Origin of the sequence: Kitasatospora sp. NPDC002040 (assembly GCF_040296785.1) — a bacterium.
Classification (GTDB): domain Bacteria; phylum Actinomycetota; class Actinomycetes; order Streptomycetales; family Streptomycetaceae; genus Kitasatospora.
Map to the genome: position 1 here is coordinate 147559 of NZ_JBEOXV010000001.1, position 56943 is coordinate 204501.

53 protein-coding genes and 1 tRNA gene (1 of these 54 only partly in view) are annotated in these 56943 nt (G+C 72.2%); 27 read left to right on the forward strand and 27 right to left on the reverse strand.

The window, feature by feature from the left end:
- The 9 genes from ABT118_RS00675 to ABT118_RS00715 form a co-directional block, all read left to right on the forward strand.
- Nucleotides 1-538, forward strand: a 538-nt coding sequence (locus ABT118_RS00675) for a hypothetical protein (RefSeq protein ID WP_350643964.1), incomplete at its 5' end; no start/stop codon positions are given.
- Nucleotides 539-921: 383 nt separating this feature from the next.
- A complete protein-coding gene (locus ABT118_RS00680; RefSeq protein ID WP_350643965.1) occupies nt 922-1764 on the forward strand; it encodes a hypothetical protein in 843 nt (280 codons plus the stop codon).
- Nucleotides 1757-2635 carry a hypothetical protein gene (locus tag ABT118_RS00685; protein ID WP_350643966.1) on the forward strand — a complete coding sequence of 293 codons (879 nt, stop codon included), beginning with the start codon at nt 1757-1759 and terminating at the stop codon, nt 2633-2635. The genes ABT118_RS00680 and ABT118_RS00685 overlap by 8 nt, the downstream gene beginning before the upstream one ends.
- A complete protein-coding gene (locus ABT118_RS00690) occupies nt 2632-3489 on the forward strand; it encodes a hypothetical protein (protein WP_350643967.1) in 858 nt (285 codons plus the stop codon). Before ABT118_RS00685 ends, ABT118_RS00690 begins: the two co-directional genes overlap by 4 nt.
- On the forward strand, nt 3486-4436 hold the full coding sequence (locus tag ABT118_RS00695; protein WP_350643968.1) for a hypothetical protein: 951 nt from the start codon (nt 3486-3488) through the stop codon (nt 4434-4436). The genes ABT118_RS00690 and ABT118_RS00695 overlap by 4 nt, the downstream gene beginning before the upstream one ends.
- 123 nt (nt 4437-4559) lie before the next feature.
- On the forward strand, nt 4560-5516 hold the full coding sequence (locus tag ABT118_RS00700; RefSeq protein WP_350643969.1) for an ABC transporter ATP-binding protein: 957 nt from the start codon (nt 4560-4562) through the stop codon (nt 5514-5516).
- Nucleotides 5500-6399 carry an ABC transporter permease gene (locus ABT118_RS00705; RefSeq protein ID WP_350643970.1) on the forward strand — a complete coding sequence of 300 codons (900 nt, stop codon included), beginning with the start codon at nt 5500-5502 and terminating at the stop codon, nt 6397-6399. The genes ABT118_RS00700 and ABT118_RS00705 overlap by 17 nt, the downstream gene beginning before the upstream one ends.
- A gap of 9 nt (nt 6400-6408) precedes the next feature.
- Complete coding sequence (locus ABT118_RS00710; protein ID WP_350643971.1) at nt 6409-7326, forward strand: ABC transporter ATP-binding protein; 918 nt, start codon at nt 6409-6411, stop codon at nt 7324-7326.
- Between the two features lie 49 nt (nt 7327-7375).
- Entirely contained in the window at nt 7376-8092 is a 717-nt protein-coding gene (locus tag ABT118_RS00715) for an ABC transporter permease (protein WP_350643972.1), read from the forward strand.
- A gap of 27 nt (nt 8093-8119) precedes the next feature.
- Here the strand turns inward: ABT118_RS00715 and ABT118_RS00720 are convergent, their stop codons facing one another.
- Both ABT118_RS00720 and ABT118_RS00725 read right to left on the reverse strand, forming a co-directional pair.
- A complete protein-coding gene (locus ABT118_RS00720; protein WP_350643973.1) occupies nt 8120-9346 on the reverse strand; it encodes a CynX/NimT family MFS transporter in 1227 nt (408 codons plus the stop codon).
- A 62-nt stretch (nt 9347-9408) separates the two neighbouring features.
- Entirely contained in the window at nt 9409-10134 is a 726-nt protein-coding gene (locus ABT118_RS00725) for a FadR/GntR family transcriptional regulator (protein ID WP_350643974.1), read from the reverse strand.
- A 181-nt stretch (nt 10135-10315) separates the two neighbouring features.
- On the opposite strand from ABT118_RS00725, the gene ABT118_RS00730 reads away from it, so the two are divergent.
- Complete coding sequence (locus ABT118_RS00730) at nt 10316-11233, forward strand: sporulation protein (RefSeq protein ID WP_350643975.1); 918 nt, start codon at nt 10316-10318, stop codon at nt 11231-11233.
- Nucleotides 11234-11394: 161 nt separating this feature from the next.
- Nucleotides 11395-13227, forward strand: coding sequence for an LCP family protein (locus tag ABT118_RS00735; protein WP_350643976.1), 1833 nt, complete (start codon nt 11395-11397; stop codon nt 13225-13227).
- A 55-nt stretch (nt 13228-13282) separates the two neighbouring features.
- Here ABT118_RS00735 and ABT118_RS00740 read toward each other — a convergent pair whose 3' ends face one another.
- The 9 genes from ABT118_RS00740 to ABT118_RS00780 form a co-directional block, all read right to left on the reverse strand.
- On the reverse strand, nt 13283-14086 hold the full coding sequence (locus tag ABT118_RS00740; protein ID WP_350643977.1) for an HAD family hydrolase: 804 nt from the start codon (nt 14084-14086) through the stop codon (nt 13283-13285).
- A complete protein-coding gene (serS, locus tag ABT118_RS00745; RefSeq protein ID WP_350643978.1) occupies nt 14083-15360 on the reverse strand; it encodes a serine--tRNA ligase in 1278 nt (425 codons plus the stop codon). Before serS ends, ABT118_RS00740 begins: the two co-directional genes overlap by 4 nt.
- A gap of 698 nt (nt 15361-16058) precedes the next feature.
- A complete protein-coding gene (pheA, locus tag ABT118_RS00750; RefSeq protein WP_350643979.1) occupies nt 16059-16994 on the reverse strand; it encodes a prephenate dehydratase in 936 nt (311 codons plus the stop codon).
- A gap of 133 nt (nt 16995-17127) precedes the next feature.
- Nucleotides 17128-18342 carry an iron uptake transporter deferrochelatase/peroxidase subunit gene (gene efeB, locus ABT118_RS00755; RefSeq protein ID WP_350643981.1) on the reverse strand — a complete coding sequence of 405 codons (1215 nt, stop codon included), beginning with the start codon at nt 18340-18342 and terminating at the stop codon, nt 17128-17130.
- A gap of 5 nt (nt 18343-18347) precedes the next feature.
- Nucleotides 18348-20360: a copper resistance CopC/CopD family protein gene (locus tag ABT118_RS00760; RefSeq protein WP_350643982.1), complete on the reverse strand. Its 2013-nt coding sequence runs from the start codon at nt 20358-20360 to the stop codon at nt 18348-18350.
- A 3-nt stretch (nt 20361-20363) separates the two neighbouring features.
- Nucleotides 20364-20840, reverse strand: coding sequence for a copper chaperone PCu(A)C (locus tag ABT118_RS00765; protein WP_350643983.1), 477 nt, complete (start codon nt 20838-20840; stop codon nt 20364-20366).
- Nucleotides 20837-21505, reverse strand: coding sequence for an SCO family protein (locus tag ABT118_RS00770; protein ID WP_350643984.1), 669 nt, complete (start codon nt 21503-21505; stop codon nt 20837-20839). The genes ABT118_RS00765 and ABT118_RS00770 overlap by 4 nt, the downstream gene beginning before the upstream one ends.
- Nucleotides 21506-21594: 89 nt before the next feature.
- Nucleotides 21595-22326, reverse strand: coding sequence for a YcnI family copper-binding membrane protein (locus ABT118_RS00775; protein ID WP_350643985.1), 732 nt, complete (start codon nt 22324-22326; stop codon nt 21595-21597).
- Between the two features lie 115 nt (nt 22327-22441).
- Nucleotides 22442-23236, reverse strand: a complete 795-nt coding sequence (locus ABT118_RS00780; RefSeq protein WP_350643986.1) for a hypothetical protein — start codon at nt 23234-23236, stop codon at nt 22442-22444.
- Between the two features lie 230 nt (nt 23237-23466).
- Between ABT118_RS00780 and ABT118_RS00785 the strand changes: the two genes are divergently transcribed.
- On the forward strand, nt 23467-24114 hold the full coding sequence (locus ABT118_RS00785; protein WP_350643987.1) for an ATP-binding protein: 648 nt from the start codon (nt 23467-23469) through the stop codon (nt 24112-24114).
- Nucleotides 24115-24263: 149 nt separating this feature from the next.
- On the opposite strand, the gene ABT118_RS00790 is transcribed toward ABT118_RS00785, so the two are convergent.
- Nucleotides 24264-24848 (reverse strand): TerD family protein, encoded by a 585-nt coding sequence (locus ABT118_RS00790; RefSeq protein ID WP_350643988.1) that lies wholly within the window; start codon nt 24846-24848, stop codon nt 24264-24266.
- Nucleotides 24849-24979: 131 nt separating this feature from the next.
- Here ABT118_RS00790 and ABT118_RS00795 point away from each other — a divergent pair, with 131 nt between their 5' ends.
- From ABT118_RS00795 to ABT118_RS00805, 3 genes are all read left to right on the forward strand, one after another.
- Nucleotides 24980-25225, forward strand: coding sequence for a hypothetical protein (locus ABT118_RS00795; RefSeq protein WP_350643989.1), 246 nt, complete (start codon nt 24980-24982; stop codon nt 25223-25225).
- A 9-nt stretch (nt 25226-25234) separates the two neighbouring features.
- Entirely contained in the window at nt 25235-26470 is a 1236-nt protein-coding gene (locus ABT118_RS00800; RefSeq protein ID WP_350643990.1) for an amidase, read from the forward strand.
- Between the two features lie 71 nt (nt 26471-26541).
- A complete protein-coding gene (locus ABT118_RS00805) occupies nt 26542-27159 on the forward strand; it encodes a TetR/AcrR family transcriptional regulator (protein ID WP_350643991.1) in 618 nt (205 codons plus the stop codon).
- A gap of 4 nt (nt 27160-27163) precedes the next feature.
- On the opposite strand, the gene ABT118_RS00810 is transcribed toward ABT118_RS00805, so the two are convergent.
- Nucleotides 27164-28249 carry a DNA polymerase III subunit beta family protein gene (locus ABT118_RS00810; protein WP_350643993.1) on the reverse strand — a complete coding sequence of 362 codons (1086 nt, stop codon included), beginning with the start codon at nt 28247-28249 and terminating at the stop codon, nt 27164-27166.
- Between the two features lie 152 nt (nt 28250-28401).
- Between ABT118_RS00810 and ABT118_RS00815 the strand changes: the two genes are divergently transcribed.
- The gene (locus ABT118_RS00815; RefSeq protein WP_350643994.1) at nt 28402-29244 is read left to right on the forward strand and encodes an alpha/beta fold hydrolase; all 843 of its coding nucleotides are present in this window, start codon (nt 28402-28404) and stop codon (nt 29242-29244) included.
- Nucleotides 29245-29352: 108 nt separating this feature from the next.
- On the opposite strand, the gene ABT118_RS00820 is transcribed toward ABT118_RS00815, so the two are convergent.
- A complete protein-coding gene (locus tag ABT118_RS00820) occupies nt 29353-29571 on the reverse strand; it encodes a DUF5302 domain-containing protein (RefSeq protein ID WP_350643995.1) in 219 nt (72 codons plus the stop codon).
- 331 nt (nt 29572-29902) lie between these two features.
- On the opposite strand from ABT118_RS00820, the gene ABT118_RS00825 reads away from it, so the two are divergent.
- On the forward strand, nt 29903-30724 hold the full coding sequence (locus tag ABT118_RS00825; RefSeq protein WP_350643996.1) for an integrase: 822 nt from the start codon (nt 29903-29905) through the stop codon (nt 30722-30724).
- 21 nt (nt 30725-30745) lie between these two features.
- On the opposite strand, the gene ABT118_RS00830 is transcribed toward ABT118_RS00825, so the two are convergent.
- Both ABT118_RS00830 and ABT118_RS00835 read right to left on the reverse strand, forming a co-directional pair.
- Complete coding sequence (locus ABT118_RS00830; protein WP_350643997.1) at nt 30746-31705, reverse strand: pirin family protein; 960 nt, start codon at nt 31703-31705, stop codon at nt 30746-30748.
- A 120-nt stretch (nt 31706-31825) separates the two neighbouring features.
- Complete coding sequence (locus ABT118_RS00835) at nt 31826-32347, reverse strand: SseB family protein (RefSeq protein ID WP_502884441.1); 522 nt, start codon at nt 32345-32347, stop codon at nt 31826-31828.
- Between the two features lie 157 nt (nt 32348-32504).
- Between ABT118_RS00835 and ABT118_RS00840 the strand changes: the two genes are divergently transcribed.
- Nucleotides 32505-34334 carry an acyl-CoA dehydrogenase gene (locus ABT118_RS00840; RefSeq protein ID WP_350643998.1) on the forward strand — a complete coding sequence of 610 codons (1830 nt, stop codon included), beginning with the start codon at nt 32505-32507 and terminating at the stop codon, nt 34332-34334.
- 88 nt (nt 34335-34422) lie between these two features.
- On the opposite strand, the gene ABT118_RS00845 is transcribed toward ABT118_RS00840, so the two are convergent.
- The 3 genes from ABT118_RS00845 to ABT118_RS00855 are packed head-to-tail and all read right to left on the reverse strand — an operon-like array spanning nt 34423 to nt 37792.
- Nucleotides 34423-35673, reverse strand: a complete 1251-nt coding sequence (locus tag ABT118_RS00845) for an ABC transporter permease (protein WP_350643999.1) — start codon at nt 35671-35673, stop codon at nt 34423-34425.
- Nucleotides 35673-36362 carry an ABC transporter ATP-binding protein gene (locus ABT118_RS00850; RefSeq protein ID WP_350644000.1) on the reverse strand — a complete coding sequence of 230 codons (690 nt, stop codon included), beginning with the start codon at nt 36360-36362 and terminating at the stop codon, nt 35673-35675. Before ABT118_RS00850 ends, ABT118_RS00845 begins: the two co-directional genes overlap by 1 nt.
- The gene (locus ABT118_RS00855; RefSeq protein ID WP_350644001.1) at nt 36359-37792 is read right to left on the reverse strand and encodes a peptidoglycan-binding protein; all 1434 of its coding nucleotides are present in this window, start codon (nt 37790-37792) and stop codon (nt 36359-36361) included. Before ABT118_RS00855 ends, ABT118_RS00850 begins: the two co-directional genes overlap by 4 nt.
- A 411-nt stretch (nt 37793-38203) precedes the next feature.
- Here ABT118_RS00855 and ABT118_RS00860 point away from each other — a divergent pair, with 411 nt between their 5' ends.
- Nucleotides 38204-39499 carry a M18 family aminopeptidase gene (locus ABT118_RS00860; protein WP_350644002.1) on the forward strand — a complete coding sequence of 432 codons (1296 nt, stop codon included), beginning with the start codon at nt 38204-38206 and terminating at the stop codon, nt 39497-39499.
- Between the two features lie 69 nt (nt 39500-39568).
- On the opposite strand, the gene ABT118_RS00865 is transcribed toward ABT118_RS00860, so the two are convergent.
- The gene (locus ABT118_RS00865; protein ID WP_350644003.1) at nt 39569-39991 is read right to left on the reverse strand and encodes a DUF350 domain-containing protein; all 423 of its coding nucleotides are present in this window, start codon (nt 39989-39991) and stop codon (nt 39569-39571) included.
- A gap of 101 nt (nt 39992-40092) precedes the next feature.
- Here ABT118_RS00865 and ABT118_RS00870 point away from each other — a divergent pair, with 101 nt between their 5' ends.
- Genes ABT118_RS00870 through ABT118_RS00880 form a run of 3 tightly spaced genes read left to right on the forward strand, consistent with a single transcriptional unit; the run spans nt 40093 to nt 43479 of the window.
- On the forward strand, nt 40093-40398 hold the full coding sequence (locus tag ABT118_RS00870; RefSeq protein WP_350644004.1) for a hypothetical protein: 306 nt from the start codon (nt 40093-40095) through the stop codon (nt 40396-40398).
- A 6-nt stretch (nt 40399-40404) separates the two neighbouring features.
- Nucleotides 40405-41625, forward strand: coding sequence for a glutathionylspermidine synthase family protein (locus ABT118_RS00875; RefSeq protein WP_350644005.1), 1221 nt, complete (start codon nt 40405-40407; stop codon nt 41623-41625).
- Nucleotides 41626-41664: 39 nt separating this feature from the next.
- The gene (locus ABT118_RS00880) at nt 41665-43479 is read left to right on the forward strand and encodes an NHL domain-containing thioredoxin family protein (RefSeq protein ID WP_350644006.1); all 1815 of its coding nucleotides are present in this window, start codon (nt 41665-41667) and stop codon (nt 43477-43479) included.
- Here ABT118_RS00880 and ABT118_RS00885 read toward each other — a convergent pair.
- The 3 genes from ABT118_RS00885 to ABT118_RS00895 all read right to left on the reverse strand — a co-directional run bounded on the left by ABT118_RS00885 (nt 43427) and on the right by ABT118_RS00895 (nt 46645).
- Nucleotides 43427-44575, reverse strand: coding sequence for an acyltransferase family protein (locus ABT118_RS00885; protein ID WP_350644007.1), 1149 nt, complete (start codon nt 44573-44575; stop codon nt 43427-43429). The genes ABT118_RS00880 and ABT118_RS00885 overlap by 53 nt on opposite strands.
- 87 nt (nt 44576-44662) lie before the next feature.
- Complete coding sequence (locus ABT118_RS00890; protein WP_350644008.1) at nt 44663-45256, reverse strand: GNAT family N-acetyltransferase; 594 nt, start codon at nt 45254-45256, stop codon at nt 44663-44665.
- A 105-nt stretch (nt 45257-45361) separates the two neighbouring features.
- Nucleotides 45362-46645 (reverse strand): adenylosuccinate synthase, encoded by a 1284-nt coding sequence (locus ABT118_RS00895; RefSeq protein ID WP_350644009.1) that lies wholly within the window; start codon nt 46643-46645, stop codon nt 45362-45364.
- A gap of 126 nt (nt 46646-46771) precedes the next feature.
- On the opposite strand from ABT118_RS00895, the gene ABT118_RS00900 reads away from it, so the two are divergent.
- The 3 genes from ABT118_RS00900 (at nt 46772) to purM (ending at nt 50537) form a co-directional block, all read left to right on the forward strand.
- Complete coding sequence (locus ABT118_RS00900) at nt 46772-47596, forward strand: diacylglycerol kinase (protein ID WP_350644010.1); 825 nt, start codon at nt 46772-46774, stop codon at nt 47594-47596.
- A 219-nt stretch (nt 47597-47815) separates the two neighbouring features.
- Complete coding sequence (purF, locus tag ABT118_RS00905) at nt 47816-49390, forward strand: amidophosphoribosyltransferase (protein ID WP_350644011.1); 1575 nt, start codon at nt 47816-47818, stop codon at nt 49388-49390.
- 58 nt (nt 49391-49448) lie between these two features.
- Entirely contained in the window at nt 49449-50537 is a 1089-nt protein-coding gene (gene purM, locus ABT118_RS00910; protein ID WP_350644012.1) for a phosphoribosylformylglycinamidine cyclo-ligase, read from the forward strand.
- 121 nt (nt 50538-50658) lie between these two features.
- On the opposite strand, the gene ABT118_RS00915 is transcribed toward purM, so the two are convergent.
- Nucleotides 50659-50910: a DUF3073 family protein gene (locus tag ABT118_RS00915; protein WP_057234333.1), complete on the reverse strand. Its 252-nt coding sequence runs from the start codon at nt 50908-50910 to the stop codon at nt 50659-50661.
- Nucleotides 50911-51268: 358 nt separating this feature from the next.
- Entirely contained in the window at nt 51269-52429 is a 1161-nt protein-coding gene (locus ABT118_RS00920; RefSeq protein ID WP_502884442.1) for a Glu/Leu/Phe/Val dehydrogenase dimerization domain-containing protein, read from the reverse strand.
- A gap of 152 nt (nt 52430-52581) precedes the next feature.
- Between ABT118_RS00920 and ABT118_RS00925 the strand changes: the two genes are divergently transcribed.
- Both ABT118_RS00925 and bldC read left to right on the forward strand, forming a co-directional pair.
- On the forward strand, nt 52582-53457 hold the full coding sequence (locus ABT118_RS00925) for a DUF8083 family protein (protein WP_350644013.1): 876 nt from the start codon (nt 52582-52584) through the stop codon (nt 53455-53457).
- A 522-nt stretch (nt 53458-53979) separates the two neighbouring features.
- Nucleotides 53980-54186 (forward strand): developmental transcriptional regulator BldC, encoded by a 207-nt coding sequence (gene bldC, locus ABT118_RS00930; protein ID WP_014137253.1) that lies wholly within the window; start codon nt 53980-53982, stop codon nt 54184-54186.
- Nucleotides 54187-54541: 355 nt separating this feature from the next.
- Here bldC and ABT118_RS00935 read toward each other — a convergent pair.
- Nucleotides 54542-54615 (reverse strand) — tRNA-Asp (locus tag ABT118_RS00935).
- Between the two features lie 91 nt (nt 54616-54706).
- Nucleotides 54707-56943, reverse strand: partial view of an ATP-dependent RNA helicase HrpA gene (hrpA, locus tag ABT118_RS00940; protein ID WP_502884443.1) — the 3' portion only. Its footprint extends 1729 nt past the window's final position; 2237 of the gene's 3966 nt are visible here — the last part of the coding sequence; its start codon lies beyond the right edge, outside the window; the stop codon is at nt 54707-54709.

Genomic DNA, 56943 nt, shown 5'->3' on the forward strand with positions numbered 1-56943 from the left:
CCCGTCCGGTGCCCGGGTGATCGAGGCGATCAAGGGCAATGAGCTGCACGAGGTCTACAGTGCGGCCGACGGTTGGCACGACGGTGTGATTCCGGGTCTGTCCGGCATCACGGCGCTGAGCTTCAGCTACAGCCCGTCCGGTGCCCGGGTGATCGAGGCGATCAAGGGCAATGAGCTGCACGAGGTCTACAGTGCGGCCGACGGTTGGCACGACGGTGTGATTCCGGGCCTGTCCGGAATCACCGCGCTCAGCTTCGGCTTCAACGCCTCCGGCGTCCGGGTGATCGAGGCGATCAAGGGCAACCAGCTGCACGAGGTCTACAGTGCGGCCGACGGCTGGCACGACGGTGTGATCCCCGGGGTCGGGGCCAACATCACCGCCCTCTCCGGCAAGATCACCCCGACCGGCGAGCGCGTCATCGCGGCGGTCGAGGGCGGCACCCTGCACGAGGTGCACAGCGCCAACGGTGTCTGGTACGACGCCGCGGTGCCCGTTCCCAGCACCGGTTCGACGGCCCTGTCCATGGCACTCCGCTAGGACATCCGGAACACCGCACGGAACCTGTGAAGAGGGTCCCCGGCCGGCTCGTACGCGAGCTGCCGGGGGCCCTCGGCGTTTCCGCCGCCGCCCTGCCTTCCCGGTCGGCCGGGCGACCGCCGCCGCGTGTCCGCGACCCGTTGCAGTTCGATTACGACATGTCCGATTGATTCGGCAATGCGGTGAAGTGCGTGGCACAAGTGTGTTGGTGGTGGGGGTAATTGCCTCTCATAATTCTGCTGACACACGTGGCGGTCGGCTTTGGCAGGGGTGAATCGACCACCTCGGCGGGGGAGCGGCACGCCTTCCGTTCCTTCCGGGGGAGTCCCTTGTCTTCGCCTGACAACGCGCCTGAGAGCGCGCCGAAAAGCGCGCCCGAATCGGTGCCAGAATCCGCACCCGAGCCGCTGCCCGTACCGCAGCCGGAGCCGGCCGACCAGGCCGTACCGCTCGACGGGGCGGCGCCTGCCGCGCCTGCCGCGCGGAAGCTGCCGCGTGCCGTGGTCGTCGCGCTGACGGTGACCGGACTGCTCGCGGTGACCGCCGCCAGTGCGACCGTCACGGTGGCGATCGGCAAGCCGGACGCCAAGCCGCGTACGGTGGCCGCCGCGCCCAGCGCCGCCGGCACCCCGAGCGCCTCGCCCTCGCCCACCCCCACACCGACGCCGACGCCGGTCCCGACGCCCACCGAGGCCCCGGCCCCGGTCAGCACCCTGCACGGCACCGTAGACGGCAACACCCACGGCGGCGACCTGCGGTTCTTCCTGCTCCCGATGCCGGCCGGCGCCGAGTCCTACGGCTCGGCCGACGGGGTACCGGTCGAGCGGGACGAGGTGAAGAAGGACTTCGAGAGCGACAGCGTCGGCGAGGAGAGCCTCAACTACCTCGGCTTCAAGGAGGGGGCGACCCGTCGCTACCGCACCGCCGACGGCCGGCAGGAGGTCGAGGTCCGGATGCTGCGCTTCAAGTCGGCGGCGGACGCCCGCAGGTTCGCCGACGGGATGAGCTTCAAGGACGTCGAGGAGTTCGGCATCGACGGGGACGGCAAGGGCAAGGGTGTCCTGCTGAAGCCCAAGCAGGAGGCGTGGACCGGCAGGCTGGTCGGCGTCTCGACCGTGGGTGACGTCGAGTACGAGGTCACCGTCCTGGTGAAGGGCACGCCCGACAAGGCGCCGCTCCAGGATGCGATGAAGCGTCAGCGGGAAAGGCTGAACTCCGGTGGCTGAGTCGAACATCTCCCCCGAGCCGGCCGAGGCCGCGCCGGGCACCGCACCCGTGACCGCAGCACCTGCGCCGGCAGCACCTGCGCCCGCAGCGGTTCAACCCCCGCCCCAGGACGGCGGGTTCGGCCCGACCGAGCTGCTGGAGGCCGGCGGCGAGGAGCAGCCCCCGGCGGCCCCGCGCCGCCCGCTGGGCACCGGCCGCCTGCTGCTGGCCGCGCTGCTGGTCGGCCCGCTGCTCGGCGGCTCGATCGGCTACGCCGTGCAGGCCGCCCGACCGGCCACCCCGCTGCCCGAGTTGAAGACGGTCGCGCTGCAGTACCCGGCCGTCCCGGCCGATGCCGCCGATGCCGCCGAGGCCGTGCTCAAGCCGCTGGAGATCGACGGCGACCTGCGCAAGCTGCTGGTCGCCAAGCCCGACGGCGCCGAGGCCTGGGACAACTACGGCCGCGGCGACGACAGCGGCTGGCTCAGCCCCGGTGAGAAGGCGATGTCGTACGGCGGCGCCGACAACTACTTCCGGCGGCTGCTCGGCGACGGCTTCCGCCGGGACGCGGTGGTCGCCTGGCGCAAGGGCGACGTCAAGTGGCGGGTGGAGCTGATCCAGTACCAGTCCGACCGGGCGCTCTCGGCCGGCGCGGCGACGCTCGACCTGGAGGGCGGTTCGGTGACCGCGCTGCCCGGCACGGCCAACGGGCTCTACACGGCGCCCGCCGAGGCGCGCACGTACTCGGAGAGCACCGAGAAGTACTACTACGGACTGGCGTCGGCCCGGCGAGGTGACCTGGTGATGCGGATCAGCGTCTACTCGCCCTCCCAGGTCAACGCGGACGAGCTCAAGGATGTCGCCAAGCGGCAGTGGGAGCGACTGGTATGAGCATCACCGACACACCCCCGGCCGGCGAGCAGCAGCCCGAACTGCCGCCGCCCGCAACGCCGGAGACCCCGGCGGTCGACGGACCGCCGGCCCCCCGCCGGGCCCTGCACCCGGCCCTGCGGGCGGGTGCCGCCGTGGTGGCCGCCGCCGTGCTGGGCGTCGGGATCGGCGTCGGCATCCTGAAGACGCGGTACCAGGACGACGCCGAGCCGATCGCCGCGGCCGGTGCCAGTGCCGCGCCCTCGGCATCGGCCGCGCCGAGCGCCGGTGCGTCCCCCGCGTACGGGGCCCAGTCCAACGGCACGCACTTCGGTTCGATGCGCGACCTGCTGCTGCCGCTGCCGGACGGGCACCGGCTCGGGCCGGACGCGGGCAGCTACGGCAACGACACCGAACTGACCGAGGACCAGCGCAAGAGCTGGGTCGAGGACCAGGTCCGCGGTCTGCCGGCGAAGCTCCAGGACGCGCTGCGCAAGGGGTGGGAGACCACGCCGCTGAAGGGCGGCGGGGTCCGCAGCTTCGTCCCCAGCGGGGACAACTACGTCGTCACGGTGTGGCTGCTCCAGTACCACCAGGACGCGGTCAAGGCCGACGCCGCGTGGAACAGCGTGCTCGGCTCCGACTCCGGCCTGTTCCGGCTCGGCCCCAGGGTGCCGGGGCACGAGAAGGCGAGCTGCTTCCTCCCGGCCGCCCGACCGGGCGACAAGATCGACCGGCTGGTCTGCTCGGCGGCGGTGGGCGACCTCCGGGTCGCGATGGAGGTGGAGGGGATCGCCCCGCTGCCCAAGGACAAGGCCGTGACCCTCTTCAGCAGTCAGCTCGACCGGCTGGCCCTCCCGGGAGCATCCGCATGACCGACGAGACCGACACCACCGCTCCGGTTCCGCCGCAGCCCGACGCCGCACCGGCACCGGTGCCCGCCCCGGAGGTCGTCCCCGAGGCCGTCCTGGAGACCGCCCAGGAGACCGCGCCCGCGGTCGCCGCTGCGGTCGGGCCCGATGCCTGGGCCCTGTCGCCCGAGGTGGTCCAGGAGGAGCAGGCCCGCCTGCCCCGCCGCCGGATCAAGCTGCGCTGGGCGGCCGCCGCGCTGGTGCTGCTGCTCACCGGTGCGGCCGCCGCGGTCGCGATGACCTCGGTGGACCGGACCGACCTGCCCGGCCTGGAGACCCCGAACGACGGCCGGTACGTCTTCCCCGCGCTGGCGCTCCCCCCGCTCCCTTCCGGCAAGCCCTCGCCGGCCGCCTCCGGAGCGGGGGACCGCCACCACGCCGACCTGCGGCAGCTGGTGCTCCCGGCCCCGACCGGTGCGACCCTCTCGCCCGCCCCGGCCCCGAGCGCGTCCGCCGCGGCCGTCACCCCGGCGGCCTGGAAGACCTGCGACGACTACGCCCAGCTCGGCACCGACCCGGTGAAGAGCAAGGAGCTGCTGGACGAGAACGCCTGCCGGGGTGCGGCCACCCGGGTCTGGACGGCTGCGGACGGCACCAGGACGGAGATCTGGCTGCTCAAGTTCGGCTCCGCCGACGAGGCGAGCGCGTACTACCAGAAGATGAACTCGGGCGACCTCAAGGGCTCGGCCGGGCTGGAGTACGCCTCGCTGAAGATCCTCCCCGCCGTGGACGCCTCCTCCTCGGTGGAGTTCACCAAGACCACCGCGGGTGCCGCCCAGGAGCCGACCGGCCGGGCGCTCTACCTGCAGAGCGGCGACGTGGCCGGGCTGATCCTGATGACCAATCAGCAGGGCGTCCCGGTGCAGGCGTTCAAGCAGGTGGCGATCCTGCAGCACAGCCTGCTGAACTGACGGACGCCCGCCCGGTGGTCCTCCCCCTAGGGGGAGGACCACCGGGCGTCATCCTGAAGACCTGGGCGGACCTCGTCATCCCAGCTCATTCCGCCGCACCTGGGCGGGCACTAGGTTGGGCCCGTGTCCACTGTCATCAAGACGGACGGCCTCACCAAGAAGTTCCCCCGGGTCACCGCACTGGACCGGCTCACCGTAGAGGTGGAGCCCGGTGTGGTCGGTCTGGTGGGCGCGAACGGGGCGGGCAAGTCCACACTCATCAAGATTCTGCTCGGGCTGGCCCCGGCGACCTCGGGGACGGGCCAGGTGCTCGGCCTGGACATCGCCACCGAGGGCTCGGCCATCCGCGAGCAGGTCGGCTACATGCCCGAGCACGACTGCCTGCCCCCCGACGTCTCGGCGACCGAGTTCGTGGTGCACATGGCGCGGATGTCCGGCCTGCCGGCCGCCGCCGCCCGTGAGCGCACCGCCGACACGCTCCGCCACGTCGGCCTCTACGAGGAGCGGTACCGCCCGATGGGCGGCTACTCCACCGGCATGAAGCAGCGGGTGAAGCTGGCCCAGGCGCTGGTGCACGACCCGAAGCTGGTGCTGCTGGACGAGCCCACCAACGGCCTCGACCCGGTCGGCCGGGACGAGATGCTGGCGCTGATCCGCCGGGTGCACACCGACTTCGGCATCTCGGTGCTGGTCACCACCCACCTGCTCGGCGAGCTGGAGCGCACCTGCGACCACCTGGTGGTGATCGACGGCGGCCGGCTGCTGCGGTCCTCCTCCACCGCCTCGTTCACCGAGGCCACCCAGCTGATCGCGGTCGAGGTGTCGGAGCGTCCGGACGACCCGGCCTTCGACGCCGACGCGGCCGTGCTGGAGCGGCTCACCGCCGCCGGGCTCGCGGTCCGCACCGACGGCACCAAGGTGATGCTGGTCCAGCTCCAGGACGACGACACCTACGACACCATCCGGGACACCGTGGCCGACCTGGGCCTCGGCCTGGTCCGGCTGGAGCAGCGCCGCCACCGGGTCGCCGAGATCTTCGCCACCGAGACGGGAGGGACCTCCGATGTCGCTGCCTCCTGAGCCCACGGCCCCCGACAGCGGGGTCATCCACAACATCGGTTACCGCGGCTACCAGGGCCCCCGCCTCGGCCGCGGCTTCGCCACCCGCTCGCTCTTCGTGCAGGGCCTGCGCGGCGCGTACGGGCTGGGCCGCTCCGGCAAGTCCAAGGTGCTGCCGATGCTGGTGGCCGCCGCGCTGGCGCTGCCCGCGGTGGTCTTCGTGGCGGTCGCGATCATCACCAAGTCCGAGGAGCTCGGGCTGGGGTACCCGCAGTACCTCGAGGTGTTCGGGATCTTCGCGCTGATCTTCCTGGCCTCGCAGGCCCCGGTGCTGATGTCCCGCGACCTCCGGCACAGCACTGTGCCGCTGTACTTCTCCCGCCCGATCACCCGGGCCGACTACGTCCGGGCGAAGTTCGCCGCGATGACCGCCGCGATGATGCTGCTGATGACGGTGCCGCTGGTGCTGCTCTACCTCGGCGCGCTGCTGGCGGGCCTGCCGTTCGGCAGCAACAGCACGCACTTCTGCCAGGGGCTGTTCGCCGCGCTGCTCTCCTCGGTGCTGTACTCCGCGCTCGGCCTGCTGATCGCCGCCGCCACCCCGCGCCGGGGCTTCGGCGTCGCCGCCATCATGGGCGTGATGATCGTCAGTCGACTGCTGGCCGGGATCATCTACAGCCTCGGCGGCGGGGTCACCAGCCCGACGCCGGAGTCCGCCAACTGGGCGGCCATGCTGTCGCCGGGCACGGCTGCCGAGGGCCTGGTCAACGAGCTCTTCTCGATCCGGGCGGGCGGCTCCCTGCACGCCCCGGGCACGCTCGGCCTGGTGGTCTTCGCGATCGAGATCGCCGTCATGATCGGCGGCTCGTACTGGCTGCTGCTGCGCCGCTACCGGAACATCTGAGAGGTCGTCATGGCAGTCATCACCATCGACAAGGTCTCCCGCTGGTTCGGCAACGTGGTCGCCGTCAACGACGTCAGCATGGAGATCGGCCCGGGCGTCACCGGGCTGCTCGGCCCCAACGGGGCGGGCAAGTCCACCCTGATCCACATGATGAGCGGCTTCCTGGCCCCGTCGTCCGGCTCGGTCACCCTGGACGGCGCGCCGATCTGGCGCAACCAGGCGGTGTACCGGCAGATCGGCCTGGTGCCCGAACGGGAGTCGATGTACGACTACCTGACGGGCTGGGACTTCGTCCTCGCCAACGCCGAACTCCACGGCCTGGCCGACCCGGCCGCCGCCGCGAAGCGGGCCATCGGCCTGGTCGAGATGGAGTACGCCCAGGACCGTCAGACCGGGACGTACTCCAAGGGCATGAAGCAGCGGGTCAAGATGGCCTCCGCCCTGGTCCACGACCCCGCCGTGCTGCTGCTGGACGAGCCGTTCAACGGCATGGACCCGCGCCAGCGGCTGCAACTGATGGACCTGCTCCGCCGGTTCGGCGCCGACGGCCGGACGGTGCTGTTCTCCTCGCACATCCTGGAGGAGGTCGAGCAGCTGGCCCGGCACATCGAGGTCGTGGTGGCCGGCCGGCACGCCGCCTCCGGCGACTTCCGCAAGATCCGCCGGTTGATGACCGACCGGCCACACCGCTACCTGGTCCGCTCCAGCGACGACCGCAGGCTGGCCGCCGCGCTGATCGCGGACAGCTCCACCGCCGGGATCGAACTCGACTGGCAGGAGCGGGCGCTGCGGATCCAGGCGATCAACTTCCCGCAGTTCACCGCGCTGCTGCCGAAGGTCGCCAAGGAGGCCGGGATCCGGCTCTACACCGTCTCCCCCGCCGACGAGTCGCTGGAGAGCGTCTTCTCCTACCTCGTCTCCTCCTGACGCCCCGTCGCCCGTCGCTGTCGCCCGTCGCCCCGAAAGGCTGAACCCTGTGAACCTGACCGTCGCCAGGCTGACCGTACGCGGCCTGCTGGGGCGCCGCCGCGGCATCCTGCTGCTGGTCGCCCCGGTCCTGCTGCTGGTCGTCTCCCTGATCGCGAAGAACTCGGACGCCGACCAGCAGGCCCTGGCCACCGACATCCTCGGCCGGCTCTCGCTCGGCACCCTGGTGCCGCTGCTCGGCCTGGTGATCGGGACGGGCGTGATCGCCACCGAGATCGACGACGGCTCGATCGTCTACCTGCTCGCCAAGCCGCTGCCGCGGTGGAAGATCATCACCACCAAGCTCGCGGTGGCGATCGGGGTCACCTGGCTGTTCGCCGCCGTCCCGTCCCTGCTGGCCGGGCAGATCATGGTCGGCACCCAGGACAACCTCGCGCTCGCCTTCACGGTCGGCACCCTGGTCGCGGGGGCCGTGTACAGCGCGGTCTTCCTGCTGCTCGGCGTGGTCTCCCGGAACGCGGTGGTGATCGGGCTGGCGTACGCCCTGGTCTGGGAGAGCCTGGTCGGCAACTTCGTGGACGGCGCCCGCACCCTGAGCATCCAGCAGTGGGGCCGCAGCGTCGCCCACACGATCGCCACCGACGGCGCCATCACCGCCCCGGTTGCGCTCGGCGTCGCCGTCCCGCTGCTGATCGTGGTCTCGCTCGCCGCGACCGCCCTCGCCACCGTCAAGCTCGCGGGCCTGACCCTCTCCTACGACGAGTAGCCGCCGGCGGGCCCTGGAGCCCGACGGTCAGAGCGTCAGGTTTCGGCCCGCGCCCCAGCCCGCGGCGGCGGCCAGCGCGGCCATGACGAGCAGCAGCACCAGCGGCAGCTCCCAACCACCCGTCAGCTGGTGCAGAAAACCTGCGCCGACCGGCCCGGCCGCCGCCACCAGGTACCCGACCGCCTGCGACATCCCGCCCAGCTGGGCGGCGCCGAGCGCGCTGTCGGTCCGCAGCACCAGGAAGGCCAGCGCCAGTCCGAGCGAACCGCCCTGGGCCAGGCCGAGCACGGTCGCGGAGACCCAGGCGCCGGAGACCGGGGTCAGCAGCAGGATCACCACGCCGGTCGCGTTCAGGGCCGCCATCGAGACGGCCAGGCCGCGCTGACGGGTCATCCGGCCGGCCACCAGCGGGACCAGGAAGGCACCGCCGACCTGCACCAGGTTGCTGAACGCGAAGACCAGCCCGGCCTCGCCGCGGGCCATCCCGTGGTCGACCAGGATGGTGGGCAGCCAGGCGATCAGGGTGTAGACCATCAGCGAGGAGATGCCCATGAAGGCGCTCACCTGCCAGGCCAGCCCGGACTTCCAGACCCCCTCGATGCCCCGTCCGGCCGGGGCGGCCGCGACGGCGGCCCGCTCCTGACGGGACTTCAGCACCTGCGGCAGCCAGGCCACCGCCGCCACCAGGGCGAGCAGCGACCAGGCCCCGAGCGAGCCCTCCCAACCGCCGCCGAACACCTTCTCCAGCGGCACCGAGACGGCCGCCGCGAGGGTCGCGCCGATCAGCATCGAGGTGGAGTACACCCCGGTCATGGCGGCGGCCCGGCCCGGGAACTCGCGCTTGACCAGCCCCGGCATCGAGACGTTCAGCACCGCGATCGCCACCCCGATCACCATGCAGCCGGCGTACAGCGCGAAGGAGTTGGGCAGCACCCGGAGCAGGATGCCGGCGCCGAGCGTGAGCACCGCGCCGAGCACCACCTTCTCCGCTCCGAACCGCCGGGTCAGCCGGGGCGTCAGCGGGGCGCCGAGGCCCTGGAACAGCACCGGCACGGTGGTGATCAGGCCGCTCGCGGTGGCGGACAGGCCGAAGGTCCGCTGGATCTCGCCGAGCAGCGGGGAGACGGCGGCCAGCGAGGCGCGCATGTTGAGCGCGACCAGCACGATGCCGAACAGCAGCAGTGCGGGGTGCGCGAAAGCGGTGCGGGTACGGACCGTGGTGACGACGGCAGGCTGGGCCTGGGTGACCGACATGGTGCTGTTTTCTCTCCGGGCAGGGGTGGACTACGGGACGGGCGGCGGCGGTGGGCCGGCCGTCACTTCCGCGCGGCGATCGCGGCGAGCAGCTGCTCCACGGCGGCGGTGGGCTCGGCCAGCAGATCGCGACAGGCCGCCTCGGCCCGCTCGGGGTCGCCGCTCTCGATCGCGTCGACCAGCGCCTGGTGGGTGGCGACCACCACCTCGGGCATCTCGTGGTCGCCGAACGAGGTCCGCATCGACTCGCGCACCGAGGCGCCGAAGTAGCGGTACACCTCGGTCAGCGCGGGGTTGTGCGCGGCCTCCACCACGGCGGTGTGGAACTCCAGGTCGTGCTCGACGGTGGCCTCCCGGCCGGCCCGGTCGGGCTCGGTCGCGATGATCTCGGCCTCCCGGGCCAGTGCGGTCCGCATCCGGGCGATGTCCTCGGGGGTGTGCCGCAGCGCGGCCAGCCGGGCCGCCTCGGTCTCCAGCGCGGCCCGCACCTCCAGCACGTCCCGTACGCCCGAGCGCTGCACCCCGCGCAGCACCGAGGCCGGGTCGCTGGTGCTCCGGACGAAGGTGCCCTCACCCTGCCGGGAGACCAGCATCCCCGCGTGCACCAGCACCCGGATCGCCTCCCGCACGGTGTTGCGCCCCACCCCGAGCCGCTCGGCCAACTCGTGCTCGGTCGGGATCCGCCCGCCCACCGGCCAGCTGCCGGCGCTGAGCTGCTCGCGCAGCTGCTCGATCGTCTCGTCCACCAGGGACCTGCGCCCGGCGGCCTGCAGTCCGTCGCTGCTCATCGGGGGCTCCTCTCGCGGGTGGACGACAGTCATCCTACAACTGCTTGTCCGGTCATCCTACAACTGGTCGGGTTCGGTCGGGTCCGGGTCCGGGTCGGGGAGGTGCGGACGGGAACCGCGGGGCCGTAGCCTGCGTTTCTCCGTTCGCCGTTCCCCTTTTCCGGAGTTGGAGTACCGCCTCATGGTGTTCAAGAAGCTGCTCGGTGCGCTCGGCGTCGGCGGCCCCACCGTCGACACCGTCCTGGCCACGCCGACCGTGCAGCCCGGCGGGCTGATCCAGGGGCAGGTCAACCTGGTCGGCGGCACCCAGGAGGCGAAGATCTCCGGCATCACGCTGACCCTGGTCGCCCGGGTGGAGATCGAGCACTCGGAGGGCGAGAGCGACGGCCTGGCCTCGTTCGCCCGGTACTCGGTCAGCCCCCCGCTGACCCTGGCCGCCGGTGAGCAGCGCTCGATCCCGTTCACCGTCCCGGCGCCGTACGAGACGCCGGTCACCTCGGTGGCCGGGCAGCACCTGCACGGCATGTCGCTCGGCCTGCGGACCGAGGTGGAGATCAGCGGGGCCAGGGACAAGGGCGACGTCGACCCGCTCGGGGTCGAGCCGCTGCCGCTGCAGCGCGGTGTGCTGGAGGCGTTCGCGGCGCTCGGCTTCCGCTTCCACAGCGCCGACCTGGAGTCCGGGCGGATCCGGGGGACGGGGCAGGTCCTGCCGTTCTACCAGGAGATCGAGTACCTGGCCGCGCCGCAGTACGCGGGCCGGTTCCAGGCACTGGAGCTGACCTTCCTGGCCTCCGCCGACCGGGTCGAGGTGGTGCTCGAACTCGACCGGCGCGGCAGCGATGTGATCAACCATCATGTCCTGGACCAGGCGCAGGTGGGTCAGGACCTGACCGGCACGGTGGACGGCTGGATCCAGCAGGCGATGGCCAACAGCCCGCACGGGCACGGGAGTTCCGGCCACGGCGGGCACGGCTTCGGGGCCGGCCTGGCGGCCGGTGCGGCGGTGGGGGTGGTCGGCGGCCTGGTGCTGGAGGAGTTCGTGGACGACGTCGTCGAGGAGGCGGCCGAGGACCTCTTCGAAGACGTCTTCGAGGACTGAACCGAAGGCTGCCGGTACAACCGGCAGCCCGGCTCGTGACTCCGCAATGTTGCCTTTATATGCTCCGCAGAAGCTCCGAACGGCTGTATGCGGTTCTTTCCGACAACAGGCCCCGGGAGTGACGCTGACGGAGCTGTTCCCGCCTGCTGGAAGGTGCGCGTATGTCTGGCCAGAGGCCGGGGTCTTCGGGCCGGGATGCCGAATGGTGGCGTGACGACGCCTCGTACAGCAACCCCTACACGGACCCGTACCAGGAGCAGCCCCAGGCCCCGCAGTACCAGGGCCACCAGCCGCAGTCGGCGCCGCACCAGGCCGTGCCGGCGCAGGGCGGCCGGGCGGAGGCCCGGCGGGCCCAGCAGGCGCAGCAGGCCAGGCAGGCCGAGGCGCAGCAGGCCGGCGGTGCCCCGGCTGGCCAGGGCGGGCGGGCGGCCGCCCGGGCCGCGGCCAAGGGCCGGGGCGGGGTGCCGGGCCGCAGCGGCGCACCGGGCGGGAAGAAGCGCAACCGGAAGAAGATCGTCGCCTGGGTGGCGACCGGAGCGCTGGCCCTGGTGGTGGCGTCCGGCGGCGCGCTCTACCTGAAGCTCAACGGCAACATCAGTACCTTCGACAAGGACGGCCTGAGCTCGGACCGCCCCGATGCCGCCGCCCCGGACGCGAACGGCAACACCCCGATCAACGTGCTGCTGATCGGCTCCGACTCACGGGCCGGCGGCAACGCCGACCTGGGCGGCGGCGAGGACGGCGGGGCCCGCTCCGACACCACGATCCTGCTGCACGTCTACGCCGACCGGAAGCACGCGGTGGGCGTCTCCTTCCCCCGGGACGCGATGGTGCCCCGCCCCAAGTGCAAGCTGCCGAACGGGAAGTGGACCAAGGAGGAGACCAGCATCATGTTCAACTCCGCCTTCTCGGTCGGCGAGACCGACGCGGGCAACCCGGCCTGCACCCAGAACACCGTGGAGAAGATCACCGGCCTGCGGGTCGACCACACCATCGTGGTCAACTTCCAGGGTTTCGCGGCGATCACCAGCGCGATCGGCGGCGTCAACGTCTGCCTGCCGAATCCCATCTACGAGAACGACCTCAACCCCAAGCTGCCCCGCAAGGGCAAGCAGATCTTCCCCAAGGGCGAGCAGACCGTCTCCGGTCAGAAGGCGCTCGACTACGTCCGGCTGCGGCACGGCGTGGGTGACGGCTCCGACATCGGCCGGATGAAGCGCCAGCAGGCGTTCCTCTCGGCCCTGATCAAGGACGTCAAGGGCAAGGGCATGGACGCCACCACGCTGCTCCCGCTGGCCGACGCGGCCACCAAGTCGCTGATCGTGGACGAGGGGCTGGGCTCGGCGGCCAAGCTGATGTCGTTCGCGCTGTCGATGAAGAACATCGACCTGCACAACATCCAGTTCATCACCGCCCCGTGGCGCTTCGACGGCTCCCGGGTGGCCCTGGTCCACCCGGACGTCGAGGCGCTCTGGCAGGCCCTGAAGACCGGCAAGACGCTGGACGGCCAGGACGCCAACGCCGCCGGGGCGGCGGCGAGTCCGGCCCCCGCCCCGGCCGAAACCGCCGCCCCGACGGCGGCCGCCCCGCCGGCCGCGGTCAAGGGCGCCGGCATCAAGGTCGCGGTCTACAACGGGACCACCACGGCCGGTCTCACCACCGGCGCGGTGACGGCCCTCAAGGCGTCCAAGTTCACCGTCGGCACGGTCGGCAACGCCTCCACCCAGACCCACGCCACCACCGTGGTCCAGTACGGCCCCGGCCAGAAGGCCTCGGCCCAGACCGTGGCCGAGCTCTTCCCCGGCGCCACGCTGGAGTCCTCCACCAAGGCGGGCATCAACCTGGTGCTCGGCAAGGACTACGCCGCCGCCAACGGGGCCACCACCCCGGCCACCGCCGCCGTCCCGACCGCCATCCCGAGCAGCATCGCCGAAGCGGCCCGCCCGGCCGACACCGCCGCCTGCGACGACGTCTCGTACGGGCCCAACTCCTGAGCCCGGTCGGCCGCCGGAGCTGCCGGCGGCCGACGGACCGGCCACCGGCCAGGCGCTAGGGGAAGAGCCGCTCCAGCACGACGGCCACGCCGTCCTCGTCGTTGCTGCTCGTCACTTCGTCGGCGACGGCGAGCAGTTGCTCGTGCGCGTTGGCCATCGCCACCCCGTGCGCGGCCCAGCCGAACATCGGCACGTCGTTGGGCATGTCCCCGAACGCGATGGTCTGGGCGCCCTTGACGCCGAGCCGGTGGGCGGCGACGGCCAGCCCGGTGGCCTTGGTCAGGCCGAGCGGGAGCAGCTCCACGATCCCGGCCCCGGCCATGGTGACGCCGACCAGGCCGCCGGCGACCCGCTGGGCCACCTCCGCCAGGGCGTCGTCGCCGTGCCCCGGGTGCTGGACGTAGAGCTTGCTGATCGGAGCCACCAGGAGCTCCTCCACCGCGACCCGGCGGACCGGCAGCCGGGTGCCGATCTCCAGCTCGTAGCCGGGCCCGGTGAGCACCTCGCCGTCGAGCCCGTCCTGGTTGGCCGCGATCGCCAGCATGCCGATCTCGGCCTCTATCTTGGCGATCGCCTCCGCCGCGCTGCGGCGGTCCAGGGTCAGCGAGGTGAGCAGCCGGTGCGCCCCGGCGTCGTAGACCTGGGCGCCCTGGCCGCAGACCGCGAGCCCGGTGTAGCCGATCTCGTCGAACACCGGCCGGGCCCAGACCGCGGACCGGCCGGTGACGATGATGTGCACCGCACCGGCCGCGACCGCCCGGGCCAGCGCGGCGCGGGTGCGGGGCGAGACCGTCTCGGCCGGGTTCAGCAGTGTCCCGTCCAGGTCGGTCGCGACCAACCGGTAGGGCAGGGTGGTCACTTGACCGGTTCCAGCACGGTCCGTCCGCCGAGGAAGGGACGCAGTGCCTCGGGCACGGCGACCGAGCCGTCGGCGAGCTGGTGGTTCTCCAGGATCGCCACGATCATGCGCGGGACGGCGACCAGGGTGCCGTTCAGCGTGGCCAGCGGGCGGACCTTGTTGTCCCCGTCCCGGAGCCGGATCGAGAGCCGGCGGGACTGGAACTCGGTGCAGTTGGAGGTCGAGGTGACCTCGCGGTACTTGCCCTGGGTCGGGATCCAGGCCTCGATGTCGAACTTCCGCACCGCCGAGGAGCCGAGGTCGCCGGAGGCGACGTCGATCACCCGGTAGGGGAGTTCGAGCGCGTTGAGGAAGTCCTTCTCCCACTGGAGCAGGCGGCGGTGCTCGGCCTCGGCGTCCTCGGGCGTGGTGAAGACGAACATCTCCACCTTCTCGAACTGGTGCACCCGGATGATGCCCCGGGTGTCCTTGCCGTAGGTGCCGGCCTCGCGGCGGAAGCAGGACGAGTAACCGGCGTACCGCAGCGGCAGCTTGTCCGCGTCGATGATCTCGTCCATGTGGTACGCGGCCAGCGGGACCTCGCTGGTGCCGACCAGGTAGCGGTCCTCTTCCTCCAGGAAGTAGACGTTCTCCGCCGCCTGGCCGAGGAAGCCGGTGCCGTCCATGGCCGCCGGGCGGACCAGGGCCGGGGTGATCATCGGGGTGAAGCCGGCCTCGACCGCCTGCGCGACCGCCATGTTGACCAGGGCGAGCTCCAGCAGCGCGCCGACGCCGGTCAGGTAGTAGGAGCGCGATCCGGCCACCTTGGCGCCGCGCTCGGTGTCGATCGCGCCGAGCACCTTGCCCAGCTCGACGTGGTCCTTGGGCTCGAAGCCCTCGGCCGCGAAGTCGCGCGGGGTGCCGATCTCCTCCAGCGTGACGAAGTCCTCCTCGCCACCGACCGGGGCGGCGGGGTCGATCAGGTTGGCCAGCTGGCGGAGCAGCCGGTCGGCCTCCTCGTTGGCCTCGCGCTGCTCGGCCTCGGCGGCCTTCACCTCGGCGGACAGCTCGCCGGTGCGCTTGAGCAGCGCGGCCTTCTCGTCGCCCTGGGCCTTCGGGATCTGCTTGCCGAGCGTCTTCTGCTCGTTGCGCAGGTCGTCGAAGCGGGTGCCCGAGGAGCGGCGCCGTTCGTCGGCGGAGAGGAGGGCGTCGACCAGGTCGACGTCCTCACCACGGGCACGCTGCGAGGCGCGCACTCGGTCGGGGTCCTCACGGAGCAGGCGAAGGTCAATCACGGGGCCAGCCTACCGGGGCGGGGCTCCAGGACCGGAACCTCTTTCTGTGTCGGAGTACGGGCCGTTGGGGCGGGCGGGACGGGTGTGCCGCCGCGCTGTCGCATATGTCGCTTTCTGCCCGGTTCTCTGGCACCCTGCCCCCGGCCGTTCGGCCCGGTGCAGGTCAGCGCGGTGTGGATGCCCCGGCCGGCCTGGGGATAACTCCCGTCAACCTGTGGATAACTGCTGTGGAGAGGCGCTCCGGCGGCGTTCGTCCACAGGCTGGAGGCCGGGCCTGTGGATGAACGGGAAGTGCAGGTCGGGCTGGTGATTTGCGAAGGAATTGAGGTTTCAAACCTCGATTCGTCCTCTCAGGTGAGGGAATTCGCGCACTCGGACGGGTGATTTGCCGGATCACGGGTGACTCTGGTGCGATTAGTCGCCTCTGGGGGAGAAGCGGATGATCTGACCGGCCCCGCCAGTGGATATGCCGGTTTGTCGACTCGTCCCCAGGCCTGTGGATAACTGTGGATAACTCGGCCCGCTCCGGCCTGTGGATGGATCTGGGGACTGTGGACGAAGCCGTCCGCCCGCCGCATGGTGCGGCGGGCGGTGGCCCCGAACGGTCACGCGACCGCCCGGGTGAAGTTACCGGCGTGTCGGAAATTGGCAATTCCGGCGCGAAATGATCGATTCAGATCATCTTCGTTCAGTGCGCCTCAGGCCTCGCCGCGACCGTCCAACGCCCGGGAGAGCCAGTCCGCGGCCAGGCTGAAATCCGCGTCCGAGGTACCGGGCCGCAGCGCGGTCGGCTGCCCCTGGTCCGCCCGGGGATAGGAGCCGAGGAACCGCACCTGCGGGCACATCCGCCGCAGCCCCATCAGCGCCTCGCTCACCCGGCGCTCGCTCAGGTGGCCCTCGCAGTCGATCAGGAAGCAGTAGTTCCCGAGCCCCTCGCCGGTCGGCCGGGACTCGATCCGCATCAGGTTGATCCCGCGCACGGCGAACTCCTGCAGCAGCTCCAGCAGCGCACCCGGGTGGTCGTCCGGCAGCCAGACCACCATCGAGGTCTTGTCCGCCCCGGTCGGCGAGGAGACCCGCCCGGGCCGCCCCACCAGGACGAACCGGGTGGTCGCGTTGGCCGCGTCGTGGATGTCGGTGACCAGCGGTTCGAGACCGTAGATCGGCGCCGCGAACTCCCCGGCGAACGCCCCGTCGAACCGGCCCTCCTGGACCTGGCGCGCGCCGTCCGCGTTCGAGGCCGCCGACTCCCAGAGGGCGTCCGGCAGGTTGGCGGCCAGCCAGCGGCGCACCTGCGGCTGGGCCACCGGGTGGCTGGTGACGGTCTTGACGTCCGCCAGCGCCGTCCCCGGCCGCACCAGCAGCGCGAACGAGATCGGCAGCAGCACCTCGCGGTAGATCATCAGGGCGGTGCCGGTGGCGAGTTCGTCGCTGGTCGCCGTGACGGCGCCCTCGACCGAGTTCTCGACCGGTACGAACGCCCCGCTCGCCTCGCCCGCCCGGACCGCGTCCAGCACGGCCGGCACCGACGCGAGTGGCACCAGCTCCCGGGTGGCGGCCTCCGGCAGCGTGCGCAGCGCCGCCTCCGTGAACGTTCCGGCGGGGCCGAGGTAGGTGTAGCGGGTGGCCGACATGCCGCCTCCGTACGAAATGCATCTGGTGCTGCCCGACCAACCCACCTTAGTCACTCCCCCGGCCCGCCACCGCCGCCGTCCGCCCCCTGAACTCCCGGCACCGCGCACGGCGCACTGCCCGGTGGCCCCGCCGTCAGTCCAGCAGTTTCTGTCCGACCCAGCCGCCCTCGGGCGCCCCGGGCGGGACCGCGTACAGCCCGCTGGACTCGTGCCGGACGAACCGGGACAGGCCGTCCCCCCGGGCCAGCTTCCGCTGCACCGGCACGAACCCCTTCGACGGGTCGGCCTGGAACGCCACGAACAGCAGCCCCGCGTCCGGCGACCCGTCCGCCAGCGTCCCGTCGGCGTACGAGAATCCGCGCCGCAGCATCGCCGCCCCGCCGTTGGAGGCCGGTGCCGCCACCCGGACGTGGGCGTCGGCCGCGATCGCCAGCGCGCCGTCGGCGCCGCGGGCGGCGAGGTCCACGGGGGTGGTCTCGGTGCCGCCCGAGAGCGGGGCGCCGTCCGACTTGCGGCGGCCGATTACCCGTTCCTGACGGTCCGTCGGCAGGTTCTCCCAGTTGTCGAGCAGCATCCTGATCCGCCGGACCACCGCGTACGTGCCCCCGGCCGGCCAGTCGCCGCCGCCGGTGAAGACCTTCTGCTCGAACCCGTCCTGGCCGGGCTTGGGGTTGTTGGTCCCGTCCACCTGGCCCATCAGGTTGCGGCCGGTCATCGGCTGCGGGGTGGCGCCCGGGGTGCGGCCGAAGCCGGCCATCTGCCAGCGCAGCGAGGCCAGTCCGGCGGCCTGCCGCTGGAGCACCCGGAACGCGTGGAAGACCACCAGGGCGTCGTCGGCGCCGATCTGCACCCAGAGGTCGCCGTCGCTGCGGGCCCGGTCGATCGCGTCCTCGGGGAAGTCGGGCAGCGGGGCCAGCGCGGCCGGGCGACGGTCCGTCAGACCGACCCGGTCGAACAGCGAGGCGCCGAACCCGAACGTGACGGTCAGCGAGCACGGCCCGGCGTCCAGCGCGATCTGGTTCTCAGCCGAGGGCGCGCCCTCCCCCCGGGTCAGCCGGGCCGCCGTCGCCGACCACTGCTGCATCAGCTTCCGCAGGCCGTCCCGCCCGGCCCCCTCGGCCAGGTCGAAGGCGGCCAACTGCACCCGGGCCTGGCCGGGTTGGAGGATGCCGGCCTGGTGCGGGCCGTGGAACGGGACCACGGCCGACCCCAGGGCGGCAGCCGCAGCGGGCGCGGCCGGGGCGGCGGCCAGCGCCTGCTGCCCGAGCGCGCCCCCGGCCGCGCCGATCGCGAGGCCCGCCCCGGCGCTGCCCAGCAGGGTGCGGCGGGAGAGTCCGGAGCTGGTCATGCGGTTCAGCCGATCTTGAGCGGTTTGACCTCGGTCACCTGGTCGATGTCGGAGGACCGCACGGTCACCGACACCACCCAGTTGCCCGCGAGCGGGAGCTGGCCGGTGCCGGACCAGCGGCCGGGACCCTCGGCCTTGAGGGTCACCGGGAGCGGACCGAGATCCCGGTCCGGCAGGGTGAAGGCGAGCTCCAGCTCGGGCACCTCGACCGGCTGCCCGGCCTGGTCGGTCAGGGCGAGCTGGACGCTGTTCAGCCCGACCCCGGCCGGATTGATCCCCACCGTGGCGGTGCCCTTGGCGTTCGGGGTGCGGCCGCCGGTGTCGTACGGGATCTTGAGTTCCACGGTCTTCCCGGGCACCGGGGTGGCGCCCCGGACCGGGTAGCGGTCGGCCGCCGTGCCGGGGCCGGGGGCGGCGGCGACCGCCTCGGCCACCTTCCCGGGCGGGGTGTTGGTCAGCATCGTGGTGACCACCAGGACCGCCACCGCGACCCCGGCCTCGACCAGCACCGACCGGCGCAGCCCGGCCCGCGCGGGGGTGCCGTCCCGCTCCTGACGCACCGTCGCCTCGGCCCGGGCGGCCTGCTGCCGGGCCAACTGCGCGGCCCGGACCGGATCGGCCCCGGCCTGCGCATCGGCCCGCTTCTCGGCCCCGGCCTTGGCCGTCACCGGCGCGGGTGCCGGTTCGGCGGTGGGCACCGCCTCGCCACCCGTCCGGAGCCGGGCGACCCAGCCCCGGGAGAACCAGGCCACGCCGACCATGGCGACCACGGCACCGGTCTTGATCAGCAGCAGCCGGCCGTACTCGGTGTCCACCAGCGCGCCCCAACTGCCCAGCCCGCGCCAGGCCTGGTAGACACCGGTCAGCACCAGCACCGCCACCGCGCCGAACGCCAGCTTGGAGAACAGCTCGACCGCCCGCAGCCCGACCCCGTTCCGGAGCGCGAGCAGCAGGGTGGTCAGCCCGCCCAGCCAGAGCGCCATCGCGAGCAGGTGGACCATCGCGGCCGGCAGCGCCAGCCAGACCTGCTCGCCGACCGAGGCGTGGTCCGCCCCGGCCCAGGTGGCGGAGAGCGCCACGGCCAGCACCAGCCCGGCCACGCCGAGGCCCAACCTGGCGTCCCGGAGCGGACGTTCGGCGGCCCGGCGCTCCAACTGCCGCAGCTCATCCTCCTCGCCCTCCGGAGCCGTCCGAGCCGCCTGGTCCGACCGACTCGCCTCGGCTGGCTCGGGCTTGGCCTGCCCCAACTGCCCCACCAGCAGCGACAGGAAGACCCCGGCCGCCGCGAGCAGCAGCAGCCGGACCGACAGCGCCGTCCCGATCCGCTCGTCCAGGGTGCTGCGCACCAGCGAGAGGTCGAGCGCCTGCCCGATCCCGGTGCCCCGCTCGTACGGGCCGCGCAGCAGCAGCACCGCCACGGTGGAGACCAGCAGCGCGACCCAGCCGGTCATCAGCAGCCGCTGCACCGAGCGGACGGCCGCCCCGGCGGGCCAGCAGAGCAGCACGAATGCGGTCGCCCCGGCCAGCAGCGCGAAGGCGGCGTAAGCGATCGTCCGTCCGGTGCCGTAGGCGAAGGCGACCACGCCGTCCGCCTTCACGTCCTGCAGGGCGGCGGCCGAGACGGTGGTGGCCGAGGGGGCGCCGATGGAGAAGGTGTAGGCACCGCCGATCGGGTGCGAGTCCTCGGAGACCGCGCGCCAGGCCACCGTGTAAGTGCCGTTGGCCAGGCCGCTCTTGAGCGCGACCCGGGCGGTGGCGGCCCGGCCGTCCAGATGGCCGGGATCGCCGGAGTCGACGGCCGCGCCGTCGGGCCCGAGCACCCGGACCGAGTCGGGGGAGAGCGAGACGCCCTCGCTGAAGGTCAGCGTCACGGAGCCCGGTGCCGTGGGCACCACCGCGTTGTTCGCCGGGTCGGTGGAGACCAGGGTCGCGTGCGCGGACGCCGTGCCGGCGCCGCCGATCAGCAGCAGCCCGGCCGTGACCACGACCGTCAGCAGGGCACCAAGCCTCTTCCACATGAGCTACTGGCTCCCGGGTCGGTAGGTGAGGGGTTGGACCGGCACCTGTACGGCGATGGTCTCGCCCTTGGCGAAGGTGAGTTCGAGGTCGAGCCGGTCGCCGACGGCCGGCGGCTTGGCCCATCCCATGATCATGAGGTGGTTGCCGCCCCGGGCCAGCTGGAGCGCTCCGTTCGCGGGGACCGCGAACGAGCTGACCTCCTCCATGGTCTGCTCGGTGGAGCGGTGCATGGTGACCGAGCTGGCGCCGGAGCTGCGCACCCCGACCAGCTCGTCCCCGCCGGCCCCGTCGTTGCGGACGGTCAGGTACCCGGCCGCCATCCCGTTGGGGCTGGCGGGGAGCGGGATGTACGAGTCGACCACGCTCAGTCTGGCCACCGCGGCGGTGCCGTCCGAGCCGCAGGCGACCAGGACCGTCCCGGCGGTCAGCACGGCGGCCAGCCCGGCCCCGTACAGGGCCCGGCGCGGGAACGGGGTCACGCCGGCACCCCCTTGGCCAGCAGCGGCAGGTCGTGTTCGAAAGTCTGCACCGAGGTGCTGCTGAGGTACAGCAGGTGTGCCTTGTCGTCCTGCGGCAGGAAGGTCAGCACCTGGGCGCCGTGCGAGGAGGTGACGGTGCCGTCCTTGTTCACGATCGGGTCCTCGACCAGGACGCCGAGCGACTTGGCGGCGGCCTTCACCCGGTCCAGGTCGCCGGTCAGCCCGACGAAGCTCTTGCCCATCGCGTCCAGCCAGGTGCGCAGCACCTGCGGGGTGTCCCGGGCGGGGTCGGTGGAGACGAAGACCACGTCGATCTTCTTCTGCTCCTCGGCGGAGAGCTTGGACATCGCCACCCCGATGTCGCCCATGGTGGTCGGGCAGACGTCCGGGCAACTGGTGTAGCCGAAGAACAGCAGGGTGGGGCGTCCGGCGGTCTGCTTGCGCAGGTCGTACGGCTGCCCGGAGGTGTCGGTCAGGGTCAGCTCGGGCTTGTCGAAGTGCTTGCCCAGCACGGTGGCCTGGTAGGGCGAGCTGCTGCCCTCCTTCGAGACCTTGGCCGGGCCGTCGGCGCTGCTGCCGCCGGAGCCGCAGGCGGTCAGGGAGAGGGCGGCGACCAGCGCGAGGGCGGCGGCGCCGAGCAGTCGGGGGGAGGGGGTGTGTGCCATGGCGGTGCGTCCGATCGTGGGGCGTGCGGCATGCTGCGGCCGGCCCCGGCCGCCGCGTGGCTCGCGGCGGCCGGGGGTGGGCCCGGAAATCAGGAGGCGTTGCTCTTGCGGCGCAGGCCGAGCACACCGAGCGCGGCACCGAGCACACCGATGACGATGCCGACCACGCCGAGGGTACGGGCGGTGGAGTCGTCCGAGGCCATCGCGGCGTGGTCGCCGTCCTTGCCCTTGGCCGCGTCGGCGGAGTCGGCGTGGTGGTCCCCGGCCGCGGCGGCCGGGGCCTTGGTCAGGGTCAGCGAGGGCGCGGGCTTGGCGGGCTCGGGCTGCCCGGCCTTGGCCTCGTCGATCCAGCGCACCACGTCGCCGTTGTCGTAGGTCTGCAGCGCCTTGAAGGTCAGCTTGTCGGTGTCGTCGGGCATCGCGCCGAGCGAGACCGCGAAGTCCTGGTACTGGCCGGGGCCGACCTTGGTGCCGGCGTCGGCGGTCCAGGTGATCTTGGAGACGGCCTCGGTGATGTCCTTGCCGTGCGACTTCAGCGGCTTGTCGAGCTTGGACTTCTCCAGGGTGGCGGTCCAGCCCGGGATCGGCTGGGTGCGGACCGAGGCCAGCGGGTGGTCCAGCGGGAGGTTGATCTCCAGCTTCACCGTCGAGGCGGTGTCGCTCTCGTTCGGCACCCGGAACGCGACGGCGCTGTAGCCGCCCTGCTGGACGGTGCCCGGCTGGACGGTGACGTGCGCGAAGGCCGGGGCGGCCAGGGTCAGCACGGTGCCGGCGGCGAGGGCGGTGGCACCGGCGAGACGACGGGCAGGAGAGATACGCATGGCTGTGGACTCCAACGGGAGACGGGCACGCGCGCAGGCCGCAGCGGCGGCGCGCGTACACGGGGGAAGTGACGGACAGGCAGGGCTGTGCGCGCGCTTCCGAGGGTGTCCCGGGTCAGCGCGCGGACAGGAGCGCGGGCGGCCCCCGGCGCAGCGGGCTGTGCCGCAGGCCGACCGCCGCCGGCAGCCGCCAGTCGCCCGCCCGGGGCGCGCGGGGCCGCTCGGGCCCCGGCACGGCCGGGCCGAGCAGCAGGGCCACCAGCAGCGCGAACGCCGTCCGCAGCGGGGCGGCGAACTCCTGCGCCGCGTCCGCCGTCAGCCGCAGCAGCCGCCACAGGGCGGCCTCGCCGCGGCGCAGCCACCAGCCGGCCAGGACGGCGGCGGCCAGGTGGCCGATCAGCATCGGCCCGGTCAGTCCGAGCGGGCCGCCCGGCTCGGCCACGGCGGCCGCGGGGTACGCGTTCGGGTCCAGCCCGGCCGCGCTGACCAACTGCCCGGGGTTGTCGACCAGGGCGGCGGTGCCGCTCTCGTCGCAGACCAGGCGGCTGGCGACCTGAGGCAGCGTCAGCGTCCCGCCGTGGTGCATGCCGGGCATCGCGGTGCTGCAGAGGAAGTGGAAGAGCAGGTGCAGCCCGAGCTGACCGGCGGTCAGCGCACCGGCGATGGCGAGCAGCGAACGCTCCCGCCCGCCGAGCAGGACGGCCACGGCGCAGACCGCCGTGAAGCCGGCCACCAGGGCGGGCAGGCCGACCTCGCCGCTGCCCACCAGGGCGTGCCCGGCGGCCGCGACCAGCGTGCACACCAGGGCGAACGGCACCGCCCGGGCAAGCCTCAGGTCCCAGGCGGCGGCCGGGGCCCGGTGGCCCTGTGCGGCGGCGCCCGGTGACGGGGCGAGGCGGTGGTCGGTCATGGCTGGGACATCCTCTCACCGCCTACATCGACCGCCGGGGGAGGGGCGGAAAATACATCACATTGCCCCGTTCGGCCCCGGCGTGCGCGCCGTGCAGTGCGCCGCTCGGCACACGCCGCTGCACCAGTCCATCCGCCGAACGGGCGGTATCGGCCCCTCGGGACGGTTCGGTGCGGAATCGGCCGGAGATACCTAGTTGTATGTGGAGCCGCAGCCAGGAGGGACCTCCCGTGGACATCTGGTGGACTCTGCACCTCAAGCGCGACCCGGCCAGCGTCCCGCTCGCCCGGCGCATCCTGCTCGGTGCGATGGACTCGGCCGGTGTCGACCCCCAGGTCGCCTACGACCTCGGCATCGCCCTCACCGAGGCCTGCGCCAACGCCGTCGAGCACGCCACCTCCACCCGCCCGGACGAGGGCTTCCAGGTCACCGCGTCGATCTCCGGCGACCGCCTGCGGATCGAGGTCACCGACACCGGCCCCGGCCTGCCGCCCGCGGCCGCCCTCGCCCGGCCGCCGGTGCTGCCCCCGCTGCGCCGCCAGGCCGGTCCCGCCATCCGCCCCCCGGGGCGCTGTCGCACCCGCCGCGGCCGGGCCACCCTCCCGGCCCCCGCCCTGACGGCGCACCGCCCCCGCACCGCCGACCGCCCGGCCCCGTACGACACCCACGTCCTCCCGGCCGGCCGCCCCACCACGGCCCGCCCGATCGACCTGGACACCCTGCCGGACCTGACCGCCGAGAGCGGTCGCGGCCTGTTCCTGATCCACGCCCTCACCGACCACGTGCAGCTCCGCAACCATCCCCTGCGCGGCGCCATCGTGAGTTTCGACAAGGTCCTCAAGTGGCAGGACGACGCACTCCTCCGGGCCGCTTCCTGACGCCCGTGCGCCGCTGACCGGTCGGCGATATCCCCCGCCTTTCCGCAGCGGCGAGGCCTTTGAACTGCGCCGCCCGGAAACGCCCGTGCCGCCCGGAGCGCCGCGTGCGCGGGCTGCGGGCGGCACGGCGGCCGGGACTGCGGGCGGGGCTACTTGCTGACGGCGAAGCGCATCAGGTCGCGCTCGTCCCCCTGCTTGATCTTCCCGGTCTCGTTGATGACCTGGAGCTTCCACCCCGTGCCGACCCGGATCGCCTTGGCCACGGCGCAGCCGTTGTCGTTGGTGAGCAGGCTCGGCCAGATGTCGGCGACCTGCTGGCTGCTGCCGCCGGTCGAGTCGTACACCTTGAAGCTGATGTTCCGCGCGTTCTGGAACGCGCTGCGCTTCTTGTACGCGGCCGCTATGAAGACGATCGACGTGATGTTGGCCGGTACCCGGGAGAGCTCGACGGTCACCGTCTCGTCGTCCCCGTCGCCGTGCCCGGTCTGGTTGTCGCCGCTGTGGATCAGCGAGCCGTTGCCCAGCGGGTCGAGGGAGTCGAGCCCGGCCAGCCGCACCGGCTCGCTGCCCTGCATCGCGATCGCGATCAGGTCGAGGTCACTGCCGACCTTCTGCCGGAACTTCCCCATCAGCCCGCCGCTGCTCCCGGCGGTCGGGTCCCAGGACACCCCGATGGACAGATGGGTCACCCCGTCCAGGTCCGCCGGTCCGTCCTCCTTGTTCAGCGTGATCATGCGTGGTCCTTTCGGTGAAGGGGACTGCTGCCCCCGAGTCTGCCTGAGCCCCGACGGAGCGTCACGGTGCCACGGCTCCCGACGGGCTAGCAGGAATTGCCGGTCGGCCCGGTGGTTCGGAGCATGGGTGCATGGAGCACCAGATGCGAGCCGAGTACGGTCCGAGCGGTCGGTCGGGCGGGGTGAAGAGCTGGCACATCGTGGTGGGAGACACCATCAACGCGATGTGCGGCCACGAACTCGAGGCGGAGTCGGAGACCAAGGCGGCGACCGGGTGGTCCGACCAGCCGGATCTCAACTGCCACACCTGCGGGGCGCTGTTCCTGCGGGAGGCGCCGTACCTGCCGAGCGAACACCTCTACCGCGAGCAGCCGTAGCGGGCGGGCGTGGAGCCGACCGAGCTGGTCGAGGAGCTGTGTGCCCGGATCGACCGGCTCGACCCGCTGCTGCACGCCTTCACCCCGGAGCCGGGCCGCTACCTGCGGCTGGCCGCCGAGGCCCGTGAGCTGGAGCGCCGGTACGGCGGTCGCGAGCTGCCGCCGCTGTACGGCGTGCCGGTCGGGGTCAAGGACGTGATCCACGTGGACGGGCTGCCCACGCACGCCGGGTCGGCCCTGCCGCCGGGCGTGCTGGCCGGGCCGGAGGCCGGTGCGGTGCGGCGGCTGCGGGACGCCGGCGCGCTGATCGCGGGCAAGACGGTGACCGCCGAGTTCGCCCTCGGCGCCCCGGGCCCGACCCGCAATCCGCACCATCCGGCGCACACCCCCGGCGGTTCGAGCAGCGGCTCGGCCGCCGCCGTGGCGGCCGGCCTGGTGCCGCTGGCGATCGGCACCCAGACGGTCGGCTCGGTCATCCGTCCGGCCGCCTACTGCGGGGTGGTCGGCTTCCGCCCGACCTACGGGCGGATCCCGGCAGACGGGTTGGTCGGCTGCGCCCCGAGCCTGGACACCGTCGGCGTCTTCGCCCCGACCCTGGCCGGGGCGGAGCGGGCGGCGGCGGTGCTCTGCGACGACTGGCACCCGGTGGCCGGGCCCGGGCGCCCCCCGGTGCTGGGCGTACCGGTCGGTTACCTGACGGCGGTCTCCCCGGCCGCCCGGGAGGCCTTCGAACGCTGCGGGCTGACGGCCCGCCAGGTGGAGCTGCCCTGGCGCCCGGCCGACCTGGCCGCGGACATGCAGGTGATCAGCCGGTACGAACTGGCGCAGGTGCACCGCGAGCTGTTCCCCCGCTTCGCCAACCTCTACCGGCCGGAGACCGCCGCCGCGATCCGGCACGGCCAGGAGATCGGGCCCGTCGCGTACGCCGCCGCCCTCGACGCCCGCAGCCGCTACCGGCTCCGGCTGGCCGAGCTGACCGCCGCGGCGGGCCTCGACCTCTGGGCCACCCCCGCCGCCACCGGCCCGGCCCCGCTCGGCCTGGAGAGCACCGGCGACGCGGTGATGTCCCTCCCCTGGAGCCACGCCGGCTGGCCCGCCCTCACCCTCCCCGCCGGAACGGTGGACGGCCTGCCCGTGGGCCTCCAGCTGATCGCCCCGGCCGCCGCCGACGAGCACCTGTTCGCCTGGGCCGCAGCCGTGCACGAGCAGGTGCTCGGGGAGCGGCGCCGACCTCAGGAGCGCTGAACGTCCTCGCCGGTCCCGAGCCCCGGGGCGGGCCCGGCCGAGCACCTATGCTGGGCAGCCGGAGGTGCGCAGTGGCCGCAGCAGTGACGGACGGACGGGTCCAGCGGGGCAACGAGACCCGTCGGGCGGTCCTCGGCCGCGCCGTCGCGATCGCCTCGGTGGAGGGGCTCGGCAGCCTGTCGATCGGCCGCCTCGCCACCGACCTGGGGCTGAGCAAGAGCGGGGTGTTCGCCGCCTTCGGCTCCAAGGAGGAGCTCCAGCTGGCGACCGTCCGGGCGGCCCGCCGGATCTTCTACGACACGGTGATCGTCCCGGTGGAGCACGCCGCACCGGGCCTGCCCCGGCTCCGGCTGCTCTGTGCGAGCTGGCTGGCGTACACGCAGTCGGGGACGTTCCCCGGCGGCTGCTTCTTCCAGTCCGTCTCGGCCGAGTTCAACACCCGCCCCGGGCCGATCAGGGACGCCCTCGCGATCGCCGCCCAGGACTGGGAGGGCCTGCTGGTGGACCTGCTGCGGACCGCCGGGGCCAACGGCGAGCTGGTGCCGGACACCGACCCCGAGCAGGTGGCCTTCGTGCTGATCGGGCTGATGGAGACGGCCAACGCGCACGCCCTGCTGCTGGGCGACCCCACCCGCTTCACCCGCGCCGCCACCGCGATCGACCGCACGCTCGCCGCCGTCACCGTCTGACGGCTCAGCTCAGCACGGTCGGCATCAGCAGCGAGAACGTCCCCTCCCGGTCCGGGCAGCGGATCGCCAACGGGGCCACCGGGCTGCCGAGTTCGAGCATCAGCTGGTCCCGGCGGCCGGCCGTGAGCGCCTCCAGCAGGAACTCCCGGTTCACCCCGATCCGGTACGCCTCCCCCTCCCGCTCCACCGCGTCGCCGGCCACCCGGAGGGTGCCGTCGGCGCCGACGGTGAGCACCGAGACCTGCTGCTCCACCCCGTCCTGACCCCGCGTCACACTCCGGCTCGCCCCGGCGGCCAGGCCGGCCCGCAGCTCGGCGGCGTCGACCGGCATCCGGTGGGTCGGGTCCAGCCGCAGCAGCGGACGGTAGTCCGGGAAGTCCTGGTCCACCCGTCGGCCGGTCACCTGCCGCTCGGACCCGTCGGCCCGGGTCGCGGCGAGCGTCAACCGGTCGCCGTCCACGGTCACCAGGGCCTGCTCCGCACCCTCCAGCAGGGTCCGGGCCTCGTCCACGAACGCGGTCCCGGCGATCGCGCCGACCGGGGGACCGTCCAGCGCGGCCGCCGGGGCGAGCGAGACGGCCAGCCGGTACCGGTCGGTGGCGACCAGGCGCAGGCCGTCGGCCCCGAGCTCCAGCAGGACGCCGCAGAGCCCGGGCAGCTCCGGGGCGCTGCTCGCGGCGAACCGGACGGCGTCCAGTGCGGCGGCCAACTCGTGGGCGGGGGTGGTCAGTCGGGTCGCGTTCATCGGGTTCTCCCTCTGGTCGAGCAGTGCGTGGACCGTGGAGAGTTCGCGCCGGGCGTCGGTCAGGCCGTCCTCAAGTCGGCGCAGGTGCCTGTCCAGGGCCCGCCGGGCCTCCGCCGGGTCGGCCGACAGCACCAGCGAGATGTCCGGCAGCGGCATCCCGACCCGGCGCAGCCGGGCGATCAGCCGGGCGTCCGGGACCTGCTCCTCGGCGTACCAGCGGTAGCCGGTCTGCGGATCGACCCGGGCGGGGCCGAACACGCCCGCGCCGTCGTAGAACCGCAGCGCGCTCACGCTGAGGCCGGTGTGCCTGGCCATCTCGCCGATGCTGCGCATCACGTTCTCCACGCCGAGGACTCTGGGGGCTCGACCAGGTCGAGGGTCAACCGCTCCACCGTAGCCGGGTGCCGGGTCCGCCCTGCAAACTGCACGAACGGTCGTGCTAATATCTGGTCCTGATCGGCTGCGCACCCACGCTGCGGCCCTCCCGGGGAGTGCTCATGGACCCGTCCACCGCCCTGCTCCGTACCGCCCTCAACGCCACCGCGGCGCTCTCGCCCCGGCTGGCCGGCCGGGCCGCCTTCGCGCTGTTCCGGCGCCCGGTCCGCCGCAGCCGGGTCAGATCGACCGAGCAGGAGGTGCACCGGCGCGCGGTGACGGCGCAACTGGCCGTCGGGGGAAGGACGGTGACCGTCTACCGGTGGGGGAGCGGCGGGCGCCCGGTGCTGCTGGTGCACGGCTGGCGGTCCAGGGCCTCCCGCTTCGCGCCGCTGATACCCGGCCTGCAGGCGCTCGGACTGACCCCGGTCGCCTTCGACGCACCCGGCCACGGCGACTCCGGCGGCCGGACCACCACGATCCTCGACTACCGCGAGGTGATCGGCCGGCTCCACGACGCGTACGGCCCGTTCGAGGCCGTGGTGGCCCACTCGCTCGGTGCGGTCGGGAGCTTCCTGGCGCTGCGGGACGGGGTCAAGACGGCCCGCATGGTGACGGTGGCCGGGGCGGCCGAGTACGGCTTCCTGGTGCAGGCCTTCTGCGAGCAGCTCGGTCTCGGCCCCTGGGCGGCGGGCGAGTTGGAGCGCCGGGTGGCCGAGGTGCTGGTCGGCGACCGGGACCGGGCGGACTTCGACGCCACCCACCGCCCGGACGACTTCGGCTTCCCGGTCCTGGCGGTGCACGACCAGGACGACCGGACGGTGCCGCTCGGCCAGGCCCACCTGCTCCGGGCCGCGCACGGCGAACGGGTGCAGCTGCTCACCACCCGCGGCCTGGGCCACCGCCGGATCCTGGCCGAGCCCGCGGTGCTCGACAACGTGCTCGGCTTCCTCGCGGCCGAATGACGCCGGACGACGCCGCGCGAGCCACAGCCGAACTGCGCTGGACGGGGAAACGGCGTCGGGCGGCCCCCCGCGTGGGGAGCCGCCCGGTGAGCCGGTCGAGCCGAGCCGTCAGCCGCCGCTCTTGCGGCGGAAGTTGCGCTTGCCGCCGGCAGCCGCGTGGGCGCCGTGCACCTTCGACTCGCTGCCCGGGCCGCCGCCGGCGCCGTCGGTCCGGATGCCCTGCTTGCGCTCCAGGGCGGCCAGGAACTTCGCCTTGACGTCGTCGGGCGCGGCGGGTGCCTGCTCCGCGTTCTGCGGTTCGGCGGATTCGGGTGTGCCGCTGCTCATGGGTTGACCTCCAGAAGAACCAGAGCGGGTGTTGCCAGCCTCACCATGTCATGCCGGGACGGGTCGGTCCCACCATTTGGCCCTCAGTGCGGACGGTCCCGGTAGTGCGGCCCGCCGATCATGAAGAGCAGCAGCGCGGTCGGGAAACCGATCGCCGCGACCAACAGGACGAAGAACTGCAGCACCATCACGGCGGACTCCCAGGGATCGGACGGACGCAGACAAATCTGACGGTATGTCCAGGTTCACCCGGCTGCCACTTCCCTCACCCCACCGAGGGATCATCGCCCGAACCCTGTCCGTCCTCCCGCTCCGCCGCCACACTGGCGGGATGCAGGTAGAGCTGGCGGGCGAATCGCAGAAGCCGGGGCAGCAGAGTGAGGACTTCGCTGCGACCTCCCCGGAGGCCTTGGTACTGCTGGACGGTTCGAGTGCGCCGGACGGCCTGGAGTCGGGCTGCCGGCACGGCACCCCCTGGTACGTCCGGCGGCTGGGCGTGCACCTGCTGGCCCGGCTGACCGACCGGCCCGACCGCTCGATCGCCGAGTGCCTGGCCGACTCCATCGTGGAGACCGCCGCCCTGCACGGCGGCCGCTGCGACCTGGCCCACCCCAACACCCCCGCCGCGATGGTGGTCGCGGCCCGGCTGCACGGCAGCTCGCTGGAGTACCTGGTGCTCGGCGACTCGATGCTGGTGCTGCACCTCAAGGACGGCCCGCCCCGGGTGATCGGCGACAACCAGCGCTTCCCGGCCGGCGAACTGCTGCGCCGTCAGATCTGGTCCACCGTCCCCGGTTCGGCCGAGCGACGCGAGCTGCACCTGCGGTACGCCCTGGCGGTCCGCGCCGCCCGCAACTCCGGCCACGGGCCGTGGATCGCGGCCGCCTCGCCCCGGGCCGCCGCCCAGGCCGAGACCGGCTTCGTCCGCCTCGCCGCTCTGCACGCGGTGGCCGCCCTGAGCGACGGCGCCGCCCGCTGGACCGAGCGCTTCGGCCTCGGCAGCTGGTCCGACGCGCTCCACCTGCTCGCCGAGCGCGGCCCCGCCGAACTCATCGCCCAGGTCCGCTCCACCGAACGCGCCGACGCCGGCTGCGAGCGCTGGCCCCGGGGCAAGGCCCACGACGACGCGTCGGCGCTCTACGCCCGGATCTGAGCGGACGGCCCGGGTGCGACCTCAGTTCGCGTCGGCCGGGACGGTGCCGAGGCGGCCGGCCTGGAAGTCCTCCATGGCCTGCTGGAGTTCGCGGTGGCTGTTCATCACGAACGGGCCGTAGTGGGCGACCGGCTCCCGGATCGGGAGGCCGCCGAGCAGGACCACCTCGAAGTTGGTGTCCCGGGAGTCCTGCTGCTCGTCGGCCCGGATGGTGAGGGAGTCGCCCTCGCCGAAGACGACGGCCTGCCCCCGGTGGAACGGGCGCCGGTCGGTGCCGGCGGAGCCGTGGCCGGCCAGGCCGTACGCCAGCGCGTTGAAGTCGGACCGCCAGGGCAGGGTGACCTGGGCGCCCGGGTTCACCGACACGTGGATCATCGTGATCGGGGTGTGGGTGGCGCCGGGGCCCTGGTGGCCCGCGATGTCGCCGGCGATGAGGCGCACGAGTCCGCCGCCGTCCGCGGAGGCGAGCAGCTTCACGTTCGAGCCGCGGATGTCCTGGTACTTCGGCGCGATCATCTTGTCCGCGGCCGGGAGGTTCACCCAGAGCTGGAGGCCGTGGAACAGGCCGCCCGACCTGACCAGCGACTCCGGTGGGGTCTCGATGTGCAGCAGGCCGGAGCCGGCCGTCATCCACTGGGTGTCGCCGTCGGTGATCACGCCGCCGCCGCCGTGCGAGTCCCGGTGGATGAAGGTGCCGTCGATGATGTAGGTGACGGTCTCGAAGCCGCGGTGCGGGTGCCAGGGGGTGCCCTTGGGCTCCCCGGCGGCGTAGTCCACCTCGCCCATCTGGTCCATCATGATGAACGGGTCGAGGTACTTCTGGTTGATCTTGGCGAAGGCCCGGCGGACCGGGAAGCCCTCGCCCTCGAAGCCCTCCGGGGCGGTGGACACCGCGAGGACCGGACGCGGCGCGGCGGTCGCGGGGTCGGGGGTGGCGATGCGCGGAAGGGTCAACGGGTTCTCGACGGTCACGGCGGGCATGTCGGCCTCCTTCGGGGTTCTCTGGCCTACGTCGGCAAATGTAGTTCAATCCTCAACTAGAAGCAAGTTGAAAGTTGAACCATATGGAGAAGGGTCCGGCCCCCTCGGGAGAAGCGAACCTCAGCCGTACATCCGGCGCATGGTGAAGTCGACCATCTGCTCCACGGCCTTGGCGTCGAACACCATCCGGTGCTCGCCCTCCATGTCCAGCGCGAAGCCGTACCCGGTCGGCAGCAGGTCGAGCACCTCGGCGCCGGTGACGCTGAAGTGCTTGGAGTCCTTGCCGGCGTACCGGCGGAGCTCCTTGAGCGAGCTGAACATCGGGATCACCGGGGTCGGTGTGTTGTGCAGGGCCAGGAAGCCCGGGCGGTCGCCGCGCGGGCAGTGCACCTTCGAGGTGATGAAGATGGCCTGGAAGTCCTCGACCGGCATCGAGCCGGTGGTGAAGGCCCGGACCGCGTCCGCGAGGGATGGCGGCGACGGCTCGGGGTAGAGAGACTGCTGGGGAGCGGCCGCGGGCGGCTGCTCGCCGTACTGGCCGGGGCCCGGCATGCCGTTCATCCCCTGCTGCTGGGCGTGCTGCTGCTGCGCCTGCTGCTGGTAGGGGTCGCCCTGATACCCGGTCTGCTCGTAGCCGTACACAGGGCAAGGCTATCGGTGGACGTGACCGTGTTCATAGCCCCTTCGCGTCCAGGGGCTTGAACAAGTTACCTACGGGTAGCATCATGGTGCCTACTGGTGGGTAAGTGGGGCGCTCGAAGGCGGCGGACCCCGGAAGCGACGAACCGGAGAAACGGTCATGGGTCACTACAAGTCCAACCTGCGTGACGTGGAGTTCAACCTCTTCGAGGTGTTCGGCCGTGACCAGGTGTACGGCACCGGTCCGTTCGCCGACATGGACGTCGACACCGCGAAGAACATCCTCGCCGAGATCGCCCGGCTGGCCGAGAACGACCTGGCCGCCTCCTTCGTCGACGCCGACCGCAACCCGCCGGTCTTCGACCCGAAGACCAACACGGCTCCGATCCCGGAGACCTTCAAGAAGAGCTACCAGGCGTACATGGACGCCGAGTGGTGGCGCCTGGGCATCCCGGAGGCGATCGGCGGCCAGGTCACCCCGTCCTCGCTGATCTGGGCCTACGCGGAGCAGATCCTCGGCTCCAACCCGGCGATCTGGATGTACTCCTCCGGCCCGGCCTTCGCCGGCGTCGTGCACGACGAGGGCACCGAGGCGCAGCAGCACCTCGCCAAGCTCATGGTCGACCGCCAGTGGGGCGCCACCATGGTGCTGACCGAGCCGGACGCCGGTTCGGACGTCGGCGCCGGCCGCACCAAGGCGATCAAGCAGGAGGACGGCTCCTGGCACATCGAGGGTGTGAAGCGCTTCATCACCTCGGGCGAGCACGACATGTCCGAGAACATCATCCACCTGGTGCTGGCCCGCCCCGAGGGCGGCAAGCCGGGCACCAAGGGCCTCGGCCTGTACATCGTGCCGAAGTTCGACTTCGACTGGGAGACCGGCGAGCTCGGCGAGCGCAACGGTGCCTACGCGACCAACGTCGAGCACAAGATGGGCCTCAAGGCGTCCAACACCTGCGAGATGACCTTCGGCGCCAACCACCCCGCCAAGGGCTGGCTGGTCGGTGAGAGCGTCGACGGCATCCGCCAGATGTTCAAGATCATCGAGTTCGCCCGGATGATGGTCGGCACGAAGGCCATCGCCACCCTCTCCACCGGCTACCTCAACGCGCTGGAGTACGCCAAGGAGCGGGTGCAGGGCGCCGACATCTCCAACTTCCTGGACAAGGCCGCCCCGCGCGTCACCATCACCAACCACCCGGACGTCCGCCGTTCGCTGATGACCCAGAAGGCGTACGCCGAGGGCATGCGCGCCCTGGTGCTCTACACCGCCTCGGTCCAGGACGACCTGGTGGCCGCCCGCCTGCGCGGCGAGCACGACGACGCCGCCGAGCGCCTGAACGACCTGCTGCTCCCGATCGTCAAGGGCTACGGCTCGGAGAAGTCCTACGAGCAGCTCGCCCAGTCCCTGCAGACCTTCGGCGGCTCCGGCTTCCTGCAGGAGTACCCGATCGAGCAGTACATCCGCGACGCCAAGATCGACACCCTGTACGAGGGCACCACCGCGATCCAGGGCCTGGACTTCTTCTTCCGGAAGATCGTCAAGGACGGCGGCCAGGCGCTCACCGTGGTCTCCGAGCAGATCAAGAAGTTCCTCGCCACCGGCGAGGGCGGCGAGGCCCTGGCGGCCGAGCGCGAGCTGCTCGGCAAGGCGGCCGGTGACCTGGAGGCGATCGTCGGCAAGCTGCTGGCGGACCTCTCCTCGGTCGAGCAGGACGTCAAGAACATGTACAAGGTGGGCCTCAACACCACCCGCCTGCTGATGGTCTCCGGCGACGTCGTGGTCGGCTGGCTGCTGCTCCGCCAGGCCGCCGTCGCGCTGGCCAAGCTGGAGGCGGGCGCCACCGAGAAGGACGTCCCGTTCTACCAGGGCAAGGTCGCCGCGGCCCGCTTCTTCGCCCGCAACGTGCTCCCGACCGTCACCCCGCAGCGCCTGATCGCCGAGGGTGTCGACAACGAGATCATGGACCTCTCCGAGGACGCCTTCTAAGGCACTCGGACCAGGCCCTCGACAGACCGCCTGACCCACCCTCGCACTGCGGGCCCGGTCCACCAGGACCGGGCCCGCAGTGCTGTGCTCAGGCGGTCCGCAGCGCCTTCAACGGGTCGGTACGGGCCGCCCGCAGCGCCGGGTACAGCCCGGCCAGCAGGCCCACCACGGTGCCGATCAGCGGCGCCGGCAGGGTGGCGGCGGGCTGCAGCACCGCGGTCCAGTCCCGGGCGGCGGCCACCGCGACCACGGTCAGTACGCCCAGGCTGGTGCCGATCAGCCCGCCCAGGGTGCCGAGCACGGTCGACTCGGTGAGGAACTGGGCCGCGATGTGCCCGGTCCTGGCCCCGAGCGCGCGGCGCAGGCCGATCTCGCCGGTCCGCTCCAGCACCGCCACCAGGGTGGTGTTGGCGATCCCCACCGCGCCGACCAGCAGGCAGATCCCGGCCAGCGCCAGGAACAGCCCGGTCAGTTCGGAGCCGACCGCGTCCCGCAGGCTGTGCGGGTCCGGCGGCGGGGTGACGGCGAAGGACGCCGGGGCGTCGGGCCGGAGCGCCACCGCGACCTGTTCGGCGACCACCGGGGCGGCCCCCACCCGGGTGGCGATCAGCGCCTGGGCGCTGCGGTCGGCCTCGGCACCGGGATTGCCGAAGCGCTCCAGCGCCGTACTGGCCGGGACGATCGCCCCCAGCAGGGTGGCGGGCTGGCGCCGGACGTCCGAGTAGATCCCGATCACGGTGTACGGCAGGCCGTTGATGAAGACGGCCGGCTGGGCGTCCAGGCGGCTCACCCCGAGCCGCTTGGCGGCGGCCTGACTGAGCAGCACCACCGGCTGGGCGGTGTTCTGGGCGAAGGCGTCCATGGTCACGCCGACCGGCAGGGTCGGTGCCATCGCCGCGACGGCCCCGGGGGTGGCGGCGAAGACGCCGAGGCCGGTGGCGGCGGCGTCCGCGCCGGTGGGGCGGCTCGCCAGCACCGGATCGCCCGGGACGGTCCACCACACCCCGCCCGCCTCGACCCCGTCGATCCGGCGCAGCCGCTGGTCGGTGTCGCCGGGGAAGCTCATCGGCGGGTTGGTCCCGGGGCGGCTGCCGTTCGTGCCGGGCCGGTCGGCGACGTTCACCGTGGTGGCCCGGGTCAGGTCGAACCGGGCGCCGATCTGGCCGGAGGCGGTCGCGGTCAGGCCCAGCACCGCGACGAAGGCGCCGATGCCCAGCACCGTGCCCAGCATGGTCAGCACCGAACGGCCGGGCCGCTGGAGGATGCCGGAGAGCGCCTCGGTGCACAGGTCCCGCGGCCCGAGGTACGACCCCGGCTCGGGCAGCACGTCCGCGGCCATCAGCGGACCGCCTCGGGCTCGGCCAGCACGCCGTCCCGGATCGCCACCCGCCGCCCGGCCCGGGCCGCGACGTTCGGGTCGTGGGTGATCACCACCAGCGTGTAGCCCTGGGCGTGCAGCTCGTCGAACCGCTCCAGCACCGCCTCGGCGCTGGCGGAGTCCAGGTTGCCGGTCGGCTCGTCGCAGAGCAGCAGGCTGGGCCGGTTCACCAGGGCCCGGGCGATCGCCACCCGCTGGCGCTCGCCGCCGGACAGGGTGGTCGGCAGCGCGTCCAGCCGGTGCCCCAGCCCGACCAGCCGCAGCGCCTCCCGGGCCGCCTCGGCCCGCCCGGCCCGGGGCGACCGGTTGTAGACCTGTGCCAGCACGACGTTCTCCTCGGCCGTCCGGTGCGGCAGCAGGTGGAAGGACTGGAACACGAACCCGATCCGCCGCCCCCGCAGCGTCGACCGGTCCCGGTCGCGCAGCCCGCCGGTGTCGATCCCGTCCAGCTCGTAGCTGCCCGTGCTCGGGGTGTCGAGCAGGCCGAGCAGGTGCAGCAGGGTCGACTTCCCCGACCCGGAGGGGCCGGTGACGGACAGGTACTCGCCCTGACGGACGCTCAGATCGGTGGGGTGCAGGGCGGTGACGGGCGGGTCGCCGGCGAAGCTCCGGCCGATCCCGGACAGCCGGATCACGGGTGCGGCGCTCACGTGCCGACCACCACCTGGTCGCCCGCCTTCAGCACGCCGCCCTCGGCCGGGACGACGGCGACCAGGCCGTCCGCCGTGACGCCGGTGGTCACCGGCACGGTCGTCCGGGTGCCGTCGGAGCCCACCGTGGTGACGGTGCTCCGACCGGCCGCGTCGGTGGAGATCGCGGCCACCGGGACGGCGTCGACGGGCCGGGTGCCGGGGTCCTTGAGGATGCTGATCCGGACGTTCTTGCCGTTCAGGGCAGTGGGCGGGGCGGTCGCCGGGGTGATGGCGACCGGGACGTACGAGGTCACTCCGGGGGTGCCGTTCGTCCCGGCCTGGGTCCCGGCCCCGCCGCCCGGGGCGGCCGCGGCCGGGCCGCCGATGGTGACCACCCGTCCGGCGGGCGGCACGGTGGTCGGGGCGCCGAGCCCGGTGACCGTCCCGGCGTACCTGGTGCCGGTCTCCTCGGCCAGGATCTCCACCGGCATGCCGGGGCCGACCGCCGCCGCCTGGGCCGAGGTCAGCTGGCCGGTGATGGCCAGGCCGCCGCTGGTCAGCGAGAGCAGCGGGCCGGAGACCGGCATGCCGACCGAGGTGTTCACCGCCGTCACCGTGGCCGGCAGGACCGGCAGGAAGACCACGTGCGCGGCGGGGACCATCGGCCCGTTCACCGCGACGGCCTTGTCCAGGGCGGTCCGGTCGGCCGCGAGCTGGCGCTTGGCCGCCGCGAGCTGCTGGTCGATGTCGGGGGCGGGGGGCTGCCCGTGCTGCTTCTGCGCGGTCAACGTCTCGACCGACTGCCGGCCGGTGTCCACCGCCTTCTGGGCCGCGTCGACGGCCTGCTGGGTGGCCGGCCCGGTGACCGGGACCTGCTGGCCGATCGCCCGGTAGAAGCCGCTCACCGCCCGCTTGGTGCCCGGGCCGAAGGTGCCCCGGTCGTCCGAGCCGATGCCGTGCCCCAACTCCTCCAGCGCGTCCTGCAGTTCCGCCACGTCCGGGCCGACCGCCCCGGGCCTGAGGTCGCGGTAGGCGGGGACCTGGCCCTTGAGCACGTACAGCGGCTGTCCGGACACCTGCGCCAGCAGCTTGCCGCTGCCCACCGCCTCGCCCGCCCGGACGTCCAGCCCGGACAGGTAGAGCTGGGTGATGTCGGGGGCGGCCGCGACCGGGACCACGTTGTACTGGGTCGGCGGGTAGACCACCGCCCGCGCGACCACCGAGGGGCTCAGCACCCGGCTCACCACCGGGGCCGTGAGCAGGCTGCGCGGCGGCGGCGCGGTCTGCGCGGCCCGCTCCGCCGGGGACTTGACGAAGGTGGCCGCCGCCATGCCGCCGAGCGAGACCACGGCCGCCCCGGTGGCCACCGCGACCAGGGCCCGCCGGCGCCGCCCGCCCGCCGACCCGCCCGCCGACCCGCCTGCCGAGCCGCCCGCCGACCCGCTCACCGCTCCGGGACCCAACCGAGCGAACGGACTCTTCCCATGCCGAAACCGCCCCATCCGATGCCTCCGGCCCGGTACGACAAGCCGGGCCGCCCTGCCGAGAGTCTGGTCCAGTCGCGGTCGGAAGGTGGTGCGTTTCTCGGCATGGACCCGATGGTGCCCCCGATGTCCGCCGCAGCCGTGGCAGCGTGCCCGGGGCTCGCCGTCGACTGCCCGGACGGCCGATGCCGGATGCCGCTGCCGGGCGGGCCGCTGACGGCGGGTCACGGCGGGCCGACCGGGTCAGGGCACCCTTGGTTCACCGTTGTGTCACCGTTGTTGAGTTCACAACGTCATGTCCGTGTACGGGCATATGCTCGGGGGCGAAGACCGGTCCCCCATCCGGCTTCAGCCCTCCCTCAACTCAGGAGCAGCATGTCGACCGCCGCCCGCCCGGCCTCCTTCGACCGAACGCACACCGACGACCTGATCGCCTTCCTCGGCTCCTCGCCGTCGCCGTTCCACGCGGTGGCCAGTGCCGCCGAGCGGCTGGAGAAGGTCGGCTTCCGGCGAGTGGCCGAGACCGACGCCTGGGACGCGGCCGCAGGCGGCCGGTACGTCATCCGGGGCGGTGCGCTGATCGCCTGGTACGTCCCGGAGGGCGCGGGCCCCGAGACCCCGTTCCGGGTGGTCGGCACGCACACCGACTCGCCCAACCTCCGGGTCAAGCCGGTGCCGGACACCGGTGCGGCCGGCTGGCGGCAGATCGCGGTCGAGATCTACGGCGGCGTCCCGCTGAACACCTGGCTGGACCGCGACCTCGGCCTGTCCGGCCGACTGGCGCTGCGCGACGGCAGCGTGACGCTGGTTCAGATCGACGAGCCGCTGCTGCGGGTCCCGCAGCTGGCGATCCACCTGGACCGCCAGGTGAACGAGGGCCTGAAGCTGGACAAGCAGCGCCACCTCACGCCGATCTGGGGGATCGGTCCCGTCAACGAGGGATCGCTGGTCGAGTACGTGGCCGAGCGGGCCGGCGTCGCGGCCGACGCCATCGTGGGCTGGGACTTGATGACCCATGACGTCCAGCCGCCGTCCTACCTGGGCAAGGACCGCGAGCTGCTGGCCGCACCCCGGCTCGACAACCTGCTCTCGGTGCACGCCGGCACCGCCGCGCTGGCCGCCGTCGCGGGCGGCGCGCTGCCGTACATCCCGGTGCTGGCCGCCTTCGACCACGAGGAGACCGGCAGCGAGTCCGACACCGGCGCCCAGGGCCCGCTGCTCGGGAACGTGCTGGACCGCAGCGTCTACGCCCGGGGCGGCAGCCCCGAGGACCGCGCCCGCGCGCTGGCCGGGACGGTCTGCCTGTCCTCCGACATGGGGCACGCGGTGCACCCCAACTACAGCGAGCGGCACGAGCCCGGGCACCACCCGATGCCCAACGGCGGCCCGATCCTCAAGGTCAACGTCAACAACCGCTACGCCACCGACGCGGTGGGCCGCGCGGTGTTCGCCGCCGCCTGCGAGAAGGCCGGTGTGCCGTGGCAGACCTTCGTCTCCAACAACTCGATGCCCTGCGGCACCACGATCGGCCCGATCACCGCGGCCCGGCTCGGCATCACCACGGTCGACTGCGGCATCGCGGCGCTCTCCATGCACTCGGCCCGCGAGCTCTGCGGTGCGGACGACCCGTACCTGCTGGCCGCCGCGCTCAAGGCGTTCCTGGAGGGCTGACCCCGCCGGACGAAAGCGGGCGCGGGGCCCCGGCGAAGAGGCCCCGCGCCCGCTGCCGCCGACCGGTGGTCAGGCGATCGAGGCCGAGATGATCGCGGCCACCGCGAGGTTGGTGCTGGCGGTGACCCAGACCGCGGGGTGCGGCTCCGGGTCGACCAGGATGGCGCCCAGCTTGCCCGGGGTGACGACGTCGAGCAGCCAGAAGGCCACCGCCATCAGGACCAGCCCGAGCAGGCCGAAGGCGGCCGTCGCGGCCAGGCCCTTACCGAAGTCGTCGTAGGTGGACATGATCGACGTGAAGACGATCCCGCCGATGCCGAGCAGCGCGGAGCTGAGCACCAGGGCGGCGTTGCGGTTCCGCTCGATCCAGATCTGGTGGCCGAGCTTCCCGGGGGTCAGCACGTCCACCAGGCCGACGCCCAGCAGCAGCAGGACCACCCCGACGGCGCCGAAGACGGCTGCCGCACCAAGCCCGTTGACGATGTCGTGCACGGTGATCCCCCAGGGATAAGCGAGTCGGTGCCCGGCTCCGGGCCGCCAAAAGATATCCCATCGGGTCGGTTTCCGGACCTCCCCCAGTAGCATCGTCCGCCATGACCTCCACTCCGGTTCCCGAGCGCAGACGCTCGGGCTTCGTCGCCCTCGGCATGGTCGGCACCCTGGCGCTCGCCCTGACCAGCTGCTCGTCCAGTGACAACGCGCCGCGCCGCTGCGTCGACCCCGGCAGTCTCAAGGTGCTGGACAACCACTCCTGCACCGACGGCAAGGCGGCGGCGGGCCGCTGGTACTACTGCGGTTCGGGCTCGCTGACCGCCACCGGCGGCACCTTCGCCCAGGGCGACACCAAGCGCGGCGGCTTCGGCTGCCCGTCCGGCTCCTCCGGCTCCGGCGGGGGCTGAGCCCTGATGCGCCGTCACACCATCGAGCCGCGCCCCGACTGGCAGTCGACCGTGGAGAGCCAGGGCCTGATCTACGCGGTCTGCGAGGACCCCTGCAACCAGGGCGGCCCGCACGCCTACTGGGACGAGAGCGCGTACTACGAGTTCTCGCTGCCCGAGGTCGAGGCCCTGGAGGAGGTGGTCGAGGAGCTGCACGGGCTCTGCCTGGCGGCGGTCGACCACGTGGTGCGGACGGGCCGGTACGCCGACTACGGCCTGACCGACCCCCGGCTCACCGCCGTGATCGCCGAGTCCTGGCGGCGGCGGGACGAACAGCCGTCGCTGTACGGGCGGTTCGACCTGGCGTACGACGGCGTCGGCCCGGCCAAGCTGTTCGAGTACAACGCCGACACCCCGACCTCGCTGATCGAGGCGGCGAGTCCGCAGTGGTTCTGGATGGAGCAGTGCTTCCCCGGCGCCGACCAGTGGAACTCGCTGCACGAGCGCCTGGTCGCCTCCTGGCAGCGGCAGAAGCACCTGCTGCCGCCGGGCCCGGTGCACTTCGCCCACTCGCGCGGCGACACCGAGGGCGAGGACTGGATGACCACCCTCTACCTCCAGGAGACCGCCGAACAGGCCGGCCTCGAAACCATCGGCATCGCGATGGAGGACATCGGCCTGGACGGGCTGAGCGGCCGGTTCGTCGACCTGGACCAGCGGTTCATCCGGTCCGTCTTCAAGCTTTACCCGTGGGAGTGGCTGACCGAGGAGGAGTTCGCCCCGGCCCTGCTGAACGGCATCGACCTCGGCGGATCCACCGGCCACACCCTGTGGATCGAGCCGGCCTGGAAGATGCTGCTCTCCAACAAGGCCCTGCTCGCCGTGCTCTGGGAGCTCAACCCCGGCCACCCCAACCTGCTGCCCGCCTACCTGGACGGCCCGCGCGAGCTGGCGGCGACCGGCTACGCGATGAAGCCGCTGCTCGGCCGCGAGGGTGCCGGGGTGCGGATCGTCGAACCGGACGGCAGCCAGACCCGGCTCGCCGAGTGGGCCGGCGACCCGGACCGCTACGGCGCCGAGGGCTTCTGCTACCAGCAGCTCTGCCCGCTCCCCGACTTCGACGGCAACCGCCCGGTGCTCGGCACCTGGGTGGTCGACGGCGAGGCGGCCGGCCTGGGCATCCGCGAGACCGACGACAGCCCGATCACCCACCAGGGCGCCCGCTTCCTGCCCCACCTGATCCGCTGAGCCGGAATGCGGACCCGCTCCGTACGGTTTGATTGGGGCATGGCTACTCGTGCACGTGTCCGCGCCCCCGAACTGGTGGGGAAGGGCGGCTGGCTGAACACCGGCGACAAGGACCTGTCGCTGGCGGACTTCCGCGGCAAGATCCTGATCCTCGACTTCTGGACCTTCTGCTGCATCAACTGTCTCCATGTCCTGGACGAACTCCGGGAGTTGGAGGAGAAGCACCGCGACACGGTGGTGATCGTCGGCGTCCACTCGCCCAAGTTCGTCCATGAGGCGGACCATCAGGCGGTGGTGGACGCGGTGGCCCGGTACGAGGTGCACCACCCGGTGCTGGACGACCCGGAGCTGGTGACCTGGAAGCAGTACGCCGTCCGGGCCTGGCCCACCCTGGTGGTGGTCGACCCCGAGGGGTACGTGGTCGCCCAGCACGCCGGCGAGGGGCACGCGCACGCGATCGCCCGGCTGGTCGAGGAGTTGGAGGCCGAGCACGCGGCCAAGGGGACGCTGCGCCGCGGCGACGGCCCGTACGTGGCGCCGGAGCCGGTGGCCGGGGACCTCAAGTTCCCCGGCAAGGCGGTTCGGCTGCCCGACGGGCACTACCTGGTGGCGGACTCCGGGCACCACTCGCTGGTCGAGCTGGCCGAGGACGGCGAGACCGTGGTCCGGCGGATCGGCGACGGCGAGCGCGGGTTCACCGACGGGACGGCGCCCAGGTTCAGCGAGCCGCAGGGGCTGGCGCTCGCCCCCGAGGGGCTGGGCTACGACGTGGTGGTGGCCGACACGGTCAACCACGCGCTGCGCGGGGTCCGGCTGTCCGACGGCTCGGTGACCACGCTGGCCGGTACGGGCCGGCAGTGGTGGCAGGGCTCGCCGACCTCCGGTCCCGCGACCGGGGTGGACCTCTCCTCGCCGTGGGACGTGGCCTTCTTCGACGGCCGGGTCTGGATCGCGATGGCCGGGGTGCACCAGCTCTGGGCGTACGACCCGGCCGACGGCACGGTCGCGGTCGCGGCCGGGACCACCAACGAGGGCCTGGTGGACGGCCCGGTGGCGGAGGCCTGGTTCGCCCAGCCGTCCGGCCTGGCCGTCTCGGCGGACGGCGGGAAGCTCTGGGTCGCCGACTCGGAGACCTCGGCGGTGCGCTGGGTTTCACGTGAAACACAGTCGGTGCACACCGCGGTCGGCACCGGCCTGTTCGACTTCGGCCACCGGGACGGCGCGGCCGACCAGGCCCTGCTCCAGCACCCGCTCGGGGTGACCGTGCTGCCCGACGGCTCGGTCGCGATCGCCGACACCTACAACCACGCGCTGCGCCGGTTCGACCCGGCGACCGGCGAGGTCAGCACCCTGGCCACCGACCTGCGCGAGCCCTCCGGCGCGGTGCTGGTGGACGACGACATCGTGGTGGTCGAATCCGCCCGCCACCGGCTGACCCGGCTGCGCCTCCCGGAGGAGGCGGTCCGGGTCGACGCGGTGGCCCACCGCACCCAGCGCGCCGCGACCGAGGTGGCGCCCGGCACGCTCCGCCTCGACGTGGTCTTCCAGGCCCCCACCGGCCAGAAGCTGGACGAGCGCTACGGCCCGTCCACCCGGCTCCTGGTCAGCTCCACCCCGCCCGAGCTGCTGGTCTCCGGGGCCGGTGCCGACAGCGACCTGACCCGTGAACTGGTCCTCTCGGACCAGCACACCGAGGGCGTCCTGCACGTCTCCGCCATGGCCGCCTCCTGCGACGACGACCCGGAGATCGAGTACCCGGCCTGCCACGTCCACCAGCAGGACTGGGGCGTCCCGGTGAAGATCACCCCGACCGGCGCCACCCGGCTGCCACTGGTGCTCGCCGGTCTGGAGTAGGCTCCGCCGCCGACTGCGCGGGTACGGCTGGGCGGGAGGTCGGGAACCTTCCGTCCAGCCACTTGATCAGTCGGCGGCCGTTGCCGATCATCGGCTGCTCCACCCAGCGGTAGAGCCCGTCGGCGGCGAACAGGGAGACCAGCGTGACGGCGGTCGCGAACAGCGGTGTGCCACCGGGCAGCCACGGCGCCAGGACCGCGACCACGCCGACGGCCAGGGCCTGCACCAGGTAGAGGGCGTAGGAGCGCTCGCCGACGAAGACCAGCGGGCGCAGCGAGAGCGCCCAGCGGCCGGGGCCGGGGCCGAACAGCGAGGGCAGCAGCGCGGCGACGCCGAGGCCGTAGAGGAAGATGACGGTCAGCTCGCCGCCGAAGTACTTGGTCATCTCCGACAGGTGCAGGTGCAGGACCAGGAAGGCGGCCAGCACCGCCACCCCGACCAACGGGTGGGTGAGCGGACGGAACAGCGCGTACCCGCGCCGGTGGTGCAGCACCACGGCGAGCAGCGCACCGGTCAGCAGGACCGAGTAGTGGATGCCCATGCTCTTCCAGGTGGGGGACCACGGGACCAGCGCCAGGACGATGGCTGCCACGGCGAGCGGGACCCGGAGCTTCCGGGAGACCGCACTGGCCAGGACCAGGGCGAGCGGCCACACCAGGTAGAACTTCTGCTCGATGCCGATGGTCCAGGCGTGCAGATAGGGGGTGTCGCCCGCGAGGTGGTACTCGCCCATGAAGCCGAGGAAGTGCGGGAGGTGGTTCCTCAGCACGCTCCAGCTGTAGCCGGAGCGGTAGACGCCCACTGCGGTGGCCGCCAGCACCAGGTAGTACAGCGGCACGATCCGGAAGATCCGGCGCAGGTAGAAGCCGCGCAGCGATATCCGTCCGGTCCGGTCCTTCTCCCGGAGCATCAGTGTGGTGATCAGGAAGCCGGAGACCACGAAGAAGATGTGCACCCCGATCCAGCCGGACAGGAACGCTGTCTTCGCCCCGCCGCAGTGAAAGAAGATCACGATCACCGCGGCGACGGCCCGGAGTCCGTCCAGCGCGTCGAATCTCCTCAGGGCGAGGAACTCGGCATGGGACAGGGTGCGCATGGGGCGGCTCCGGGCTGAGGGCTGACAGGCAGGGACGGAACATCATCGCTGATGGCCACCGTCCGCCCGCGACCCCCTCCGGGGAAGTCAGCCCGCGGCCAGACGGTCCGTCAGCCGCTGCCGGGCGGCGGGCCACTCGTCGGCCAGCATCGAGAAGTAGACGCTGTCCCGCCAGCTGCCGTCCCGGCGCTGGCGGGCCCGGCGGAAGGTGCCCTCGTACTGGGCGCCCAGGCGCTTGATCGCGTTCTGCGAGCGCTCGTTGAGGTGGTCGGTCTTCCAGCAGACCCGGCCCATGCCCAACTCGTCGAAGGCGTGGTGCAGGAGCAGCAGCTTCGACTCCGTGTTGACCTCGGAGCGCCAGGCCGACCGCCCGTACCAGGTGCCGCCGATCTCCAGGCTCTCGCACTCCGCGTCGGCGTCGTAGTAGCAGGTGATCCCGACCGCCTTGCCGGTGCTCAGCCGGATCACCGCGAACGGGAGGCAGGAGGGGTCGGCCAGCCGGGCGGTGAGGTTGGCGGCCATCTCGGCCTCGGTGGTCGGGATCGCCACCGGGATCCAGCGGAACACCTCCTCGTCGCCGCCGGCCGCCTCGAAGAGCTCGGGCGCGTGGGCGGTGGTGAGCGGCTCCAGCCGGACGTGCCGGCCGGTCAGGACAACGGGTGCGGGAAGCTTCGCGGTCATGTCCCAGAACATAGCCATGCTTTGCACTAGGCGCAATCAATATCTGTACTAGTGCAAAGCAAAGGGCCCCGCCACAGGCGGGGCCCTCCTTGCTCGACTACCCGATCAGATGAACGAGTTGATCTGGATCGTCTCGGTCCGGCCGGGGCCGACACCGATCGCCGAGATCGGCGCGCCGGACATCTCCTCCAGCGCCTTCACGTAGGCCTGCGCGTTCTTCGGCAGGTCGGCGAAGGTCTGCGCCTTCGAGATGTCCTCGGTCCAGCCGGGGAGGTTCTCGTAGATCGGCTTCGCGTGGTGGAAGTCCGACTGGTTGTACGGGAGCTCCTCGACGCGCTTGCCGTCGATCTCGTACGCGACGCAGACCGGGATCTGCTCCCAGCCGGTCAGCACGTCCAGCTTGGTGAGGAAGAAGTCGGTCAGGCCGTTGACCCGGGTCGCGTACCGCGCGATCACCGCGTCGAACCAGCCGCAGCGCCGGTCGCGGCCGGTGGTCACACCGCGCTCGCCGCCGATCCGCCGCAGCGCCTCGCCGTCGGCGTCCAGCAGCTCGGTCGGGAACGGGCCCGAGCCGACCCGGGTGGTGTACGCCTTCAGGATGCCGATGACCCGGTCGATCTTCGTCGGGCCGATGCCGGCACCGGTGCAGGCACCGCCGGCGGTCGGGTTCGACGAGGTGACGAAGGGGTACGTGCCGTGGTCGACGTCCAGCAGGGTGCCCTGGCCGCCCTCCAGCAGGACGACCTTGTTCGCCTTCAGCGCCTGGTCCAGCACCAGCGTGGTGTCGGCCAGGAAGGGGCGGAGCTTGTCGGCGTAGCCGAGGTACTCCTGGACCACCAGGTCGGCCGGGATGGCGCGGCGGTTGTAGAGCTTGACCAGCAGCTGGTTCTTGTCGTGCAGCGCCGCTTCGACCTTCTGGATCAGGATCGACTCGTCGAAGAGGTCCTGGACCCGGATGCCGACGCGGTTGATCTTGTCCGCGTAGGTCGGGCCGATACCGCGCCCGGTGGTACCGATCCGGCGCTTGCCGAGGAAGCGCTCGGTGACCTTGTCCAGGGTGCGGTGGTACGGCGTGATCAGGTGGGCGTTGCCCGAGATCAGCAGCTTCGAGGTGTCGATGCCGCGATCGTTCAGGCCGGCCAGCTCGGAGAGCAGCACGCCCGGGTCGATCACCACACCGTTGCCGATCACCGGCGTCACATTCGGGCTGAGAATGCCGGAAGGCAGCAGGTGCAGGGCGTACTTCTGGTCGCCGATGACCACCGTGTGACCGGCGTTGTTGCCGCCCTGGTAGCGAACGACGTAGTCGACGGAGCCGCCGAGGAGGTCCGTCGCCTTCCCCTTGCCCTCGTCTCCCCACTGGGCACCAACGAGCACGAGTGCCGGCACAGGCGTACACCCCTTCCGGTTGGGGCATCCTGCGTAGGCCGCAGTCTGCCCCGAGATAGACGAAGCCCCTGGCGCAATAGCGCAAGGGGCTCTTGCACCGAGAGATTACCTGAGGAAGGACCGGTCGTGTCGTCGCTGTCCACGCCCGAAGACCGCGCCGTCGACCCGGACGCCCCTGGTCAGCTCCTGGTCCTGCTCGACCCGGCGGCCCGGCGGGCCGACGGCGAGTCGGTCCGGATCGCCCGCGACGTGCTCTGCGGGGGCGCGGACGTGAAGGTGGCGCTGCCCGAGAGTCCGTCCGAACTCGACCGTGTCCTTGCGCATCGAGGCCGTCGCCGACCGGTCGTGATCGGGTCCGATCTGGCGTTGCAACGAGTGCTGCAGGCCCTGCACCGACAGCGTGAGCTGGGCACCGACCCGGTCGGCCTGGTTCCGGTCGGCCGGCCGGAGGCGGTCGCCACCGGGCGTTCACTCGGCGTTCCGGTCCAGCCGGTGGCGGCGGCCAGGGCGGTGCTGAACGGCACCGCCCGCAAGCTCGACCTGCTGGTGGACGACGGCGGCGGGGTGGTGCTCGGCGCGGTCGGGATCCACGGGCACGGCCGGCCCAGGACCGGCGGGCTGCGTTCGCTATGGGCGAAACTGGCTGCGGCCGAGCAGGGGACCCCACTCGGATCGGACGAGCCCCGGCTCCGGGTCGAGGCGGACGGCCGGCTGCTGATCGACGTGCACGAGCCGGTGCACGGGCTCCGGATCACCCTCGCGGCCGGCTCCGGCGAGATGGAGCTGCTGCTCCGGTCGGCCGACGGCGAGCGGACGGTCAGGGCGGCCCGGCTCGCGGTGGCCGGACGGGGCTTCGGCTACGAGGCGGACGGCTGCCGGGTCGGCCCGGTCCGGGCCAGGGTCTGGACGGTGCACCCGGGGGTCTGGCAGCTGCTGCTGCCGGCCGCGTGAGCAGCGTCACGTCCGGGCCCGCTGTCCGACGGACCGTCAGCTGCCGAAACGGGCCGCAGTCCGGGTGCGACAAGGCCCGACGCGCATTCAACGAATTGTTGCCCGGAAAACCCCCGGGCGGGTAAGGGGTTTTGTCTACGCGCGTCGCTATCGGATCGGCCAATTCCGCGCCCGGCCGCTGTTCGGGAAGGCGTACGGAACTGCCCTAGACTCGAAGGCGTGCCACGTGGAGACGGACGACTCAACCACGATCTTCTTCCCGGTGAGAAAGGCCCCCAGGACGCTTGCGGCGTCTTCGGTGTCTGGGCTCCCGGCGAGGAGGTCGCAAAGCTCACGTACTTCGGCCTCTATGCCCTGCAGCACCGCGGACAGGAATCCGCGGGCATCGCAGTCAGCAACGGAGCCCAGATTCTCGTCTTCAAGGACATGGGGCTTGTCTCCCAGGTCTTCGACGAGGCCTCCCTGGGTTCGCTGCACGGTCATATCGCCGTCGGACATGCCCGCTACTCGACCACCGGGTCCTCGGTCTGGGAGAACGCCCAGCCGACCTTCCGGGCGACCGTTCACGGTTCGCTGGCCCTCGGCCACAACGGAAACCTGGTCAACACCGCCGAGCTCGCCGAGATGGTGGCCGCACTGCCGGGCGAGGAGCACGTCTCGCGCTCCGGCCGCTCGGCCGCGACCAACGACACCGACCTGGTGACGGCGCTGCTCGCGGGCCACCCCGAGCTCTCCATCGAGGAGACCGCCAAGCAGATCCTGCCCAAGGTCAAGGGCGCGTTCTCGCTGGTCTTCATGGACGAGCACACCCTCTACGCGGCCCGTGACCCGCAGGGCATCCGCCCGCTGGTGCTCGGCCGGCTGGAGCGCGGCTGGGTGGTGGCCTCCGAGACGGCGGCCCTCGACATCTGCGGCGCGTCCTTCATCCGCGAGGTCGAGCCCGGCGAGCTGATCGCCATCGACGAGAACGGCATGCGCACCTCGCGCTTCGCCGAGGCCAAGCCCAAGGGCTGCGTCTTCGAGTACGTCTACCTGGCCCGCCCCGACACCTCCATCGCCGGCCGCAACGTGCACCTCTCCCGGGTGGAGATGGGCCGCAAGCTGGCGAAGGAAGCCCCGGTCGAGGCCGACCTGGTGATAGCCACTCCCGAGTCCGGCACCCCCGCCGCGATCGGGTACGCCGAGGCCAGCGGCATCCCGTACGGCTCCGGCCTGGTGAAGAACGCCTACGTGGGCCGCACCTTCATCCAGCCCAGCCAGACGATCCGCCAGCTCGGCATCCGGCTCAAGCTGAACCCGCTGCGCGAGGTCATCCAGGGCAAGCGCCTGGTGGTCGTGGACGACTCGATCGTCCGCGGCAACACCCAGCGCGCGCTGGTCCGGATGCTCCGCGAGGCGGGCGCCGCCGAGGTCCACATCCGGATCTCCTCGCCGCCGGTCAAGTGGCCGTGCTTCTTCGGCATCGACTTCGCCACCCGCGCGGAGCTGATCGCCAACGGCATGACGGTCGAGGAGATCGGCCGCACGCTCGGCGCGGACTCGCTCGCCTACATCTCGATCGACGCCATGATCGAGGCCACCACGATCCCCAAGGACCGGCTCTGCCGGGCCTGCTTCGACGGCGTCTACCCGATGGAGCTGCCGGACCCGGCGCTGCTCGGCAAGCTGCTGCTCGAGGCCGAGATCGCCGGCGGCAAGCAGCAGCCCGCGGTCCGCACCAAGGGCTCGGACCTGGACGGTGTCCAGTCCCTGCTCGGCGGCCACGGCGCGACCGACGCGCTGCGGCGCCCGTAGGGGCGGGTCCGACCGCCCCTAGTTCCTCCACACCCCCGACCCGAGAGGGCCGTCAGCAGTGACCAGCAACCAGAGCAGCGGCGCCACCTATGCCGCCGCAGGTGTCGACATCGAGGCGGGCGACCGCGCCGTCGAGCTCATGAAGCAGTGGGTGAAGAAGGCCGACCGCCCCGAGGTGGTCGGCGGACTCGGCGGTTTCGCCGGGCTCTTCGACGCCTCCGCCTTCAAGCGCTACGAGCGCCCGCTGCTGGCCTCCGCCACCGACGGGGTCGGGACGAAGGTCGCCATCGCGCAGGCGATGGACAAGCACGACACGATCGGCCACGACCTGGTCGGCATGGTCGTCGACGACCTGGTGGTCTGCGGCGCCGAGCCGCTCTTCATGACCGACTACATCTGCGTCGGCAAGGTCGTGCCGGAGCGGGTCGCGGCGATCGTCAAGGGCATCGCCGAGGGCTGCGTGCTGGCCGGCTGTGCGCTGGTCGGCGGCGAGACCGCCGAGCACCCGGGCCTGCTGGGCCCGGACGAGTACGACGTCGCGGGCGCCGGCACCGGTGTGGTCGAGGCGGACGCGCTGCTCGGCGCGGAGCGGGTCCGGGCCGGCGACGTGGTGATCGCGATGGCCGCCTCGGGTCTGCACTCGAACGGCTACTCGCTGGTCCGGCACGTGCTGCTGAACCAGGCCGGCTGGAAGCTCGACCGCCAGGTCGAGGAGTTCGGCCGCACCCTCGGCGAGGAGCTGCTGGAGCCGACCAGGATCTACTCGCTGGACTGCCTGGCGCTCACCCGGGCGACCGAGATCCACGCCTTCTCGCACGTCACCGGCGGCGGCCTGGCGGCCAACCTGGCCCGGGTCATCCCGACCGGCCTGCACGCCCGGCTGGACCGGGGCACCTGGTCCCCGCTGCCGGTCTTCCAGACCGTGGCCAAGGTCGGCAGCATGGCCGCCCTGGAGATCGAGAAGACGCTGAACATGGGCGTCGGCATGGTCGCCGTGGTCCCGCCGGAGTCGGTCGACACGGTGCTCGCGATCCTGGAGGACCGCGACGTCGAGGCCTGGCTGCTGGGCGACATCGTGGACCGCACCGACGAGCACGGTGACGCCGCGACCCTCTACAACGCGTACGACGGCTTCCAGCTCGGCTGAGGCCGTGCTCCTGAGGGCCCCTCCGGGGGCCCTCAGGCATGTCCGGGGACGACCGGGTGCGGAGAACGCCGAAGACCGGCTCGGCACCCTGGGGTGCCGAGCCGGTCAGGTCGGACTCGTCCTACGCGCGGCGGCGGGACTGGCTGCTGCCCGCGTCCGCTTCCGCGTCGTCATCCTCGTCGGCGTAGAGGTCTGCATACGCCGCGTAGGGATCGTCCTCTTCCTCTTCTTCGATCGGCTCTGGCTTGATCGAAGCGGTGGAGGGCGATACACCCAGCTCGCTGGACAGACGGTTGGCGTCAAAGCCGCCGCCGTTGTACTTCAGCTCGCGGGCGACCTTCGTCTGCTTGGCCTTGGCCCGGCCGCGCCCCATGGGTCGACCCCCTCAACGATGGGGCTCGCGGCCCCGAGTCTGACACCTGTACATGATCAGGAGCGGTCTGCCCGAAGTGGGAGAACCGTCCCTTGGAGCATTAACGGTACCTGTTTCCGCCGCCGAACGGTACGTCGCCGGTGTGACGTGGCGCGCACTGCCACCCCCCGAAACCAGGTCCTTCCAGGTCACGAGGGGATTTTCGGGCTTTCGCAGGCTGTTCAGGGCCTGCCCAGGCCGGTTGTTCCGGGACCGATTATCCCCCGACCGGGGGCCCGGGATCGCCCGTTCGGGCTATCAATCGAGAATCCGGTTCCACATCGTGATGCGGGGGAGGCGGACCTCCCCCGCGCGCACGTCAGCTCTTCCGGGCGCCCGGCAGCAGCACCGAGCGGAGCGCGCTGATCTCGCGCATCCGCTTCTCCGCGAGCCGGTCGGCGGCGACCGCCGGGGGCACGCCGTCGGAGGCGGCCCGGGTGAAGATCTCCAGGGTGGTGTCGAAGATCTTCGTGGCCTTGGTCTTGGCCCGGTCGAAGTTGAAGCCGTTGATCTCGTCGGCGACCTGGATCACGCCGCCGGAGTTCACCAGGTAGTCGGGCGCGTAGAGGATGCCGCGGCCGGCCAGGTCCTTCTCCACGCCCGGGTGGGCCAGCTGGTTGTTGGCCGCGCCGCAGACCACCGAGGTGCCGGCCGCGCCGAGCGCGCCGACGGTGTGGTCGTCCAGCGCCGCGCCGAGCGCGCAGGGGGCGTAGACGTCCAGCCGGGCCTGCAGCAGGGCCGCGGTGTCCGCGACCACCTCCACGTCCGGGTGGGCCGCGCGGACCCGGTTCACGGCCGCCTCGGAGACGTCGGTGACCACCACGGTGGCGCCGTCCGCGACCAGGTGGCCGACCAGGTAGTGGCCGACCTTGCCGACGCCCGCGACGCCGACCCGGCGGCCGCGCAGGGTCGGCTGGCCCCAGCGGGCCTGGGCCGAGGCCCGCATGCCCTGGAAGACGCCGAAGGCGGTCAGCACGGAGGAGTCCCCGGCGCCGCCGTTCTCCGGCGAGCGGCCGGTCACGTAGTCGCACTCCCGGGCCACCACGTCCATGTCCTGCACGTAGGTGCCCACGTCGCAGGCGGTCACGTAGCGGCCGTGCAGCGACTGCACGAAGCGCCCGTAGGCGCGCAGCATCGCCTCGTTCTTGTCCTTGCCGGGGTCGCCGATGATGACGGCCTTGCCGCCGCCGAGGTCGAGCCCGGCCAGCGCGTTCTTGTAGCTCATCCCGCGGGAGAGGTTGAGCGCGTCCTCCAGCGCCGCCTCCTCGGAGGCGTACGGGAAGAAGCGGGTGCCGCCCAGGGCCGGGCCGAGGGCGGTCGAGTGGATGGCGATGATCGCCTTCAGGCCGGAGCTGCGGTCGTGGCAGAGCACGACCTGCTCGTGGCCGTCGCCGGGCGCGCCGTCGTGCTCGGTACGGAAGATCCTGCCGAGCACGCCGGGTGCGGGGTGCGAAGCGGACACGGTCTGTACGTCGGTCACTGTGGTGACTCCAGTATCTGTGGCCCACTGCTGTGGTGTGGGCGCCTGAGGGAAGCCTAGTCCTGGGGCTCCGGCCCGTTCTGCCCCTCGGGACAACGATTCAGTCCCCGTCCGGGGTACTCCGTCAGCTCGCTCGTGCGACGATTCTGGGCGTGACCGCTGTGCGTACTTCGGTGCTTCCGCCCTACGCCGCCCATCTACGGGTGTACGAGCCGCTGGCGGCCTATCCGGCCCCGGAACGGGCCCGCTGGCAGGCCTACGCGGCCCGCTACGGCCCGGACGCCGTGGAGGCCGCCCAGGCGGTGGCCCCGGCGGTGCTGGCCGAGCAGCGGGGCGCGCTGGCCGAGCTGCTGGCCAGCACGCCGCGGGCGCTGCCGGAGCGGGAGAGCGAGCGGGCCTTCGTCCGGGTGCTGGACGGGGTGACGTACGTCTGTCCGTGGGCGACCAGGCTGCGCAGCTGGCAGGCGATGGAGGAGCTGGCCGGGTCGCTGCCGGTGGCGCTGCTGGACACCGTGCTGCCGCCGGTGGTCCGGGCGGCGGCGCAGGCGGACCGGGAGCGCTGGCGGGCGGCCCATCCGGAGGACCGGCCGTGGATCCTGACGAACCGTTGGGAGGTGCCGGTGCGCTGGTTCCTGCCCTTCGGCACCGAGGACCGCTGCTTCCTGCCGGCCGGCCCGGCGGACCGGCCGGCCGCGCTGTTCTACCTGACCCCGATGGCGCAGGCCCGCCGCCGGGTGGCCCGGGGTTACCGGGCGTTGCGCGAGCGGGTCCCGAGCGGGGCGCTGGCCAGCGGGGTGGAGGAGCTGGGGCGGTGGCTGGAGGAGTTCCACCCGCGCTCGCTGGTGGAGCTGGACTACGGCGGCCTGGTGCACCTGCTGGGCACCGGCCTGGCGGAGGAGGACTCGGTCGGCGAGATCGAGGCGGGGGTGGCCGCGCTGCGGGCCGGGGACGGCCGGGAGGCGGCCCGGATGTACGAGACGGTGACCGAGCGCTGGCGGCGGGTGCACGCGCTCCGCTACGCGAGCTGACGGCAGATCGGCACTGGCGGGCACCGGCGGGCACCGGTGTCAGTGCACCGGGCGATGATGGTTGGGACCTTTGGGGCACGGGTCCGGGACGAAGGTCCCGGTTCGGGTCAATACCCCGCGAACGTGACACTACTCACCGTTGACGCTTACTTACGCCTATGTGTAAAAATGGGACAACCAGCCCAAGTTCACTCAGATGTATCCACTTTTGAGTGGACCTGGGAGCCGTGCCTGTTTTGCGGGGAAACGAAGGGTCTGGTCCTCTCATAACCGCTTGTCACCGATAGGTGACTGTCCGCTATGGGACGGTCCATGGCCATCCGTCGCTCTTGAACCCGTGAGGGGTCAATTTTGGCGGTTTGGCCGATGGGGCTGGACGAATGGTGTAGTTGTAGACACCAGGACAAGCCGTTCGTCCTATTACCGACTCGGCCCGTCTATGCCATTTCGGGCATCGCGGGCCAAGGTGCAGAATTTGAAGGATAGAACCGCCCTGGTTCGGTTCTCCCGAGGAGGCCGCTCATGACCGCTCGTACCCCTGACGCCGAGCCCCTGCTGACGCCGGCAGAGGTCGCCACCATGTTCCGCGTTGACCCCAAGACGGTCACTCGCTGGGCCAAGGCGGGCAAGCTCACGTCCATCCGCACTCTCGGCGGTCACCGCCGGTACCGCGAGGCGGAGGTGCGCGCACTGCTGGCCGGTATTCCGGCGCAGCGCACCGAAGCCTGAGAAGGCCCCTGACGGGCCTTTTCGACAGCTCACCGCAAGGGGCTGCATCCCTGACTCCGCCGGGTCAGGGATGCAGCCCCTTTCGGCATGTCCGGAATGCAGTGTTCCTATTGGGGCTGGTGTGAGGTGGGGGAGAAATGAGGAATTGCATGTGCAATTTTACATATTAAATCAGAGCCCCCTGAGGAGGGGGTCGGAGTGTCCGGTCTCAAGAAAAGATAAGTGACGACCATCACAGTGACGTTATCTTGTGGTCTAGACCTGCACTGACGTAGCGGCTGACGCCCGGTCAGCGGCGGCGTCCGGGAACGCAAGGAGGCCCGGAGCCTGACGGCTCCGAGCCTCCTCGGTACGGCGATCCTGACGGGACTTGAACCCGCGACCTCCACCTTGACAGGGTGGCGAGCTAACCAACTGCTCCACAGGACCAGATTGTTACTGCGATCTGTCTTGTTCGTCTGCTCCCGCTCGCGAACAAGACAGATCGTACTGCATACCGGCCCCTGCGGTCGAACCAGCGTCACAGCCCCGCCGCGGCCGCCTCCATCGCCTTCAGGATCCGCTTCTCCGAAATGGGCGTCGGGGTACCGAGGCCCTGGGCGAAGAAGCTCACCCGGAGTTCCTCGACCATCCAGCGGATCGCCCGCAGCTCGGCCGAGGGCTCCCGGCCGGCCGGGACCTTGGCGAGCAGCTCGCCGTAGGCGTCCTGCACCTGCTGGACCTTGTGCAGGTGCAGCAGGTCGCGCTGCGGGTGGTTGGGCAGCGCCTCCAGCCGGCGGTCGACCGCGAGCAGGTAGCGCTTCAGGTCGGCCAGCCGCTGCCAGCCGGTGGCGGTGACGAAGCCGGGGTGCACCAGCGAGGCCAGGTGCAGCCGGACGTCGTTGACCGCCGTCAGCAGCACCGGGCTGGAGACGCTCTTCAGTCGGTTGGACGCCTTGTGGAAGGCGATCAGCGCGGTGGCGGTCTTCAGCGTGGTGTCGGCGGACAGCTCGTACAGGTCGGCCCGGACCTTGTCGTACAGCTTGGTGAAGGACGGCTCGTCCCAGGCCGGGCCGCCGTGCAGGGTCATCAGCCGGTCGGTGGCGGCCGCCACGATGTCCTCGAACAGGGCCGGGATCGACCCGTGCGGGCTGTACGAGAGCGCCAGCTTGGCCTGGTTGCCGAGCCGCTGCTGGATCGCCTTGGCGGGGGAGTTGATGCTCAGCATCAGCAGCCGCCGGGTGCCGGCCCACATCGCCTGCTGCTGGGCCTCGGGGGTGTCGAAGAGCCGGATCGCCACCGAGTCGCCCTCGTCCACCAGGGCCGGGTACGCGCGCAGCGAGTGGCCGCGCGAGCGCTGCTCGAAGGTCCGCTGGAGGGCGGGCAGGTCGGCCGGCCAGCCGGTCAGGCCGGTGCGCTCGATGCCCTGGCCCGAGGCGGCCGAGGAGAGGGTCTCCTTGAGCTTGGGCTTGAGCTTGAGCCGCAGGTCCTCCAGGTCCTTGGACTCGGCCAGCTTCTTCTTGCCGTCCACCACCCGGAAGGTGATCCGCAGGTGGTCCGGGACGCGTTCGTCGTCCCAGGCCTCCGGCGGGATGGTGATCGCCGACATCCGCTTCAGGATGTGCTCCAGGGTGGGCAGCAGCGGCTCCTGACGGTCCTTCACCAGCCGCAGTGCCTTGGCGGCGAAGTCCGGGGCGGGGACGAAGTTGCGCCGGATCGCCTTGGGCAGCGCGCGGATGTACGCGGTGACCAGCTCGGTCCGCAGGCCCGGGATCTGCCAGTCGAAGCCCTCGGCGGTGACCTGGTTGAGCACCGGGAGCGGGATGTGCACGGTGACGCCGTCCGCGTCGCTGCCGGGCTCGAACTGGTAGGTCAGCTTGAACCGGAGCTTGCCCTGCTGCCAGTGGTCCGGGTAGTCCGCCTCGGTGACGCCGTCCGCCGAGTCGTTGATCAGCATCGACTTCTCGAAGTTCAGCAGGTCCGGCTGGTCGTGCCGGGCCTGCTTCCACCAGGCGTCGAAGTGCCGGGTGGAGACGATCTCCTCCGGCAGCCGGGCGTCGTAGAAGTCGAACAGGGTCTGGTCGTCCACCAGGATGTCCCGGCGGCGGGCCCGGTTCTCCAGCTCGGCGACCTCGCTGAGCAGTTGGCGGTTCTCGCCCCAGAAGCGGTGGTGCGTCTCCCAGTCGCCCTCGACCAGCGCGTTCCGGATGAACAGCTCGCGGCAGAGCTCCTGGTCGATCTTCCCGTAGTTGATCTTCCGCTGGGCGACGATCGGCATCCCGTACAGGGTCACCTTCTCGTACGCCAGCACGGCGCCGGCCTTCTTCTCCCAGTGCGGCTCGCTGTAGCTCTTCTTGATCAGGTGCCCGGCCAGTGGCTCGACCCACTCGGGCTCGATCTTGGCGTTGATCCGGGCCCACAGCCGGGAGGTCTCCACCAGCTCGGCCGACATCACCCAGCGCGGCGGCTTCTTGAACAGCCCCGAGCCGGGGAAGACCGCGAACCGGGCCGCCCGGGCGCCGGCGTACTCGCGCTTCTCCACGTCGAACAGGCCCAGGTGCGAGAGCAGCCCGGAGAGCAGCGCCTGGTGGATCCGGTCGGCGTCCGGCTCGGCGTCCGGGTGCGGCTCCTCCATGCTGACGCCGAGTTGCTTGGCCACGGTGCGCAGCTGGGTGTAGATGTCCTGCCACTCCCGTATCCGCAGGTAGTTCAGGAACTCGGACTTGCACATCCGGCGGAAGGCCGAAGAGGAGAGCTCCTTCTGCTGCTCCTTGACGT

Excerpts from the sequence above, each read along its gene's own strand:
- ABT118_RS00775 (WP_350643985.1), bottom strand. The coding sequence starts at position 22,326 with ATGCGTATCTCTCCTGCCCGTCGTCTCGCCGGTGCCACCGCCCTCGCC.
- ABT118_RS00845 (WP_350643999.1), bottom strand. The coding sequence starts at position 35,673 with ATGGCCGCGGACGTGCTGCCCGAGCCGGGGTCGTACCTCGGGCCGCGG.
- ABT118_RS00820 (WP_350643995.1), bottom strand. The coding sequence starts at position 29,571 with ATGAGCAGCGGCACACCCGAATCCGCCGAACCGCAGAACGCGGAGCAG.
- efeB (WP_350643981.1), bottom strand. The coding sequence starts at position 18,342 with ATGACCAGCTCCGGACTCTCCCGCCGCACCCTGCTGGGCAGCGCCGGG.
- ABT118_RS00710 (WP_350643971.1), top strand. The coding sequence starts at position 6,409 with ATGGCAGTCATCACCATCGACAAGGTCTCCCGCTGGTTCGGCAACGTG.
- ABT118_RS00730 (WP_350643975.1), top strand. The coding sequence starts at position 10,316 with ATGGTGTTCAAGAAGCTGCTCGGTGCGCTCGGCGTCGGCGGCCCCACC.
- ABT118_RS00760 (WP_350643982.1), bottom strand. The coding sequence starts at position 20,360 with ATGTGGAAGAGGCTTGGTGCCCTGCTGACGGTCGTGGTCACGGCCGGG.
- ABT118_RS00770 (WP_350643984.1), bottom strand. The coding sequence starts at position 21,505 with ATGGCACACACCCCCTCCCCCCGACTGCTCGGCGCCGCCGCCCTCGCG.
- ABT118_RS00875 (WP_350644005.1), top strand. The coding sequence starts at position 40,405 with ATGCGCCGTCACACCATCGAGCCGCGCCCCGACTGGCAGTCGACCGTG.
- ABT118_RS00825 (WP_350643996.1), top strand. The coding sequence starts at position 29,903 with ATGCAGGTAGAGCTGGCGGGCGAATCGCAGAAGCCGGGGCAGCAGAGT.
- ABT118_RS00870 (WP_350644004.1), top strand. The coding sequence starts at position 40,093 with ATGACCTCCACTCCGGTTCCCGAGCGCAGACGCTCGGGCTTCGTCGCC.
- ABT118_RS00790 (WP_350643988.1), bottom strand. The coding sequence starts at position 24,848 with ATGATCACGCTGAACAAGGAGGACGGACCGGCGGACCTGGACGGGGTG.
- ABT118_RS00815 (WP_350643994.1), top strand. The coding sequence starts at position 28,402 with ATGGACCCGTCCACCGCCCTGCTCCGTACCGCCCTCAACGCCACCGCG.
- bldC (WP_014137253.1), top strand. The coding sequence starts at position 53,980 with ATGACCGCTCGTACCCCTGACGCCGAGCCCCTGCTGACGCCGGCAGAG.
- ABT118_RS00885 (WP_350644007.1), bottom strand. The coding sequence starts at position 44,575 with ATGCGCACCCTGTCCCATGCCGAGTTCCTCGCCCTGAGGAGATTCGAC.
- ABT118_RS00830 (WP_350643997.1), bottom strand. The coding sequence starts at position 31,705 with ATGCCCGCCGTGACCGTCGAGAACCCGTTGACCCTTCCGCGCATCGCC.
- ABT118_RS00705 (WP_350643970.1), top strand. The coding sequence starts at position 5,500 with ATGTCGCTGCCTCCTGAGCCCACGGCCCCCGACAGCGGGGTCATCCAC.
- ABT118_RS00860 (WP_350644002.1), top strand. The coding sequence starts at position 38,204 with ATGTCGACCGCCGCCCGCCCGGCCTCCTTCGACCGAACGCACACCGAC.
- ABT118_RS00890 (WP_350644008.1), bottom strand. The coding sequence starts at position 45,256 with ATGACCGCGAAGCTTCCCGCACCCGTTGTCCTGACCGGCCGGCACGTC.
- ABT118_RS00695 (WP_350643968.1), top strand. The coding sequence starts at position 3,486 with ATGACCGACGAGACCGACACCACCGCTCCGGTTCCGCCGCAGCCCGAC.
- ABT118_RS00720 (WP_350643973.1), bottom strand. The coding sequence starts at position 9,346 with ATGTCGGTCACCCAGGCCCAGCCTGCCGTCGTCACCACGGTCCGTACC.
- ABT118_RS00735 (WP_350643976.1), top strand. The coding sequence starts at position 11,395 with ATGTCTGGCCAGAGGCCGGGGTCTTCGGGCCGGGATGCCGAATGGTGG.
- ABT118_RS00915 (WP_057234333.1), bottom strand. The coding sequence starts at position 50,910 with ATGGGGCGCGGCCGGGCCAAGGCCAAGCAGACGAAGGTCGCCCGCGAG.
- pheA (WP_350643979.1), bottom strand. The coding sequence starts at position 16,994 with ATGTCGGCCACCCGCTACACCTACCTCGGCCCCGCCGGAACGTTCACG.
- ABT118_RS00880 (WP_350644006.1), top strand. The coding sequence starts at position 41,665 with ATGGCTACTCGTGCACGTGTCCGCGCCCCCGAACTGGTGGGGAAGGGC.
- ABT118_RS00795 (WP_350643989.1), top strand. The coding sequence starts at position 24,980 with ATGGAGCACCAGATGCGAGCCGAGTACGGTCCGAGCGGTCGGTCGGGC.
- ABT118_RS00780 (WP_350643986.1), bottom strand. The coding sequence starts at position 23,236 with ATGACCGACCACCGCCTCGCCCCGTCACCGGGCGCCGCCGCACAGGGC.
- ABT118_RS00690 (WP_350643967.1), top strand. The coding sequence starts at position 2,632 with ATGAGCATCACCGACACACCCCCGGCCGGCGAGCAGCAGCCCGAACTG.
- ABT118_RS00840 (WP_350643998.1), top strand. The coding sequence starts at position 32,505 with ATGGGTCACTACAAGTCCAACCTGCGTGACGTGGAGTTCAACCTCTTC.
- ABT118_RS00725 (WP_350643974.1), bottom strand. The coding sequence starts at position 10,134 with ATGAGCAGCGACGGACTGCAGGCCGCCGGGCGCAGGTCCCTGGTGGAC.